We start from the raw sequence: 56,828 nt of genomic DNA on the forward strand, positions 1-56,828 counted from the left end.
CTATCTGAATGAATTTTGTTACAAGTTTAACCGAAGGTTCTTTGGGCAGAGTTTATTTGACAGGGTATTGGTCGCAACGCTGGAAAATCCATGGTACAGACCTTTTCCAAAAAACGGATAGTCATTGCTTATTTATGATATAATATATCAGGATTGTGCGGAGAGCCCGGTATTCTTTGAAGCTTTTTTGCTTAAAAGAATGCCTCCGTCTCTGCTGTCATATCAGCGGAAAGCAGTTTTGGGAAAGGCAGTTATTTTGTGAATATATCTGGAACTCCCGAAGGCCAAATAGGGGATAGTAATTGAATAGGCAAACGGGGAACGGGAAATAATTATACCCGGTAACAAACCGCATTAATATTCATGCCTGCACCAACGGAAGCAAAAACGACAATATCATTTTTGTTAAGGCAATGATTTTTTAATGCGCCTTTAGAAACCATATCAAATAAAGTAGGAATGGTGGCCACAGAACTGTTGCCATGCCATCTAATATTCATGGGCATGATATCTGCAGGCACCTGATCAATACCATACAATTTGAACAGCCGGTCAATAATGGCTTCATCCATTTTTTCATTAGCCTGGTGAATAAATATCTTCTTTACTTCTTTTATGGTTATATTATATGCATCAAGACAGGACTTTACAAGCGCAGGAACATGTGTGAGTGCAAATTCATACACTTTACGGCCTTTCATTTTTAGATAATGATTATGATTGCAGGGATCATTATAATTTGATTTGCCCATGCAGATATAATCAACTTCGTATTCTGTAAAACTGGCTGTTTTTGCTCCAATAATGCCGCTGTTACAATCTGTATCGTTACGCGCTTCAGTTATCACTGCACCGGCGCCATCGCTGTAGATCATGCTGTCTCTGTCGTGCGGATCAATTACGCGGCTTAAGGTTTCAGCGCCGATAACAAGAAAGGTGTTAGCCATGCCGCATCTTGTAAAGGCATCCGCCTGTATCAGGGCCTGCAGCCAGCCGGGGCAACCAAATAAAATATCGTAGGCTACACAGGAAGGGTTTTTAATGCCCAATTTGTTTTTAACACGGGAAGCCAGTGAAGGCACCATATCAGATTGGGCGCCGCCGTTCTTTATGTCGCCAAAGTTATGGGCAACTATTATCTGGTTAATAGTCTCGGCATCTATACCGGCGTCAGCGATAGCTTTAGCGCCCGCGATAGCTGCCATACAGGAAGAATGCATGCCTATATCTGCATAGCACCGCTCTTCAATACCGGTTATTTGCTGAAACTTTGATATTATTTCACGCTGTTCACGCTGAATAAGGCTGCCTTTTTCATCATAAAAAATCTGGCTTTCAAAATTGCAGTTCTTTATAATGTTTGCCGGGACGAAACTTCCGGAGCCGGTTATAACTGTACGCACTTTAAATGATTGAAAACAATAAAGGGCTTGTTTTTACGCTATTGCCAGCTTGGTAAATTCAGCGCCATTGAACATGCGGCACAGGTTGTAATCTTTCGATTTTTTCCACTGTTCAAAATTGGCTTCAGAAACAATGCGATAAAAATTCTTTGCTTTCAGTTCATTAAAATCCGGCGTTTGTATAAAAATACCTGTTACGTTATTTCTTGTTTTGAAACTTATTTTAACCGGCACTTCAGCCTGGTTGTTAGCCGAAAAAAATTTTTCTATTTGTTCTGTTGTCATAATAAAATTTTAAGTTGATAAATATCAGGATAAACCGCTTACTTCAATTTTTTTACCTGTATGGCATTCATGCCTTTGGGGCCGCGTTCTGTTTGAAAACTTACCCTGTCGTTTTCTTTTATCGCTTCTGACAGCTGGTTGGCATGCACAAAAACGCTTTGCTTCGTTATAGCATCTTTAATGAAGCCATATCCTTTTGCATCATTAAAAAAATCAACCACACCCTGCCTTTCCGCATCTTCTTCCATACGCACCGGCACGCCTGTATTCATATCTTCATGATTAAATACTTTTTTCTTTTTCGGATCGGGCGGTGTGGAAGAAAGATTGCCGTTCTCATCAATATATGCCATCATATCTTCTAGCGATTTGGCTTTGCCGGCATTGGCTTTACGCTCCTGCATTTTTTCCACTTTTTCCTGCTTCTTCTTTAATCTTTTTTTCTCCTTTTCTTTTTTGTTGAATGTTTCTTTTGATTTTGACATGATGTATTTTCCTTTAATAACGTAATGCTTTCACCAGTGATGGTTCTCTGTATAGCAGAAGCGCTATCGCTGCCTGAAAGTTTTATTTCTTTTCCTGCTTAAAGACCGGAAAGGCACAGGTGCTTTTGGTTGCATGGAAACATCTGCCTGCACCATTTGAAAGGGATGGTCTTCCATTACAGGAATTGATCTGGCAATAAGTTTATGAATATCGCGCAGCAACATTTTTTCTTCCATGCCACAAAATGAAATGGCTTTTCCGTTAATGCCGGCACGGCCTGTACGGCCAATGCGGTGCACGTAAGTTTCAGGAATATTGGGCAGTTCGTAATTGATTACATACGGCAGGCTTTCAATATCAATGCCTCTCGCTGCAATATCGGTGGCTATTAATACGCTGATATGCCTGTTCTTAAAATTGTTTAATGCCATTTGCCTTTCGGCCTGCGTTTTATCGCCATGAATGGCCTGTACCCTTATATTTTCCCTGCGCAGCGCGGCGCATAATTTATCCGCACCAAATTTTGTTTCTGTAAAAACAAGCGCTGTATCTATGCCGTTATTTTTCAATAAATGAATCAGCAATGCCCTTTTATCATTCCTCTCTACAAAATAAACCAACTGTTCCACAGTTTCTGCTGTTGTTGATACAGGTGTGACGTTTATGCTTACCGGGTTATTTAAAATGCTCTGGGATAAATACAGGATATCCGGCGGCATGGTGGCAGAAAAGAACAAGGTTTGCTTTTGTTGCGGCAGCCTGGCTAATATTTTGCGCACATCGTTTATAAAACCCATGTCGAGCATACGGTCGGCTTCATCCAGTACCAGCGTTTTTATATGCTGTAAGGAAATGCGGCGCTGCATAACAAGATCGAGCAGGCGGCCGGGCGTGGCAATTAAAATATCAATGCCCTGCTGTAATTTTTTTACCTGGTGGTACTGGCTTATGCCACCATAAATGGCAAAGCTTTTTAAACCTGTATAAGCGCCATAGCTTCTGAAGCTTTCTTCAATTTGTATAGCGAGTTCCCTTGTTGGCGTAAGAATTAAAGCTTTTATATGTTTTGATGAATGGCCATGCTTATTATCGTTAAAAAGCGACTGTAAAACAGGTAATGCAAAAGCGGCCGTTTTGCCTGTGCCTGTTTGTGCGCAGGCCAGTAAATCCTGGTTAGCTAATGCAACCGGTATAGCTTGTTGCTGTATAGGGGTGGGGTGTATATACTGTTGTTGTTGCAAAGCCTTTAATAAAGGTGCAACCAATTTTAAATCTTTAAATTCCAAAATCTGATTAATTTATTACGCGTGCAAATGCAGCTTGTTTGTTATTCATGAAATAATTTTAAAAGAAACGCTTATTGCCGGAACGGGAAAAAGAATTCCTTCCGCCGCTGCGGTCTTCCTTTTCACGGGCAACAGATACAGAAAGTGCACGGCCTTCCACATCTCTGCCATTCAGGCCTTTCAGCGCTTCATTGCCTTGCTCTTCAGATGGCATTTCCACAAAGGCGAAGCCACGGGAACGATTGGTCATTCTGTCCATAATGATTTTCGCCGATGTAACGTTGCCATACTTTGAAAATAAATTTTTCAGGTCTTCTTCACTGGTGTGAAAACTTAAATTGGAAACATAGATGTTCATAGAAATATTTTTTAAATTAATAATACTTGAGGTAAGTAGAAACAAAGTGAGAGAAGTATAAAATTTACTCTGGCAAAGTAAAAAATAAAATTGTCTTAAGTATGCTTTTACAGCTCAATTGCGACGAAGATAAGCTTTTAAGCTGAATATTTTTGTTAAAGCAGCATAACATTACCTGATAGCCCCAACAGATATTACACTTTTAAAAATATTTTCTTTTTGTACAGGATCAGCATGGGCGCCATTAATATCAGTACATAAGTTACGGCGCCGGCGAGTGAAGCATTAATGGGAGAGAAGTTAGGAACGAAGATGGTTTGATATAAATACTCCTGCAAGTTTACTGTTTTACCATGCAGGTCAAGATGAATCCAGCCCAAAACGGCTAACACCACATCGGCTGAAACGTAAGCAGTTATTGCATTTGCGCCATACGCCACAAATGGTGTAATATATTTTTTGCGTTGATGCACATCAATCAGCCAGTAAGAAACAGCAAGGCCGGCTGTAGCCAAACCGCCGGTATATAAAACAAAGGAGCTTGTCCATAAAGATTTGTTGATGGGGAACCAGTTGTTCCATATTAATGCAAGCATAATTGAAAAAAGAGCAAAGGTTAATAGCCAGGCAACCTGTTCGGCTTCTGTTTTATCCGTGCGTTTTAATGTAGCGCCCACCATTATGCCATATAAACAGGTGCAGATTGCGGGCAATGTGCTTAAAATGCCTTCGGGGTCCCAGGTTTTGGTGCCGCTCCACATGTGTTCCGGCGTGAGAATAATATTATCAAGCCATGCAGCTAAATTTTTGCCTGGTTCCAATATGGCATAACCATAGCCCGGCACCGGTACAACCGTCATTAAAAAACAATACAAAATGAGTATAACGGCAAACAGCCAAAGCCAGGTTTTAAAATTTGTTTTGAGGTAAATTATTGTACAGATAAAGAATATAATGGCAATGCGCGGCAATACGCCCAATATCCTGAAATGATGAAAATTGAACACGAATAAAAAATGTATGGCCACATAAATAAGGTAGATTTTTACGGAACGCCATAATGCTTTTAAGATGGTCTGTTTATGCAGGTTTTTATCTGCTTTCTTCGAACTCATGGCATATACAATAGATACGCCTACCATAAACAGGAAGAAAGGAAATATGAGATCGGTGGGCGTGCAGCCATTCCATTTTGAATGTTCAAGCGGTGCATATACATAACTCCAGTCGCCGGGATTATTTACCAGGATCATGGCGGCGATGGTTAAGCCGCGAAAGAAGTCAAGGGAAAGCAGGCGTTTCTTTTCCTGTGTAACAGTTGTGGAGGCCATTAATTAAATTGTTGAGCGTAATTAAACAAACATTGAGCAGTTCAGTAAGCAGGCAAGATATTTAAATAACTTAAGAAGTTGGTTGAATTATATTTTTAGCTAACGGTTGTGCAGCAGCCGTAAACTATATTAGTAGTGATGTTCCCTCCCCGCGATGGTGGGTCACAAATGCGGCTGTCGAGCCATGCTTTTACAAATGCCGGCGTTAGCTGCCGTTAATCTCATTAATATTTCTATACTTCATTTCTGCTCGACTTTTTAGATCGTTATAAATTTCAGGGTTTTCACGATAAAATTTAAGATCACGCAAATCAGTATATAAAGTGTTTTCGTAAAATGCAACTGCGGATTCCCATCCAATTGATTTAGCTTTTTCGTTTAAATTGATTTAGCTTTTTCGTTTAATTTAACATTTTCGTTGCTCGGAATTTTTGCCAGGCTTATAGCCATTTTTAAATCTTCGATGGAACCTTCAATGTCATATATAGAACGCTTTGATGTAGCACGTCCAAAATATATATTCGCATCATATAACTCAATAGTCATTGCTTTAGTGAAATCAGCAATAGCCTTATGATAATATATTAAGAGTTGCAAACAAAACGCTCTGTCACCATAAGCTTTTTTATTCCGAAACTTATTGCATTGTCATAGTATTCCAAAATACTTTCATCACGAATCATTTGTTCATAAAACAAATGATTTGCAATCTCATACGCCTTCAAGCCAAGTTCCGTGTTATTGTCAATTCCCGATTTTGCTTTATCCTTAATGAATATTTTACTAAACCAATGCATCTTTTTACTGGTTAACTAAATGGTAGCCACTCTCAAATATATGCAACTCCCAAACCTTTGAAAATATATGCAAGTTTCCAAACCAACTAACAGAAATGGTTTCAACCAATCCACCAACTATCTTTGCGCGGTTTTTCAATAAACATGTATGAAGGTATTTAAGTTCGGCGGCGCCAGTGTAAATTCTGTTGAGTGTATTCAACATATAAAAGATATTTTGTCAGCGTATAAAAACGAAAGGCTTGTTGTTATCATTTCTGCCATGGGTAAAACAACCAACGCCCTGGAAAAAGTTACGGAAGCTTTTTATAACGGGAAAAAGGAAGCAGCATTGCAGTTGTTTAACGTTATTAAAAACAACCATCTTACTACTACCAAATATTTACTGGTTACGCATTACAACGCCTGTTATGAGCAACTGAACAATTTTTTTACAGAGGTGGAATGGCTGCTGCATGACAAGCCTGTGCGGGAATATGATTATTACTACGATCAGGTGGTTTGCTGCGGCGAATTATTAAGCACCTGCATTGTCAGCTATTATCTGAACGAAGCAGGCATTGCCAATAAATGGATTGATGTAAGAGATATCATCCGCACGGATGATAATTTCAGGGAAGCGAATATTGACTGGGATTTTACATCAAAAAAAGCAGTGCAACTGGCAGAAGATGCCAGCGATAATATTATGCTTACACAGGGCTTTATCGGCAGCACTGATGAGAATGAAAGCACTACGCTTGGCCGTGAGGGCAGCGATTATACAGCGGCGGTTTTTGCCAATTTACTGAATGCAGAAAGCCAGACAATATGGAAAGATGTGGAAGGCGTAATGAATGCAGACCCTAAACAGTTTCCCGATGCACAGTTACTGCCTGAGCTGAGCTTTGATGAAGTGATCGAAATGGCTTACTATGGCGCACAGGTTATTCACCCGAAAACGATAAAGCCTTTGCAGAACAAAGGCATTCCCCTGCATGTAAAATGTTTTTTGGATGCTTCGCTGCCCGGAACAATCATTTATAAAAAGCAGGTAAAAAACCTTCCGCCCATTGTTATCATAAAAGAAAAGCAGGCTTTAATGCATTTGCACAGCCAGGATTTTTCTTTTGTGGGGGAGAAGCCCATGAGTGAATTATACAGGATACTTGGCGAGTTAAACATCAAGCCCAATCTTATTCAAACCGGCGCCATCAGCCTGCAACTGTGTTTGGATGACCGCGCTGAAAAAATTGATCAGCTTGCAGCAGCGGCGGGTTTGATTTTTGATGTTCAGGTTGAAAAAGATCTTTCTTTATTAACCATACGGCATTATACCGAAGCATTGCTGGATGAGATGGTACAGGGCAGGCAGGTAATTCTGCAACAACAAACACCTGAAACGGTGCAGGTATTGTACAGGTAGGATAGGGGATTTAATTGTCTTGTATCCGGGCCAGCCGGATTTTTACAGTGAAAATTTAAACCCGAAGAAAACGCCAAACCTGTCAACCCGCTCAGTTGGCAAGGGCCGGGGCAGCACACGCCAGATAAAATCAACACTGAAGAATTTAAAAATATTATCAACGCCGGTACCCACTTCAAGGTACATTTTATTGTTAAGCGTTTTGAAAGGATTGCCTGATACAAAGTTGAGATTATAATTCGCATCCGAAAGGTCACCGATAATGCCCTTGGCTTCCCAGAACTGGCGCAGCTTTAATTTACGGGTGAGTTTGGTATAGCGGAATATGCCGGAACCAATATTGTGCTCAATATTAAAACCGGCATAACGGTCGGTAAGGTATTCAAACCTGTTAATCAGGTTGAAGGAATATTTGCTGTAATAATACCAGCTATTGCCCGGCAAAACGGCCAGCATCTGGTAAGGCGCCGTGCCAAAAACCTTTCCGGCAAAAACATTATAATAGAGCGTGCCGTAAGGGGCAATATTTAAATAATCTGAAACGGAAAGCGTTACTTTATCATATTTATAACTGCTGTTGAATACACCGGGAAAAGCATGCACATAATTCAGCTCAACCACAGGGTAGTCGCTGCCAAGGTTATACCTTTCAAAATTGTCTTCAATGGTATGTTCCTGGTAAGCATAACGAAGCCGCAGCCCGGTTTCGAATGTATTGAATGGCTCGCCAGTTTTTGCAGGAAAATAGCTGGCGCCCGGCAGGTTTAACACCGCTTCATATTGCTTGCTGTTAGCCCAAACACCAATGCCAAAGCCGCTGAATGTTTCGCGGTAATATTCGAATTTTTTTTCTGTAACCTGTTGCAGCCTGTACTCCATGCCCGGTTTGCGGAGAAAGAACCCGAACACGTTATCAGAACCCAACTGGTCGTACACCACCTGGCCGTTATCAATATCTTTCTTATAATAAACATCAATATAGCTCCAGGGCGAACGGCTTAACATATATTTAGCTTCGGCTTTGCCTTTAAAGGTTTTATCTGCAAAGCCATAAGCAAGATAACCGCGCAGGTTCAGTTTATTGTTAAAGCCGCGATTGGTGGCAAGGTCAAAACGCATCCTTGTGCCTTCGTACGGATTGCCCGATACCCAGTAATACCAGGGGCCTATGCGCACATTACCCACATCAAGCGTGCCGGTGGTTAAAAAATTAAAGGCATGCTGATAGCGTATATATGTTTTATTGTTGGTTAAGGTATCCAGTACTTTATAAACCGTTTGCTCGCTGGCATTTAAAGGTTCGTGCCTTTTTTCCTGCCAGAAGGAATCCGGTTTATTTTGAGCGCCGCGTTTTAATAAAATATCTTCATTCGATTTATTGGAATCAAGCGCTGCCGTAACCAGGCTGCTGTTAATAAGCACATCTTTATATGTTGTGGTTTTACGTGCCTTCAGGCCAAGCCTTTTTTTGCTGATGGGCGTAATATCTGCTACAAATTTATCTTTATATAAAAACCAGGTGCTGTCGTTTATCAGCCTGAATTCCTGTATAAGCGTTAGCCCGGTAATGAAATTAATATTGGCATCTGTTGCAGGGCGCAGCATAATTTTTTGTATGGAGAAACTGGTATCGTGCACCCAGCAGTCGCCTTCAAAAAATTCACCGCCCGGGCGTTTGGGCTTAAAGGCAAAATGCACCAGCCGTTTACCGGCGAGATATTGTGTATCGAGCAATTTAAAGTTGTAAAAATTACTGCCATTATCACTGAACGGGCCTACATATTCCCTGTTAAAAACAGGGATGGTGTTGTCGTACACATTCACGTTCTGATAGGTGTTGCCCAACTGTTTTATATAGCTTTCATTTTCTATGCCGTTGGTTATGGTTGCCTTAATTATTTCGCGGGTTTTGCGTGGGTCTTTCTGATAATAATAGTCAGAAAGGGTTTCGGTTAAATAAACCGGCAAAAAAGGTTTTTTTTCTGATGTGCTGTCCACATAGCCCAGCACAAAGCTTAAAGGCTTTAAAAGAAAATTTCTGCCCAGTTTTTCTTTATTTACATTGTCAAGGTCAAGTTCCAGTTTATTATAAACTTCATAACCATAGTTGCCAAATTGCCGCCTGTCGTTTTCCGGTTTATGGGCAATAATTTTTTTCCAAAACCACAGGGCCCGGTTATATTTTGCTTTTACCACCACTTCTTCTTTTGATTGTATAACAGCAAGATGAATAGTGATGAAGGAAGAATCTTCTATATCGGCAACCGGGATCCTGGTGGGCGCATAACCAACGCTGGTGATTAAAAGCGTATCGGCAGCGGTGCGGCTGTTTAAAACGATGGAGAATTTACCGAGCGAATCGGTAAGCATGCCGCCGCTTTGTACCGTAAATTTTACAGAAACAAAAGGTATTGGCTCATCGCTTTGTTTATCCAATACTTCGCCCTGTATTATTTTGGTTTGGGCAGCAGCATAAAAAGGGATAAAGCTCATAAGCGCCGGTAAAAACTGCAATAATACCTTTCGCATATACGGCAAAAATATTCCCAAACCGGCAAACCTGCATAGAATTATCAACCGTTTAACTAATTGGGGCAGCAGCAACCAAGAAGGGAGCCGGCAGGCAGGTTATATCTAAAAAAATTATAAAGATATGCCCGGCCGCCCGAAAGAAAACGAATACGGCAGGTTTGGTATGAAATTGGTTATTTAAGAAGCATAGAGGAATTCACTTAAATATATTTATTAATCATTTAAAACAAACGTTATGAACAAGAAAGTAATCGCAGGGGCGGTAGTTGCATTAGCAGCCGGTATAGCCACGTTTATTTACAGGCGTAACAAAAACAAAATAGATGAATATGCATCAGATGCCTATAATGAATTGGGAGATGAGATGCGTGTTACAGAAGACCGGCTTGAAACAGCTTTCTCCTGACTTTTTCCAGCCTTAAATTAAAAACAGGTACCCCGCCATCAGCGGGGTTTTTTGTATGCAGAATAAGTATAACAAAGAAATTGATCCTAAAAGGTTTAATTGGCGTTTTTAAGAATCATTCAAAGGGTTCGGGAATGATAATGTAACCAAGCTAAGCGCAAGCCTGGCGTATTACACCGTGTTTTCAATGAGCTTTTACTGGTAGTGATCATTTCTTTATGCAGTATTTTCCTGGGCCGGTAAGCCATTGAAGGAAAGATGTATGATCAGCTTGTTAATTTGGCAGGTGCTGATGCAGCTTTGCAATTACAGCAGCAGATAATTAAAAACGGCTTTATTTGCTGTATCTGCGGCAATGTTATTAAGTTAATAACAAAATTTAAACATTGTATTTTGCAGCGTTTTTCTAATCGCTGATTATACTATCGCTAAAGTAGTTTTGTTTTTATTGAAGAAATGAAATTATACCCGGCATCTGCGGAGCAGCAACTTGAATTTTCCAAAATAAAAAATCTTTTGACGACTTATTGCGACAGCAATTACGCCAAAGAAAAAGTAGCGCAACTGCGCATTCATACCAAAAAAGAAATCATCGTGCTGCAACTGCAGCAGGCGTATGAGTGCAAGCTGCTATTGCAGCAGGGCCAGGCATTGCCCAATAATTTTAGTTTGGATTTAAGCTACACCCTAAAACTATTAAACATTGCAGGCGGTGTATTGCAGGCAGCGGATTTTATAAACATCCGAAGGCTGGCAGCCAATACAGAAAGGATATTCCGGTGGTTTGATGCAGAGCGCAGGCTGGCTTATGCAGCCTTGTACCAGGTGCTGGAACATGCTTATTATGAAAAAGCAGTCATTCAAATGATTGATGAAATACTGAACGATGGCGGCGATGTAAAAGATAATGCCAGCGAGGCGCTTCAGAAAATAAGGCAAAACCTTTTTAGAAAGCGCAATGAATTGCGGCGCGTGTTTGAAAAAGCTGTTGCCCGTTTGAATAAGGCAGGCTACAGCGCGGAAATTGAAGAAAGCTTTAGCAACGGAAGGCGGGTAGTGGCCGTTTTTTCAGAATATAAACGGCAGGTAAAAGGCATTTTGCATGGCGAAAGCGACAGCCGTAAAACAGCTTTTATAGAGCCCGAAGAAACCATAGAATTAAACAACGAAGTTTTCTCGCTGGAGCATGAAGAGAAGAAAGAGATATACCGGATTTTAAAACAGCTTACAGCCAGCCTTTCCGTTTACAGTAAGCTGCTATTGCAATGGCTGCATATAGCCGGCGAATACGATTATATCAATGCCAAGGCAAAGTTTGGCATTGATATAAAAGGCAATTTTCCCAATATCTCAGATAAGGCCATTGCAGATTTAAAGGAGGCGCATCATCCGTTGTTGCTTTTGCATAATGAACAGTCAGGTAAAGAAACCGTTCCGGTTACATTAAGGCTTGATGAACAAAATCATATACTCGTTATAAGCGGCCCGAATGCCGGCGGCAAAACCGTTACTATGAAAACCATTGGCCTCAACCAGGTAATGATGCAAAGCGGTTTGCTGGTGCCGGTGCACCACGACTCTGAAATGGGCATCTTCAAACAATTATTTATCCACATTGGCGACACCCAAAGCATAGAGTTTGATCTAAGCACCTATTCTTCCCATTTGCTGCACATGAAGTACTTTATTGAGCATGCAAACGGCAAAACTTTATTCTTTATTGATGAGCTTGGCAGTGGCACAGATCCCAACCTGGGCGGGGCTTTCGCTGAAATTATTTTAAACGAATTAAACCGGAAGCATTCGTTGGGCATAGTAACCACCCACTACCTTAACCTTAAAACCTTTGCCAATAAAACCCGGGGAATTATTAACGGTTCAATGATGTTTGATGAAGAAAATCTGCAGCCTTTATTTAAATTATCTGTTGGAAAACCGGGCAGTTCTTATACTTTTGCAATTGCAGAGCGTATTGGTTTACCCAAACACCTCATCGCTAATGCAAAAAAGCTGGTTGATGAAAATCATTTCCGTTTAGACAGATTACTGAACAGAACGGAAAAAGATCTTCAAACATTGCAAAAAGAAAAGCTCGATCTGAAAAAGTTATTGTCCGAAAATGAGCAACTGAAAAAGCAATTATCAACTGAATTAAGTAAGGAAAAGCACAGGCAGCAAATTGAAGTTTTAAAGCTTCAAAATAAAGTTACCGAAGAAAGGATAGCTTATCTCAAAGAAATGGAGCGTAAGCTTAAACAGATTGTTTTGGACTGGAAGAAGGCCGAGAATAAAAATGAGGTAATCAAGCAACTGCAGGAGCTTTTATTTAAACGTAAGGATAACCATGTAAAGAACAGGCTGGAAAAGAAAATTGAATCAAAATACAGGGAAGTGCAAACGCCCGTAGCCGTTGGTTCAAAAGTAAAAATGAAGAAGAATTTCCAGGTTGGCGAGGTTAAAGAAATACGTGGTAAAAGAGCTGTAGTGCAAATTGGAATGGTTCCGATTAATATCGGCCTGAATGATCTCGTACCCGTGGAAGAGAAATAAGAGGAGTAATATATGCCAGCTTTTGACAAAGTATTATTTATTGATGACGACATCATTACAGTGAAGATTTGCGAGCGCCTGATAAAGCTTGTTGATTTTGCCGCGAAATTTGTTTCGTGTGATGATGGAAAAAAGGCCCAAACCTATTTAATGAATAATAGGAATTGTTTGCCCGATATCATTTTTGTTGACCTGAATATGAGTGTAATGAACGGCTGGGAATTTATTTCCTGGTTCAACGATTGGTCTGAAGTAATTGAAAAAGACATACCCGTTTACATATTTTCATCCAGTTTATACAAAGAAGATTATGACCGGGCCAGTTCCCTTAAAACAGCAGGCTTTATAATAAAACCTATAACTGTAGATCATCTCTCCAAAATATCAGCCAAATATGCATCTATGTAAAACCTTTACCGGTTACAGATTACCGGCTAACCGGTATTGAAGGCGCTTTGATTGGTATTGCAAACCTGTAAAAGCAGCCTGCACCCTGTAACGGGCAACCGGCATTCATCCGCTAATTTTATCCTTAGCCTAACACTAATTACCTTTGCCGCGTTTTATTTACCATTAAAAAATACGGGATGGCTTCCAGGACCGATAATTTTCAATCGCCGGATTATTATCTTTTAGATGAACTGCTTACCGATGAGCATAAGCTTGTTCGCGAAACAGTGCGCAATTATGTGAAGAAAGAAATTTCACCCATTATAGAAGACTATGCACAGCGCGCCGCATTTCCTGAGTTTATCGTAAAGCAAATGGGCGAGCTGGGTTGTTTTGGCCCAACCATTCCGCCGGAATATGGCGGCGGTGGCCTGGATTACATCAGCTATGGGTTAATGATGCAGGAACTGGAGCGGGGCGATAGCGGCGTTCGTTCAACAGCCAGTGTACAGGGCAGTTTGGTAATGTATCCCATTTATGCGTATGGCAGCGAAGAACAACGCAATAAGTATTTGCCTAAGCTGGCAAGCGGGGAATGGCTGGGGTGTTTTGGTTTAACGGAGCCTGATTTTGGCAGCAATCCTGCCGGTATGGTAACCAATATTAAAGAAGATGGCGATTATGTAATACTGAATGGCGCCAAAATGTGGATCAGCAATGCGCCTTATGCACAGGTTGCTGTTGTTTGGGCAAAGGATGAAAACGGAGATATACGTGGCTTAATTGTTGAGCGTGGCATGGAAGGTTTTTCAACGCCAGCTACGCATGGCAAATGGAGCCTGCGCGCCAGCGCCACCGGCGAGCTTGTTTTTCATGATGTGCGTGTGCCTAAAGCGAATGTTTTCTCCAACGTAAAAGGTTTAAAAGGCCCGCTGGGATGCTTAACCAAAGCCCGTTATGGCATTGCATGGGGCGCCCTCGGCGCTGCTATGGATTGTTACGATACGGCTTTGCGGTACAGCAAAGAACGGGTGCAGTTTGATAAACCCATCGGCGCATTCCAACTGCAGCAAAAGAAGCTGGCGGAGATGATAACCGAAATAACCAAAGCCCAGTTACTTGTGTGGCGGCTCGGCGTTTTAATGAATGAAGGCAAAGCAACGCCGGCGCAGGTGAGCATGGCCAAACGCAACAGTTGCGATATAGCCGCCCATATTGCCCGTGATGCAAGGGCCATGCTCGGCGGTATGGGCATTACCGGAGAGTACAGCATTATGCGCCATATAATGAACCTTGAAAGCGTGCTTACCTACGAAGGCACGCATGATATTCACCTGCTTATAACGGGTATGAATGTAACAGGTTTTAATGCGTTTAAGTAATTGTCTGAACGGGGATTTGGGTGGATGAATGGATGGGGAGGATGGGTTTATTGCGGAGCATTAGTACATCTATTGTTTTTTTCCCTTTTGGGCAGATACATCTTATCCGATATTAATAAAGTTGCACTTCTTTCTTTTTGTTACACTATAATATTTAGATTAATCCGTTCGAGTGGGGTTAATTGCTTTTTATAAAAATTGCCCTGAGGAGTAACATATTTGTAGCTGCGCATTAAATAATAAGCGCATTCGGTTCCGGCGGAGCTGCATATTGAATTTCAGATGGCACTCCGCCGGAGTGCATGCTTAACCGGTGTTTTCCTACAAAGGTTATGCCTCTCCCAAGCAATAAATAAACTCCGCCAACGGGTTTAGATTACTTCTGTTTTAAAACCAAATCTTACTAATTTTTTTTCTTTACGCTTAATCAGTGCCTGATGTTAAGTCTTATTTGAGACATCATAAAAAATAATACCGGCTGCTTTATGTGCGCCGGTATTGTTTTATTGATCGTGCAGAGAATAATGCTGATCATACATGTCAGCATTATTACATATTTAATTTAAACTAAGTGCGGGTTCTTTTTTGGCTACCTTGTTTTCATAAATCTCATTAAAGCTTTCTGACCATTTTTGCCAGTTCAAATGTTCTTCAAATCGTTGCCTGCTTGAGGCTACAAGCTGCTGGTACTTTTCTTCATTAATAAATAATTCGCTTATCAGGGCTGCATACGTGCTGCCCGGCGCTGAATAAGGCAGGCAATACCCGTTAATGCCATCCTTAACTATTTCCGGCACACCGCCGGTTTCGGTTGTAATAGCGGGAACGCCATAAGCATTGGCTTCACACCCTACCAGCAAAGAGCAGTCGGCCCTTGTTGGCACTAATAAAAAGTGAACGCAAGACATGATCTCTACAAATTTTTTGTAATCATCTTTATTGTTCTTGTCTAGAAAAGGTATCACTTCCATATTGGGATGAGCAATATGTGAAGGTGGCACACAGCCGCATACAATAAGCTTAGCCTGTATGCCATGCGTATAAATCAGGTTTTTTAAAACATCAAATGCTATGCTTCCGCCCTTCCTCTCCCAATCAACAGCAAGGAACAATAAAGTGAGCTGTTTGTTCTCTAATTTTTTATAAATGATTTTCCTGTCCGGGATCAAATCAATATTAGCGCCAAATGGTGCAATAAAAACTTTATTGTTTGCAATATGATAATCCTTCACTGCAGATTCGGCCGCCCATGTTGAAGGGTATATGATGGCAGTGCTTTTCTTTAAAGCATGCTTTTCCAAAAGATTGCCTTCAATTTTTGAGAACCAGAACATTTTATCAAACTCGCTGTAATCGTAATTGCTCATCAATTCAAATGTTGCATCTGTAATGTAAATAACAGGCAGGTTGGTTTTTAAAAAACCAAGCTCAACGGAAGCAGCGGGGGCGCAGATGCAATCGTAATTTCTCTCTTTGAGTTTTTTATTAAACTGTTTGGCTGTGTACCAGCTAAGCAGCAGGCTGTATTTTGTAATATATTCCCTTCTGAAAATTATTCTTGTGGCTTTAGCCATTGCACGCAATGTTTTATCAAGCCATTTTGGAGGTTTAACAGGACCAAGAAAATTCACCTCATTGCCATTTTTCTGCAATGCTTTGGCAATATAGTAAGTGGTGCCGGACCAAGACCTTTTATCTAACGGATCATTTAATGCTAAATAGGCTATTTTCATTATGCTTTTATTGCCTCTGTTTTGTAATGGTCGTTCTTTCGCAAACGAAAAAGAACCCACCTGTGAGATAATAAGGTAACCAGTCAGCTATTTTGCAGTCAATGACCTGCAGGAATTTTATGCGTTTTGTAAAAAACGAAAACGGAAAAACATCCTCTATGAAATTTGCTTTGCCAAACCGTACAATTTCTAAATTATGTTTTGACGAAAGTTGCTGAATATCTTTTTTTGAAAAAAACTGGATATGATCTAAATTGTCTGCATCAGATTGTACAGTGGTGCCGCTATAGCCTAATAATTTCTTTGACTTTACTATCAAGTTCCATATCCGGTTATTTTTATTTCTTAGCCTTAAAACAGGCTTTGTAATAATGCTTTCCCTTGGCCCTTTGCCATTAGGCACCGTGATGATTAATTTGCCGTTTGATGACAGGCTTTTTTGCAAAACTTCCAGCAATGCATCGGGGTTATTAAGATGTTCCAGCACTTCGCTGCATATTATTGCATCATATCTTGAACCTTCTTCCACAAGCTGTTCTGCGCTTTTCGTCATAAACTGTACATTGCTGAACTGGTTCAGTGCTTTGGCTTTTTCAATGGCTTTTTCGCTTACGTCAATGCCGGTTATATTAAACCCAAAACGCCCGAGGTGGCGGCTTATGACGCCATTGCCGCAACCCACATCGAGAATGCTTGCATTAGCCGGTAAAGCATCCTGCAGAAAGTTTGCAATAAAATCTATGCGCTTTCTGTCAGCAATTCTTTCAAACTCGTATAAATCTGTTTTATTGTTCATTTTTTTTAATTATTGGATAAGATATTGGAATAAATATTTTCAATTTGCCTGGTCATTTTGCAAACATCAAAATTGTCAGTAATAGTTTGCCTTGCCGCTTTTCCCAACGCTGTCCTCAACGTTTCATTGTTCATTAATTCAAGCATAGCGGTTGACAGCGCTTCATCCTGCTGCGGTTCAATCAATAAACCATTTTTATTATGATGTATGATCTCAGAAGAACCATCCACTTTTGTAGCGATCACCGGCTTGCTCATTGCCATGGCTTCCAGCAGGCCTATAGGAAATCCTTCCCATAATGAAGGCAGGCAGTACACATCAGATGAAAATAAAATATCGGCCACATCAGTCCTGAAATTTTCAAACACAACGGATTTTTCCAATCCAAGCTCCTTTACTGATTGTATTGCCGCTTTCTTTAAATCGCCATCGCCCACCATCAGCAATATGGCTTTGGGATTGGCTTCAGCCACTTTCTTAAATGCTTGTATCAGCCCCAATGGGTTTTTCTGAATGGTAACCCTGCCGATGAAACTGGTAACAAATGCATCAGCCGGAATGTTCAACTCCCTTCTCACGCATCTTCTGTCTGTATTGGCCGGGTTAAAATGCGCCACGTCAATACCGTTATAAATAACGGTGGAACTAAAGTTTGGGATATTAGCCTTGCCGGTATTTTGGTTTGACGCGGAAACCGAAATATTGCAGTTGGTTTTTTTTGTTATCCATTGTTCAAATAAGATGCGCGCCTTTTTTGTAAAGAATGATTGATCGTCGTGAAACGACCAGCCATGTATAGTATAAACAACAGGCAAATGTAAATTTTTTGCAGCCCAGTAAATATTGGATGTGGCCCTTGTGCCATGTATGTGCACAAGATCAACCTGCTCCTGCTGCATCAGCTTTTTAACTTTATTCCAGGTGGTAAAATCAAAAGGCTTTTCGGAAGGAATTACAAAGTTTTCAATGCCTGTATGGTTTAATTCAGTAATCATTTGCCCGTCTGTAAAAGAAAGAACTGCCGGCTCAAAAATTGTTCTGTCAATATGCTTTACAAGGCTTAAAATGTGCGATTCTCCGCCGCCCACTTTTCCCTGCCGTATAGCCTGCAGTATTTTAATTTTTTTCTTTTCCATTATTCAAACCCATATTATTAAGCGGCGTTTTTGCACCACCTTTCATACCATAACTGAAATACCAGGATGTTCCATACTTTTTGATAGGTAACACGTTTTCCCTGCAAATAATCTTTGCTTAATTTCATTACAGGGCCATTATTGAACAAGCCTGTCTCATTTAATTTTTCTTCGCTTAAATAATAATTGATCTTTTCTTTCAGCTCATCTTTGAACCAAACGGTTAGCGGCGCTATGAAAGGCATTTTGGGCCTGTCCATTAATTCTTTCGGAACATACTTGTGCACAATTTGCTTAAGCATGTATTTATTGGTTTGATTGCGGATCTTTAAATGTGCGGGTAACTGCGCCACAAACTCTATAATGCGGTGGTCGAGCATGGGTTCACGGCCTTCAAGCCCTACGGACATGGTGGCGCGATCCACCTTTACAAGATTATTATCCACCAGAAAGGTTTGATAATCTATGGCCAGTAATTTGTTGAGCGTATTTACATCGCCGGAGAATTTACAGCCGCTTTCAAAGTTTGTTTTATAGCCTTCGTATTTATGCTTCAGAAATACGAAGGCTTCATCTTGTGTAATATACTGGCTGATATATTTCATGGCAGCCGCCGGCGATTTTTCTTTCCAGATGTTTTGCATCTTTTTATACCGCGTGGCGAAATTATATTGCCTGTTGAAATATGGAATGCTCTCCGGGTTAATGTAAGACATTACATTCCCGAAGAGCGATTGCATAAAATAGGGAACGGATTCAGTATAACGGATTGATTGATTAAACTTGTTGTAACCGGCAAACACTTCATCGCCGCCATCGGCAGAAAGAGAAACCTTTACATGCCGGCTTGCCAGCCTGCTCACCAATGCCGTGGGAACAACGGAGTTATCGGCAAAAGGTTCATCATATATTTCAGGCAGCTTATGAAAAACATCGGCGGCATCTGAAGCAGATACATACCATTCATGATGATCTGTGCCAAGATATTCCGCAATTTTTTTGGCTTCGGGCGCTTCGTTAAAAGCAGCTTCTTTGTAGCCTATTGTAAAAGTTTTTAATTTTTCGGTCCTGTTTTTCTGAAGGATGGAAGCAACGCTTGTGCTGTCGTAACCACCACTTAAAAACAAGCCAACCGGAACATCGGCCACCATGCGGTATTCATAAGATGAGATAAGCAGTTTTTCTACTTCGTTAATGGCTTCCTGTTCAGAAATATCAAGTGTAGGCCTGTTATAATAATCACACACATCCCAATACCTGGTTTCTGTTATTTTTTTATTTGAAAGCGACAATTTGAGATAATGCGCCGGCTTTAATTTGAATGTGTTTTTAAAAATGGTATGCGGCGCCGGGATATAACTGTATTGAAGAAACAGTGACAGGCTGTTTACATCAATCTCTTTATAGAAAGACGGATGCTGGTGCAGGCTTTTTAATTCAGATGCAAAAAGCAAAACATTATTATTCCAATAATAATATAATGGTTTTACACCGGCCCTGTCCCGGCAAATGGTTACTTCATTTTTGTTTGAGTCGTAAATAATGTAAGCAAACATGCCGATGAATTTATTTACCACGGCATCGCCCCATTTATGATACCCTTTTAAAATAACTTCAGTGTCTGATGTTGAGTTAAAAGAGTAACCGGCTTTTATAAGCTCTTCGCGAACAGTGTTATAATTGTATATCTCACCATTAAAAATCAGGCTGAGGTTTTCAAAATGCATGGGCTGGCGGCCATTGGCTGAAAGGTCTATGATGGATAATCTCCTTTGCCCTAAACCGATTGACGCATTTGGGTTATCAATTACTTCATAGCCGGCATCGTTCGGGCCGCGGTGCGCTAAGGCATCGGTCATTTTCTGCAATACAGGTGCAGATGTATTTTTATTAAAGTCGCAAAAACCGGCTATTCCGCACATAATTCAATTTTTTTGAGGTTACGATTTGATAGATTCCATTTAATGCCTTTCCAGAAAGCTTTTAAATGATCCGTTTCTTTTTTCAGCAAAAAGCCAAGTGTATTTTTGGGCAGCGTAAAGAAAGTATAATAAAAGGCAAACCCTAAAAATGAAATGCCTTTTACATTCCTGCGCATGAAGAGTATCCTGTTCCTGTTAAGGTAAAACGTTTTTAAAGTGCTTGTTTTGCCCACGCTCATTGATTCTTTATGGTAGATCAATGATTTGTATTGATAATAAATATTAAAGCCTTTCTTTTTTATTTGCTCGCACCAGTCAAATTCTTCATAGTATAAAAAATACACTTCAGGCATTAAGCCTACTTCATCAATCACACGCCTTGAAACCATCATGCCGCCGCCGTGGCCATAGTTTGTTTTTGATATGGCATCGTACTGGCCTTCGTCTTTCGTGCGGCAACCCACCATGCTGTTTCTTGCTGTAAAAGTGTTTACCGCGTTATAGCCTGCAAATTCAATGGTGCCCGGCGCATAGTAATAATGAAATTTCGGGCTTGCCACCCCGGCATCAGGATAGTTGTGGAATATTTCAAGAAGGCCTTCCAGTATGGTGGGCGTAAGCTCTGTATCATTATTTACAAAAAACAGGTAATCGCCTTTCGCCTGTTTAATGCCCAGGTTATTGCCACCGGCAAAGCCGAGGTTCTTATCGCTTAAAATGATTTTAACCGAAGGAAGAACGCTTTTCAGTTTTTCTGAAGGGTTTTCTCCTGAAGCATTATCAACAACTATTACTTCGGTATTGGCATATTGAAGACAAAGGATTGACCGCAACAGATCAGCTGTAATATCTGCATTGTTGTAGTTAATCGTAATGATTGATATGAGCGGTTTAATTGTCATTCAGCTTAAATAAAGGATTGGTTATTTCGTTTTTTGTATGCGTTGTATGAATAAAAACATTTTTTGCTTTTCCGGCCGTAAACAGTGAAATGATCATTACAAAAACTGCTTTTGGCAGTTCCAGCATTGCGGTAAATAGTTTTTTGTTTATCAGGCGCCTCGGCAAAGCCATGGCAAGCGTTATAAAGTATAAAATGCTCAGGCTGAGAAATGCATTGAAAATTACAGAGGGTTGAAAAAAATAACTAAACAGGGTTAATACAAATAAGGCAAAGATCAGGAGCACACGGGGCGGAACAAGATTATTTAAAACCGCCAGGTTAAAATAACTGAAATTGCCTTTAAGAAGCTGGCTTAGCCCTGGTGCAAAAAATTGTTTTAAGTAAACGAACTGGCTAAGCAGCCATCTTTTTCTTTGATGTTTAAATGCATTGGGGTTGTCTATCTTCTCATCAAAAACCAATGCGTTTTCCAGGTATTTTATTTTTATGCCCAGTTCAACCAGTTTTAACTGGAGCGGCTTATCAAAACCGCTTACAGCCGAAATTTCTGACAGGATATTTTTCAGCATATTAAATTCAAAAGCCATTCCTGAGCCGATCACTGCGGAAGAAAGACCCAGGGCATTTGCGCCTTTCCTGAATATGTGATTATTTATTGCTTCGCTGCAGCCATCCAGCACGGCAAATTTTGAATCTGCATTTTTGGCAACACGCTTTGCCTGCACTGCTTTTTGGCCATACACAAATTCGTAATTCACCTGCCTTAAAAAATCCTGCGTGAGCAGGTTATCTGCATCGCAAATTAAAGCTATACCATAATTTTCTGAAATGGCTTCAAAGGCCTTATTCAGTGATTTGGTTTTTGTGCTGTTTTCAAAAGACACTTCAATAACATTTACATCAAGCTCTTTTAGCCGGGCAAGGGTACCGGGCTGAAAAGAGTCGGCTATGATGTAAACATCGTACCAGTTTTTAGGATAGTCCAGTTGTAAAAGGTTTTGTGCAGTTGATAAAATAATATTGTCTTCCTTATATGCCGGCACCAGGATAGCAATGCGGTTTATGGGCACAGAATAGTTTACATTGGCATCTTTCTTACGTAAAAAACCGGCTAACGAAAAAATAAAGAAATATAATACGGAGAAACCGCAGTAAACCAGCGATACCAGGAATAATATGTTAACCACTACATCAAACATTGCTTTTATGTATTAATTCTTTTGGCGTTTTAAGCATAATTTTCAGGTCGTATAAAAAAGAAGCATTGTCGGCATAAGCCACATCCATTGCAATTCTTTCATCAATGGTAAGGTTTTCGTTTGACCGGCCTTCAATCTGCCATAAACCGGTGATGCCGGCAGTGGCAAAAAACCTTTTGGCCGATTTGTCAACCGTGATGGTTTGGGCTTCGTAGAGTGGCAACGGCCTGTTGCCCACTATGCTCATATCGCCTTTTAAAACATTGATGAGCTGCGGCAGTTCATCCAGGCTGGTTTTGCGCAAAAATTTTCCTACGCGGGTAACCCTCGGGTCATCTTTTAATTTAAAGAAGAAAGATGTTTTATGGTCTTTATATTCGTTCATGTATTGCAGGTTAGCAATCATGCTGTCTGCGTTTACAATCATGGTCCTGAATTTATAAAAGGTAAAGACCTTATACCACCGGCCTGCACGTTTTGACCTGTAAAAAACCGGCCCCCTGCTTTCCAGCTTAATGGCAATGGCAATAATGATGAAAAACGGTGAAACAAGCAGTAATAGAAAAGAAGAAAGTAAAATATCCAAAGCCCTTTTAGCGATGTAGTTAAATCCCCTGTGATCGAACGGGAAATATTGCAGTTTTTCCTGATGATAAGGCATGCTGCTTTTCAGGGATTTATATTTTTTAAGTATCCCAATTTTTTCGTTCAGGTCAGCCGGGCTTATATTAGCCGTTATGACATCATCAAAGCCTTTCAGGTGGCTTAAGAGCGAAGCGCTGTCTGCTTTTTCCTGGAAGCTTAATAAAAGAAGGGGCGTGTGACCGGTTATCTGCTGGCTGCTCAGGAACCTGGAAAAATCAGCAACACCTTTTTTGCTTAGTTCAGCATCACATATTATAGCATCGAAAGGAAGATTTTCGCCTGTCAGAACAATTTCCTTTGCCGTTAAAAAATCTTGCGTGATACAGGTCTGCGGGCTTTTTAAAAATTTTTTTCCGGCGCCGGTAGATGAAGCAGATAGTATTACCAGCAGGTTCAGGCCCCGGAGGTTGGTTTCTGTTACTGTTGTTTCGTTTAAAGTTATTGTTTCGGAGTTAAACATATTAATCGTGAGTTTAGTTTTCATTGTATGATATTCCTATCATATTTTTTCAGGATAGTTGTTTCCACCAATTCTTTTAGCTGAAGCGGATCAAAAGGCTTGCACAGAACGGTGGCGCCAGGCACCTGATAAGATAATTTTATGTCTTTAGAGCCTGATAATATTATTATAGGGATGTGCCGGTAAATAATGCTTGTGGAAAGATGTTTAACCAGTTGGTACCCATCAATATTTTCCATCAAAATGTCTGTAATAATCAGGTCAGGGCAAATTCCGCCGGACAGATGATCAATGGCTTCTACACCGTCACAAGCTGTAAATACATTGTATTTTTTCTCAAAAATTTTTTTCAGCAGCAAAACCATCACCTCATCATCGTCTGTAATTAAAATTGTTTTCTTTGTAGATAAGTTCCACATGGTACGAATTCTTTATGGGTTAAAATTAGCCTGCTATATTTGCCCCGGCCTTCGAAATTGGTAAACGTTGGAAAAATGCTCGGGAACGCAAAAAAACTTCAAGCTAAATTTTTGGCAGAATAGGATAAACAAATGATTGGATATAAATTGCGAGTATGATTATATGGGTATATATGCTTTTTATCAGCGGTTTTTTCTTCTTTTTTAATTATATAGGATATGCGCTGATTGCTTATGCTTTCAATAAAATCCATCCAAAATATAAGGCGGTGCATACATCAGGTTTTTATCCTTCGGTATCATTTATTGTAGCGGCCTATAATGAGCAGGACATAATTGAAGAAAAGATACGCAATTCGCTAAAGCTGGCATACCCTCCGTCAAAAATTGAATTCATTTTTATTACGGATGGCTCTATGGACAACACGGTGTCAATAATTCAAAAATACCCGGGCATTACATTGCTGCATGCTTCTGAAAGAAAGGGCAAATCTGCCGCCCTCAACAGGGCTGCCGCTGCTGCGCAGAATGATATATTAATAATGAGTGATGCAAATACTTTTTTAAACACCGATGCCATAAAATATATAGCTTCTCATTATGAAGATACCCAGGTAGGCGGTGTGGCGGGTGAAAAAAAAGTAATTCAGGCTGAAGAAGACAGTAACGGTGTAGGCAACCGGGAAGGGCTTTACTGGAAGTATGAATCGTTTCTGAAAAAAATTGACTCAGACTTTTATTCGGTGGTAGGCGCTGCAGGTGAATTGTTTTCAATACGAAGATCATTATATGAGCCCATTGGCAATGATGTGATACTCGATGATTTTGTAATCTCGTTAAAAACGGCGCAAAGGGGGCGCCGGGTAATCTATGAGCCCCGCGCTTATGCTATGGAGTTTGCATCCATATCAATAAAAGATGAAAAAGAGAGAAAGATCCGTATAGCCGCCGGAGGGTTCCAGGCGATAACAATGCTTGCGCCCCTGCTTAAATTCTGGAAACATCCCAGGCTTACGTTCTTATATATATCCCATCGTGTGATGCGCTGGTGCATAAGCCCGCTTTGCCTTATTGCAGTTTTTATATCAAATCTTGTCATTATTGCAAAAGGCGGCGGCTGTTTTTACAGCGCCTGTTTTATTATGCAGGTTGTTTTTTATATTATCGCCTTCGCATCTCCCTATATATCTGCTAAGGCTAAGCTTGCTTCTTTAAAAGCGGCCGGGTATTTTGTTTTTATGAACGTATCTGTAATACAGGGCTTTTTCCGTTTTATCTCAAAAAAGCAGGCTTCGGCCTGGGAAAAAGTAAAGCGCGCCCCTTTAAAGATTGATGTGGATTGAAACCTGATGAATTAATGCCCGCCCTCCTGCATTCTTTGGTTTTTTTTGCATTTACGAACAAAATTGGCTGCTTTACCAATTTTACACCTGTTATTTATTGGCGCCTGTTTAATTTTAAAAAATTTTTTTAATCATCATGCTTCAAGCGCTAAATATGTCTTCTTCCTTACCACAGTTGCCTGCAAGTGCAATTTCGTTTGTAAGCGCCCAAAAAACAGCAGGGGCTGCCATTGGGAAAAGGGCTGCCTTTGGAAATTTAAAGGCTTACGCTAATTCTTTCATACGTATATTTTTTGTTTTTTTAATTGTCGGATGGAACGCCTTACTATACATTTCCCTGTGTGTAAAAATTTTACATGGGCGTTTCATCAGTAATTTTATATCCTCATTCCCTTTACCGGTAAAGGGCGATGCGGAAATATATGATTTGAGCGGTAAGCTTTTATATCAGAATCGGCTGGTAAATTTATTCAAAGGCAATAACTCAGTTGCAGTTAAGCCCCAGAAAGGTCTTTCTTCCGGATTGTATATGGTAAAGCTTACAGCGCCTGATACCATGATCAGTAAAACAATAAGAATAACCAAACAGCATTAATTTTAATTAAAAATTTATATGGACTTCGTTTATCTGCTAAGGGTTTTGTTGAAGAGAAAATGGATAATAGCAGGTTCTGCTATTCTTGCCGCAGTAATTGCATGGTATTTTACAAAAGACCAGCCCCTTGCGTACAGGTCTATTTCACAGGTTTCAACCGGCTTTACAACCAACGACGTGGTAAGCGTGAACGGGGAAAATAATTTCTTTGAGGCAGACACAAAATTCAATAATGCGGTTGTAACATTTACTTCGCCCACGGTTATGAGCCTGTTGTCGTACAGTGTTATCCTGCATGATCTGGAAAACCCGTCGCAGGCCTTCAGGAAATTAACAGATGAGCAGAAACAGTCTGACGTTTACAAAGCGGTTGATATAAACCAGGCAAAGCAGGTTTTTAATGACAAGCTTAATTCTATGAGTGTGCTTACTTCCTATAAGCCCGAAGAAAAAAAGCTGCTTGGGTTTTTGAAATTATACGGTTATGATTATGGCTCACTGGCCAGCGAACTGCATGTGTACAGGCTTGACCGTACAGACTACATACAAATAGATTACAGCTCAGAAAACCCGGAACTATCCGCATTCATGGTAAACAATGCTTACAAAGATTTTGTTCGTTATTATAAATTTATCCGTACCGAAAGAACATCGGAATCTATAGATACATTGCAAAGTTTACTGGAAAGAAAGCGGCAGGACCGTAGCGAAGCCAATCAGAAAATTGCCTCCACCGGCCTGATTAATATAGATGATGCCAATAAAAGCAATTTTGATTTGATAAGCGGTTTGCAGAAAACACTTGAAGAGGAACAGGATAAACTGGCCACTAGCCAAATAGCCTTAAAAAGCGTTAGCCAAAAGTTATCTGCTGCCGGCACTCCTGTAACAGCTGTTGACAACAGTGAAGTAGTTAAACTGAGAGACCAGAAGAATGCCGCTTACCAGGAATATTTGAACAGCGGCTCTACCGACCAGGATGCATTAAACAGGTATAATAATTTAAATGCCCAATACCAGAGTAAGATTAAATCTGTAGGCCTGGCAACAGGCTCATCATCATCATCAATAGATAAAGCTGCCTTGCAGCAGCGAAAAAGTGATTTGGAGGATGGAATAGAAGCATCAAAACTGCGCATTGCTTCCCTTCAGGCTAAAATTGACCAGTTGCAGGGAAGCGTTAGCAGCGCAGCAACGCGCAGTGCGGAAGCGCAAAGCTTATCGAAAGATGCAGACCTTTCCGATAAGGAATATTTAGACATTTTGCAGAAATACAATACTGCCGTTGACCAGAGCAATGCTTCCGTAAATAGTTTTCACCAGATACTGGTTGGTCAGCCTGCAATTGAGCCGGAGCCTTCAAAGCGCTTTTTGATTGTGGGCATGGCAGGCGTGGCGGTAATGGTTTGTTCCATATTGATTATTATATTTCTTACTTATCTTGATTCATCTGTAAAAACACCTTCTGTATTTTCACGTGTGGTGAACCTTAAATTATTAAGCCTTGTAAACTTTACAAGCCTTAAAAATAAAGACATTGCCCAGGTGGTAGCCAATACTTCCGCCGTAAAAGATTCGCTTGAGAAAAACAGGGAAAATAAATTCAGGGAGTCGCTTAGAAAGCTGAGGTATGAAATTGAAAACAGCGGCAAGAAGGTATTTCTTTTTACCAGTACAAAAAAAGGGCAGGGTAAAACCACTTTAATACAGGCGCTTTCGTATAGCCTGAGCCTGAGCAAGAAAAAGGTTTTGATTGTGGATACTAATTTTTGTAACAACGACCTTACGGTTCAATTGAACGGAACACCCGTTCTGGAAAAGATTATTGCAGACGATGCGGATGATAAGTTGATAGAAGAAATTCAAAATGCGTCCGTTGATGTGCGCACAGGAATGATATACCTGATTGGCTGCAGTGGCGGGGATTATACCCCTTCTGAAATCCTGCCGGCAAAAAATCTGCTGCAGCATTTGCAGAAGTTAACTACTGTATATGATTATATTTTTCTTGAAGGCCCTCCGCTTAATGATTTTTCCGACAGTAAGGAATTAACACAATATGTTGACGGTATTGTGGCTATCTTCTCTGCCAGGCATGTGATCAAGCAGATAGATAAAGAGTCTATTAAGTTTTTTAAGAACCTGAATGGTAAATTCTGTGGCGCTGTTTTAAATATGGTACAGCTTGAAACCCTCAATGATGCATAAAAAATTTTTTTAAATTCAAGTTCCCATGATGAAAAGAAAAGCCTCTTTGCATGAAAAAATCGTAACGCTTGCAGCGGCAGCCATATTGATTTATATTTTTTTGAAAATATTATTCTTTTAGCATGGCGCTTTCAGGCATAGAAAAATTGAAGCATTCATTGTTGCAGAAAACGGGCAGCTTTTTGCAAAAAACATTTATAGAGCAAAAGCTGAACAATATTTCCGGATATATACTGATTGCTTTATTTGCTGTTGCGTTGGGGTATTTATTTGCAGCGCAAACAATTTTAGGCATTGGCATTACCGGTTTAATATGCGGCATTGCAATAGTGCTTGCCTGCATGTTAGATACATTAACCGGGTTATTCATCAATATAATTTACTGCTTTTTTGCTTTTGCTTTTTCCCGTTTTTTCTTTAACGATACATTTCCAACCGGCGTTGGCGCCGATGCGCTTGTGGTGGCTACCTTGTTTAGCTTTTTTGTAAAAAGAATTCATCTTAAAGAAACAGTAAACCAATTTGTACATACCCCTGTTGTAATAGTTATTCTTGTTTTATTTTCTTATTTGTTAATTGAGTTGTTCAATCCTTATGCGCATTCATTTAACGGGTGGTATCAAACCATCAGAAAATCGCTTGGCGCATGGTTTCTGCTCTTTATAGCATACAGGGCTTTTGACAGTTACGAAAGTGTGCGGAAATTTTTAACTGTATTGTTTATCATGTGCACAATTACCGGGTTATATGGCTGTATTCAGCAATGGCATGGTTTGTTTGATTATGAACGTGCCTGGGCTATGGCAGACAGTAACCGTTTTGGGTTGATTTTTATCGGTGGCGATTTTCGCAAATTCTCTACCATGTCAGACCCCACGGCTTATGGCATTATGATGGCTTCCTGCGGTTGTTTTTTCCTGATAATTGCCTGGAATGAAAAAAAGCTGCCTGTTAAATTAATCATACTGTCCGGTGTTGCGCTTATGTTTCTGGGCATGGCTTATTCAGGCACAAGAACGGCCAATGCAATGGCTGTTGCAGGGCTGGTCATGTTCATGTTATTAACCATAAATAAAAGGAGCACACAGATTTTCGCTGCATTCGCCATACTGGGTTTTATTGTGTTAATGTACGGGCCGTTTTATGGTAACGCCACCATTAACCGTTTCAGGACAACTTTCAGTGGTGCAAACGATGATTCTTATAAAGTGCGGGAAACAAACAGGGCGTTTATTCAGCCTTATATTTATGCTCACCCCATCGGCGGCGGCTTGTGCACAACCGGGGCAGGCGGCCTGCGGTTTAACCCTTCTCATTATCTCGCCGGTTTTCCTCCCGATAGCGGTTACCTGAAGAAAGCGTTGGAAACAGGCTGGATAGGGTTAATTATAATTTGTATTTTATATTTCGTTGTTTTAAAAAACTGCATACGTGGTTATTTTGATTCGGCCCAGCCGGATGCAAAAGTGCTTTATGCAACATCCTGCGCATTTTTGTTTTCATTTTACATAGCAGATTTTGCACAGGATGCTATAGGCCAGATAACAGACACCGTTGTTTATTATCCAATAATAGCCTTAACGCTTAAATTAAATAGTTTTAAAAGAAATGAAAAGCGTGCCGTTATATCAGAAAGAACAGAAAACCCAAAATCTGAATATGCCTGACGCCGGGTTAAACATATCCGGTGCAAAACTAAAAACCAATAAAAAATGAAAAAAATCAGAACGCATTCTGCCTGTCTCGCACTGATGGTTTGCCTTTGCTGTTTTACGCCATCCTATGCGCAGACCTCGTCAAAGATTGCACAAAAAGAAATTGCTGATACTGTACCGCAAGACAATGTTTCGCATTCCGCCTCAATACAAAAACTTTTGATGGGCACAGCCAGCGATACGGTAATTGAAGACAGGCTGGTGCGGCTTGCTTTAGCCCAGCCACAATATAAACAAACGGAAGGCCAGAATAAAATTTTGGAATACCAGCTAAAGAAGCAGCGAAGCAACTGGCTTAATTTATTAAGCTTATCAGCTTCCTATAACGATCAAACTTTTGCAAAGCCGTCTAATACCTCAACCACCGCTTATGTGTATCCAAAATATTTTTTTGGTGTAACGATACCTATAGGATTAATTGTAGGGAACGGAACCGATATAAAAATAACAAAAGCATCGCAGGAAATAGCCAGGGAACAACAAATGGAACTTGCCAAGTCAATAAAGGCCGAGGTGCTGAGGAATTATAAAGAGTATAAGGCAAATGAAAAGCTGTTGATTATCCAAAACCAGGTTATAGACGATGCACAAATAAGCTTTATGCAGGTGGAGCAAAAGTTTAAAAACGGCACCACAAGCCTTGATCTGTACAATGAAGCTTCAAAAAAATATAATGATGAAGCCGTAAAGGCTGTAGAGTTGCAGCTTAAGCAGGATCTTGTAAAGGTAGAACTGGAAAGACTAATCGGGATGAAACTGGAAGATGCTTTAAAATAAATATTCGTGGGCAATACAATACGTAGCAAACAACAGGCTGTAGTTCTATTTTTAACCTTATGTGCGTTGGTTATACCGCTTGTTATTATTGAATGGCAGGTAATAAGGTTAACGGGCGGCAAGCTTATTTACCCGCTTGATGACACGTATATACACATGGCGATTGCTAAAAACGTTGCATTGTACAATAACTGGGGCATTTCTCCGCATGCATTTCAATCGGCATCTTCTTCTGTTTTATATACCGTTTTGCTGGGCGCTTTATTTAAGCTCTTTTCGGTAAGCACAGTAATCCCTTTTATTGTAAACCTGGTTGCCGGCATTATTTTAATCTTCGTTATTCAGCGCAGGCTGCAAAAAGAAAATATAGGGTTTATATGGCAGCTATTCATTTTATTGCTCGTAATATTTTTTACCCCGCTCCCCATACTTATTATAAGCGGTATGGAGCATACGATACAATGCCTGCTTTCGTTTTTATTTATCTTCAGTTTTTCTGCCTGGGCAGGCAGCCTGGATAGAACAAACCCTGAACAAAAGCCTGTTCCCAAAAGCTTGTTTATATATGGCATGGCCATTTGTTCCGTAAGGTATGAAGGGTTGTTTATAATAGCTATTGCCTGTTGCATTTTATTGTATTACCGAAAACTGGCTGCTGCATTTTTATTGGGATTTATTTCCATATTGCCGTTAATTGTTTTCGGCGTTGTATCAGTAGGCAAGGAAAGCTATTTTCTGCCTAACTCTGTTTTATTAAAAGCAAGCCCGGTTGAGATAGCAGGCGCTGGTTTTTCAGGATATGTAAGTGATATATTGATTGATAAATTAACGCTTGCAAAAACCGGTATTACAGCGCTGGCTACGCAACGGTTATTAATTATTTTACCATTGGCCTATTTGCTTTTCAGAAACCAGTTAAAGCGCAAAGCATCCTATTCGCTGGTTATTTTATTCATAGTCATTTGCACGCTGCTGCAATTATGCTTTGCAAAAACCGGGTGGTTTTACCGGTACGAGGCCTATCTTATAATGTGCTCGGTAGTTATTGTTTCAATCCTTGCAGTTAAATACACAGATCAGTTACGATGGCGAGAAAATAAGGCGCTTTTGCCGGTATTTTTATTAATTTCTTTCTTTCTTTTTTTTCCTTTGGTGCTACGAAGTTCCTCCGCCTATTCCAAGGCGGCGCAGGCCTGTAAAAATATTTATGAACAACAATGCCAAATGGCAAATTTTATAAACAAATTTTATAATGCTGATACCATTGCCGTAAATGATATTGGGGCTGTTTCCTTTTTTAATGAATCAACCATAATTGATTTGTGGGGATTGGCCGATATGGATGTGGCAAAGGCTAAAAAAGATAATTATGATACGCCGGCTTTTTTAAATGGAATTGTTGCCAGGCATAAAGTGGAATTTGCAATTGTATATGATAGCTGGTTTGACCCCGTTTTACTGCATCAATGGAAAAAGGTTGCCACATGGCAAATTGAGAATAATGTTATCTGCGGCGATGCCACTGTTTCTTTTTATGCAGTTAAGCCGGGAAGTGATAAAATTTTAGTAAGGAATCTAACAACATATCAATCTTTATTGCCGGCAGATGTAACGGTTAAGTATTATAATGAATAACAATTCAGGATATATCAAAAGTTTGGATGGTTTGCGGGCTATTGCTATTATTTTGGTTATGAGCTTTCATGCTGAAATAATACACTTTGGCTGGTTTGGCGTGCAGTTGTTTTTTGTACTCTCCGGGTTTTTAATCACCGGGATTTTGTGGAAGGAAAAACAAAACACGGCATCATCGCTTTCGTTTAAATTTAAAAAATTCTGGATAAGGCGTTCACTGCGTATTTTCCCTTTATACTTTGGCTATTTGCTGTTTATAACACTTACATATTTGCTCTTTCATTTTCCTTCTTATTATTCTAATTACGCACCTTATTTATTTACTTACACATTTAACTATACAAGATCGTTGCCTGAGTGGCAGGGCAATCCGTTGTTTACACATTTGTGGTCTCTTTCAACAGAAGAACAGTTTTATTTATTTTTTCCATTGATCATGCTTTTATGCCCGCAGCGGTTTACCAAAACTTTAATGATTGCAGTAATTTTTGTTTCGCCGGTTACAAGGTTTTTTCTTGGTGAATATTATGCTGCAAAGGGTATGACGGAGCCTGTTGTTGCCGATACTGTTTACTGGAACACGCTAAGCCACCTGGACGCATTTTTTATGGGTGGATTGATTCCTGTTTTGTCATTGGATAAAAAGATAAAAAAACCGCAGCGGGTTTTTACGCTTGCGCTTGTTATTGCAATTATTGCAGGCATTATCAATTTCGCTAATACAGACTCCGGTAAATATTATTTTAATGATTTGGGGTATAATTGCGGTCAAACACATTTATACCAGCATGTTTGGCATTACACAGTGCTGAATTTTTTATTTGCTTCGTTTATTCTTGCATTGATTAGTTATAACAGTAATAAAGCGTTTGCTTCCATACGAAAGTTGCTTGAAGCCAACTGGATGGTTAATGTTGGCAAAGTATCTTATGGTATGTATCTTTTTCACTGGTCCATTCTTGAGTATGTATGCAACCGGGTTTTTACTACAGATAACCTTGCTTTAAAGGCAATTGTATTTATTCCTTATGTAATGATCGTTTATTTGGTGGCAACGCTGAGCTTCAGGTTTTACGAGTCCCGTTTTCTTAAGCTGAAGGATTCGCTGTTTGCGAAAGGAAGAAATAAAAAGAACAATTTTCCGGACGGTGCAGCCTGTTTCCAGGCTTCCGGCTTTAAAACGAGCATCAAATGACTGATTGCAAACCCCAAAAGCAAAGCTGGTTATCCAGGGCCTTTAACCTGACCGCATTGCAAAAAAGCAGGTTATATTGGATTGATTACCTTAAAGGCATAGCAATTGTACTGGTTGTTTACCGCCATTCACTGCTGGGCATACAGGGAAGCGGCGAATTAGTGCCGGGGTATCTGGAAAGCGCAAACATGATTTTTTATAGTTTCAGAATGCCATTGTTTTTTATGCTTTCCGGGATTTTTGCAAGCCTGAGCCTACGAAAAAGAACAGTGAAACAATACATAGAATCTAAATTTGAAACTTTACTTTATCCCTATTTTATCTGGGCAACCATACAAATAACCCTGCAAATTGCATTGTCTGGTTTTACAAATTCAAACCGGGGCCTGATTGATTATACTTATCTTTTGTACCAGCCGCGCAATCTCGACCAGTTTTGGTATTTGCCTGCTTTATTTAACGCTGCGGTTGTGTATGTCCTGATAAAAAAATATATAACCCGGAAATGGTGGTTATTGTTATTGATTGCTTTGGCTTTTTATTTTCTGTCGCCTTATCTTCAGCGTATAAGCATGATTTCAGACTGGATGGAGTTTTATATCTTTTTTGCAGTAGGCGATATAATATCTAAAATGTTTTTTCATGAAAGGGTACAGCATTTTTTCAGGAGCCCCATTACATTCCTGGCTGCGATCCCGTTTTTCATATTGGCCCAGTTATTTTATCTGGGCAACGATATGTATTACCTGACATCCGCAATTATGCGTGGAGAATTTCTGTTTATCGCTTTTACCGGTTGCTTCACAATGATAGCGCTTTCGTTTATGCTTCAAAGGTGGAATGTTTTTAAATGGCTGCGCATAATTGGCTATCATTCAATTTATATATATGTTATGCATGTGATGGTAGCCGCTTTTGCCAGAACAGTTATTACACACTTCCTTGATATTCATAATGTATTCGTGATACTATTTTTTTGTATAGCGGCAGGTTGTATTGTACCTGTGCTTATCTACAATCTTTTCATTCGTGATAATTTCGCCTGGTTTTTATTTACTTACAAAAAAAGAAAAAAGACGATTCAAAACGGTCCCATAGCCCAATCCCCATTTCAGGCTACTTTGTCATAACCTCTTTAAAAAAACAAATGTTAGTTTTTTTAAAAAAAAGTTAATATAATTTCTTATTTGATTTAGGAATATTTTTTGATTGAAGCCGGGTGGGAATTTTTTCCTCAATTCAAAAGCCTTTCGAATTAAAAAATTTAATTAAATGAGAAAATTACTATTTCTGCTTTTAGCAGCAAGTACATGGTCTGCCTGTACCAAAACGGAACTAACGCCAACGAGCTCTGTCCAATCCTCTGAAGAAACGGACGCTACAACAACTAATAAAAGTATTACACTAACAAAAGGCAGTGATTCGGGCTTGTATTTAAACGGTGATAATTTTTCGTATTCCCCCGGCGATACCTTGGTATTAACCGGCTCGTGGAGTTACTGCACGCTGGAAAATGTTTATGGCACCTCTTCTAAAAATATAGTAATTATAAACAAGGGGGGCAAGGTGAAAATGACTTCGGGTTTTTCTTTTACAAATTGCAGGTATATACAAGTGCTTGGGAACGGGGCAAGCGGTGTTTATTATGGGTTTAGTATTGCTGCCACTACTAACAGCGGTGTAGGTGTTACCATTCAGGGCCGTTCATCAGATATTGAGGTAGCCAGGGTAGATATATATAACAAGACGTATGGTTATTGGGTTAAGGAAGAGGCAAGTTGTATAGATAGCCTGGAATATCCAAACTGGGTAATCAATAATATCCAGATCCGCAGAGGGCGCATCAGGGTTTGCAACCAGGAAGGAATGTATTTGGGAAGTACAGACCCTAATGGCACAAGGGCAATTACCTGCAGCGGTGAAACAATTTATCCCAAACCCCTCCGGTTGGGTTTTATAAGAGTGCATCACATGAAAATTGACAGCACTTACCGGAGCGGCATACAATTGTCCGCTGCCTCCGGCCAGACAAGCCAGATACATGACAACACCGTTACCAATTGCGGGTACGAGTACAATTCCGACGGCCAGGGTTGTGGTATCAGCCTGGGTGGCTATACCACCGCTAAAGTGTATAATAATACCATTAAAAACACATATACCATGGGCATATCTTCCCTTGGGGCAGGCCAGATCATTATTCAGAATAATAAAGTTACCAATAGTGGCACCCTCTCAGGACACACTGTATCCGGTATGGCAAACATAATGGTGGATACACGTTATACAAGCCCTGTGGATAGCACCACCTTTAATGTGTCGGGCAATACACTTAGCGGCACTACTGATTATAATATACGCGTATATAAAACATACTCCACTTACACAAAAAAGAATATAATATATAATAATAATAGCGGTAATGCTACCAAGTCTGTGGCGTCTGGTGTTACCTGGAGCACCCAATAATAGTCAGCGGAAGAAATTAAAATAAATAAAGCGCTTATTGCATGAAGTTCATCATGCAATAAGCGCTTTTGTATTAAAATAACGGCGAAATAGTTCTTAAAACTACTGCTATTTTCAAATTCTGTATTTGTTGGACAGGGTTATAAAAACTTAACCAGTTGATTAATTATTCTTAAATATTTTATAAAATATGTACGTTTGCATTAAATGTGCTGATGGTACATTTCAATCCGTATATTCCAAATCTATGATAAGGCCATAAAAAATCCGGTTTTCTGTTTTATTGCATGGAATAACACCTTTGGGTGCACGCTTGGCATATAGATACATCATAAAATAAAGTTTGCTCTATGAAGAATGAATTGTGCACGGCTCGTATTGAACGTTTTTAAAGTTGCTTGTATCTAATACAATTCTTAGGTTTTACTTGAATTCGGTAGTGTCATTTATCCGTGAACAGCTTTCATTTCTCCCTGGTTTTAAACCGGTATATAAAAGGGTATTTTAAGTTTAATACCCCATTGTTGCTTAACCATACTCAAAACCACTTGTATATGAAAATCTTCGCCTTTGTTAACCATGGAAAAGATACATTGTTTATAATTGTATTATGTTTCCTGCTGCTGCAAGCCCGGGTGGTAAGCCAAGCCACGCAACAAATATTTACTTCCGGCAGCAGATGGGAGTGTTCGGCCGGCATGTACGCCGTTGCGGCGCAATACCGGGGGATGGGCGCAACCGCGCCAGGCGACTGTTCACCAACCTGGACAGGCCTGGAAAGTACAGAATGGAATAATGGAAATAACTGGTGTTCGGGAACGGTGCCAACAAGCGCTTCAAACGTATTAATCCCGTTGGTTGCATCCGGCAATTATCCTGTTATATCAACAGTTGATGCAGCAGTGGCCTCCATTACCATAAGCAGTGGCGCTTCATTAATCATGTCTGGCATATATAATCTCACTATAAGTGCCGGTGGTTCTTTCTCAAACAGCGGCGTATTCAATGCAACGGGCAGCACAACCGGCGCAGTAGTATTTGGAGGAAGCGGTGCAATTGCCGGAAGTGCAACAACTACTTTTAATAACATTACTTCAAACGGGCCGCTTGTCTTAACTACAGCACCTGTAATTACAGGAATATTTACCATTAATGATGGACTGGTTACCGGGAATGCGCCCACTTATGGCAGCAGTTCAACGCTTATCTATAATGCCGCATCATACACAACAGGCGTTGAATGGAGCGCCGGTGCTGCCTCCACCACTGCTGCCGGGGCAGGCATCCCTCAAAACATTACGATACAAAAGGGAATGGTTGCCATACCTGACGCATTGGGCGCCAACAGGGCAGTAGCGGGCAATCTTACCATTAATCCAGGTGCAACACTGCAAATGACAGCAGGTTCCCGCGACCTCTACATACTGGGCAACTGGACGAATAACGGAGGCACATTCACAGCCAATGGGCGAACGGTTGATTTTAATGCAACCGGAACATCGTCCGTGCCTGTTACGCAAACCATAGCAGGCGCCACCACATTTTATAACCTGCGCTTTGGCAACTCCTATCAAACAACAGCTTTTGGTACGTCTGTAACAACAGTTACCAACCAGTTTAACGATGCCGCCACTATGGATGGCGGCATATCCACGGTTATATTAACCGGATCAGCGGGCACAATAATAGGCACGGGGGCCAAAAGATTTTATAACCTCCAGATAAACAGTGGGGCCAGTATAAATCATAAAACCGGTGGCGGGCTGATACATATAGCCAACAGTTTTATAAATAATGGCAGCTTAACGGAGAATGATGGCTATACTTTATATTTTGATAAAACAAATGCCACCGAAACATTTTCGGGAACAGGCACAAACCATTTAGGCAATCTTGTAATTGGAGATAACGGATATAGTTTTCCAACAACACTTGATTGCGCTGCTGACTTTACAATTAATGGCGGAAGCATGGTTTTTTATAAAAGCAGTGTTTACAACGGTAATGGCAACACAGCAACATTTTCCACGGCTGCTGCTACAATTAGCGGCACGGGCACGGCCGGTTTTTATAATGCTGTAACGAATGTAGAACTTAATCCGGGCAGCGGCATTTCAATCATCCATCATTATTTGCAAATAAATCCGGGCGGTTCTGTAGTTGTCAATGCACCCGGATATGAAAGCGCTTCAACGCTCATTTATAATACCACTGCTTCGCTGCTAACCGGCATGGAATGGAATGCAAATTCGGCAACTGCAGGCGTTGGCCAGCCGTTTAATGTAACTGTACAAAATGCTAACAATGTAGCGATGGCAGGCGACCGCACAGTGCCTGGCACATTAACCATTAATGCCGGAAATACGCTTGTGTTAAATGGCAGGATATTAATTGTGAATACGGCAATCACTGGTGACGGCACTTTAACCGGTTCTGATCTTTCCGGCTTAGTGTTAAATGGCAGTGCGCCGGATTTAAAATTTACGCCGGGCGCATATAATGATTATTTGAAAACTTTCACCATTAATTCAACGGGCAGCGCTACCCTGGCAAACAGCCTGAATATAGCGGCAGGTACCTATACAAGCCCGGGTGTTTTAACCGCTAACGGGCCTTTGGGAACAGCCGGTTTCCTTACTTTAAAATCAAACGCTAATGGTGATGCACGTATAGGCATTTCCAGTGGCGCCATTACCGGCGAAGCTACGGTAGAGCGTTATATACCTGCCAGGAGGGCCTGGCGTTTTTTAACGGCGCCATTCCAATCAACTGATCAAACCATTAATGAGGCCTGGCAGGAAGGATATACAAATACTTCCCTGGTATGCCCGGTTACAGAAGGCGCGCCCACAGGCATTGGAACAGGCATTGCATACATCAATGGGTATGAGGGCTATGATTACCATAACACAAACAGCCCTTCATTACAATACTGGAATGGAACAGCATGGGCAGCGCCGGCATCCACCAAAGGCGCCAATAAACTTACAGACCATCCTGCCTGGTATATATTCATCAGGGGCGACAGGCAAATATGCCTGAATGGGATTAATGGCTCAAACGAAACAGTGATCAGGGCGAAAGGAGAGCTGAACCAACTGGGCGGGACAAATGTAAAAACGTGGTCTGAGCCATGGGAAAGCAGCAGCTATTATATGGCAGCCAATCCTTACGCTTCTCCGGTAAGCCTCCGGAATATAATTGATGGTGCAAACGGAAGCAGTGGTTATTATACAGGTAAAATATGGGTGATGGATCCCAAACTAACCAATTTGTATGGGGTGGGGGGATATGTTGCTTATACGCCTGATGCAGGTTGGGTGCCCAATGATCCGGTGCGGCAGTCCGTAAGTTATGCGGCAGGCGATGATCCGGTAATACAAAGCGGCCAGGGTTTTATGGTATATACCAGCAGCACAAATCCTGTAATTAAATTCCGGGAGTCAGATAAGGTGTCGGATGAATGGAATGTATTTGGCATTACAGCGAAAACATGGGAACCAGCAAAAAAGCCTGTCATTTATACCAATCTGATGCAATCGGATAGTGTAACGGTAATGGATGGGGTTGCTGCTGTGTTCGGAACAGGTTTCTCTTCAGATGTAGATGAAAAAGATGTACAAAAATTATGGAATATGGGAGAAAATATGGCAATAATGCGCCGGGAAAAAGCGCTTGCGGTAGAGAAAAGGCCGGGTATAAAAAGGGCTGATACCTTGTTTTACAGGCTTTATGTAAAGCAGGAGCCTTACGTATTAAAAATATTTTCTTTACACTTTACGCCGCAGCAATTGCCTGATGCAGCCTGGTTGGTTGATAAATATCTTGATACGCAAACGAAAATAGATTTAACGCAGGAAACATTGTACCGTTTTGTGCCCGATACAGATACAAACAGCTACCGCAACCGGTTTATGCTGGTATTTAAGCCTATGCCATCAAAATGGCCGCCGGTTATAGATACTTTGATTAAAAAAATAAAGGTAAAGATATTCCCAAACCCTGTTTCCGGCACAACATTCAAACTGGTTTTAGATGACGCCCAAAGCGGCAATTATGTTGTACATATTTATACCGGCGGCAGCAGGCTTATCGCAAGTTGCAGGGTAAATGATCAATATGGGAAAAACAGTTTTTCAATAGCAGTGCCTGCGGCTGTAACAGCAGGTGTTTATATTGTACAGGTAATGAATGAAGAAGGCCTTATTGTTGGCTCAGCGCCAATGGTAATAAGCCGCTAACGAATATATAAAACTGCACCGGTTTAATCTGCAGCAGTGAAATATGCCTCATCCTTTTAAAGGATTAATTAACCATGAAACGCCCATGTAAGAGTTTAACACACCGGGAATGAATATGGGGGCGTTCCATCCGGCAATTAAAGAAACAAAAAATATTACGGATGAAACCGAGCATGATAATTTTTCTCACACAGCCTGTCCCGAACCAATTTCGGGAGGGAATGTGCATAGCGAGGTTCTCCCGAAGCAAGGTTCGGGACAGGCATGAGGCCATTGAAAAATCAAACTTGTACGAATGAAACCGAGCATGATAATTTTTCTCACACAGCCTGTCCCGAACCAATTTCGGGAGGGAATGTGCATAGCGAGGTTCCATGAGACAACTGAAAAAACAAATATGCACGAATGAAAACAATAAAAAATGTAAAGCTGGTATTGGTGGCATTATCGCTTATGGCTTTATCAGCAGTTAATGCCCAGGGGGATGAACCGCCTGACGGTGATCCCGGAGGAGATCCTGATCCTGAAATTCCGCTCGACCCTGGTTCCTGGGTCGTAGCGGCTGCGGTTGTTGGCTATGGCATGAAGAAATGGATGGATTCAAAAGAAAAAAAAGAATAATAAAGGCCATACAGCAGAAACACGGTTCTGTTTACAGGATGATGCACATGCAAATAATCTTTAACCATATCCATACCAAAATTATCTATGTGAAACGCGCTGTATTTTCTATAGCTGTTATTGTTACTGCGCTTAACGCAGCAGCACAAACTGCCTGGTATATTACCGGCGGTTTGGGGCCTATGAACTATTTTGGCGACCTGCAGGATAAACAGGTTACATTTAACCAGGTTAAGCGCGGCGGGTTTGCCGGCTTAAGTTGTAAAATAACGCCCCATATTGCCACCGGCATCGCCTTTAGCTATGGCGCTCTTAAGGCAAATGATGCTGAAAATGGCAGGAAATGGGTGAAAAGAAACCTTAGTTTCCAGTCATCCATACTGGAAGTTGCCGCCACCGCTCAATACGACCTGTTTAATATTGAGCAGCCGGATGAAGGGAATATTGCAGAAGCAAACCCGCGAAAGTTTACGCCTTATATTTTTGCAGGGATAGGCATGGTGCATTTTAATCCTTGGACGTATGATCAATCCGGCCAGAAAGTATATTTGCAGCCTTTGGGAACGGAGGGGCAGGCTTCACCTTATCCTTTATGGGCGGTATCATTTCCCATGGGCATAGGTGTAAAATATGCATTAACACATACAATCATGGTAAGCTGTGCGTTTAATTTAAGAAAAACGCTTACCGATTACATAGATGATGTAAGCATACATCAATATCCGGATACGGTACAGTTACTGTCCACACATGGCCAGCAGGCGGCCTCTCTTTCTTACAGAGCCGATGAAATTCCCAATAATGATTATAAGTTTTACGGGTATCGGGGCAACCCGGATAAAAAAGACGGGTTTTATACCTTCGTTCTTACAATTTCTTTCCAGCTTTACCGGGCGCCTAAGTTCTACTATGGTTATTGATAGAAAGTGGCGTTTTTATAATTTGTTCCGGGAATAGCATTGTCCGTTACAGCAAGAACGGTGATTATATTCCGTGTTGTATAAAAACGTGCAATGCTTTAATGTAAACCATATAGATAAACAGTTTTTATAGTTGTAACATTAAACTTTAAACAACCCGTGAACAGGTAAACCCGTGAACCTGTAAACTTTAAGTGTTAGCGCTTTATAGCGGAATACTAAATTCTAAAACAGCACCCGTATAAAATTTCTACACCTTTCCGTTCTTAATCTCTTCCACTATGCCCGGATCAAGCAGGGTTGTTGTATCGCCAAGGTTCCGGGTTTCGCCTTCGGCTATCTTGCGTAAGATGCGGCGCATGATCTTGCCGCTGCGGGTTTTGGGCAGGCCGCTTACAAACTGTATTTTATCAGGTTTGGCAATAGGTCCGATAATGCGGCTTACGGTCATGGTGATGTCGCGTTTGGTAAGCTCAGGATCATGTTTGCCGGTATAAATTACATAAGCATAAATGCCCTGGCCTTTTATATCGTGCGGGTATCCCACTACCGCGCTTTCCACCACGCCGCTGTGCATATTAATGGCATTCTCTACTTCAGCCGTGCCAATGCGGTGGCCGCTTACATTCAATACATCGTCCACACGGCCGGTAATGCGATAGTTGCCATCTTTATCTTTCAGTGCGCCATCACCGGTGAAGTATAAGCCGGGATAAGCGGCAAAATAATTTTTGCGGCAACGTTCATGATCGCCATACGTGGTGCGTAAAATGGCTGGCCACGGCGCTTTAATGCACAGGTTGCCTTTCAATAATCCATCTTCATCGGGCGTTGTAACCTCTCTGCCGTTTTCATCTACCAGCACTGGCTGCACACCAGGCAGCGGAAGGGTTGCCCAGCTTGGCTTTGCGGGCGTTACACCGGCCAGGTTGGATATTAATACGCCGCCTGTTTCGGTTTGCCACCAGGTATCAACAACAGGAGATTTTTTCTTGCCTATATTTTCATCGTACCAGTGCCATGCTTCTTCATTGATGGGTTCGCCAACGGTGCCTAAAACCTGCAGGGATGAAAGGTCTTTATGCTTTAAGGGCGCTTCGCCAAAGCCCATCAGGCTGCGTATGGCGGTGGGCGCTGTATATAGAATGTTCACTTTGTATTTGTCAACAATATTCCAGAAACGCCCTGCATCAGGCCAGGTGGGAATGCCTTCAAACATTAATGATGTTGCCCCGGCAGCCAGCGGGCCGTAAACAATATAACTGTGGCCGGTTATCCAGCCAATATCGGCGGTGCAAAAATGTACCTGCGGAAACTGGTATTGAAACACGTTTATAAAGCTGTAAGCGGTAAATATCATATAACCGGCGCAGCTATGCACCACCCCTTTGGGCTTGCCCGTGGAGCCGGAAGTATATAAAATAAACAGCGGGTCTTCGGCATCCATTTCCTCCGCGTCAAACCTCACTGCGCCGCCTTTCTCTACCTGTTCTTCGGCATAAGCCATTTCATCTTCCCACCAGATGTCGCGGCCTTTGATCATTGATACCGCTGTTCTTGTTCTTGTATAAACAATTACTTTTTTTATTGTTTTGTTACCAATCAGCGCATCATCAATTACATCCTTAAGCGGTATTACTTTTTCGCCGCGGTAAGCGCCATCGCAGGTGATGATGTATTCCGCCTTTGCATCTTCCAAACGGTCAGCAATGCTTTGTGCACTAAAGCCGCCAAATATAACAGAGTGAATAGCGCCGATCCGGGCACAGCCCAAAACAGCATAAGCCAGTTCTGGCACCATACCCATATAAATGCAAACGCGGTCGCCTTTTTTAACGCCGTTATTTTTCAGCATCTGCGCCACCTGGCACACCCGTTTATGCAGCCGGTTATAGGTAACAATCCTTGTTCTTTCCTCGGGATTATTCGGCTCCCAGATAATAGCCGGCAGTTCCCCTTTTGTAGGCAAATGGCGGTCAATGCAATTTTCGGTAATGTTCAGTCTGGCGCCTTTAAACCATTCTACTTTGGGCTCAGTAAAATTCCATTCCAATACTTTATCCCATTTCTTTTTCCATAAAAAACTCTCGGCCACTTCTCCCCAGAATTTCTCCGGGTTTTCTATGCTTTGCTTATAACGTAACTGGTATTCTTTCAACGAGGTAATCTGAAACGGATATGGCATGAGCTATAAATTTTTTTGAGGCGTAAATTTATTAAACATCTTTACATGGCAAAGAAGAAAAAGATTTTATTAACGCATTCACCTGTATGCGCTGCATGGCAGCCGCTATCTTTGTTGCCCCATCCCCGCCGCGGCGGGGAGTTATTAAGTTCGTGAAGATTTTATAGCTCTTTTAAAATGGTAAGTACGGAATTGATTATAAGAATTAATGGCGCACAGGTTTAAGAGTTTAAAAGAAAATGTGCGCTATTATATCTAAGCATCAAGGCTCAACTGCTGAAAAGTCATCAACACAAAAGCCTAATCAGGGCGGAAGAAAAAATGTGCTGAATATCATTTTTTCTTGATTTTCTTTCCTGCCCGACTGACTCGGTCAGGCGGGGGTTACTTTCTTTTATCAAGAAAAGAAAGTGACAATAACAATAAAAACTATTTGTTACTTAAGAAGACAAAAATTACAGGCAAAAACGTTAGCATGTCAATTGAAGTAAAAAATCTTTTAAAACAATACGGCGCGCAAAAAGCGGTAAACAATGTTTCCTTCTCCATCAGCAAAGGAGAAATTGTTGGCTTTCTCGGCCCTAATGGCGCCGGTAAAAGCACGACCATGAAAATGATAACCGGTTATTTACAACCCGATGCCGGCGAAATAAAAGTGTGCGGTGCAGATACAGGCAAAGATGTAATGAATGCAAAGAAAAAGATCGGCTATCTGCCGGAATCCAATCCTTTGTATTACGATATGTATGTAAAGGAATATTTACAGTTTATTGCCGGCGTGCATAAAGTTCAAAATGCAAGAGAAAAAATTAAAAATATTATAGCGCTTACCGGGTTAACCGTTGAAAGCAGGAAGAAGACAGGGCAGCTTTCAAAAGGGTATAAACAACGTGTTGGTTTGGCCGCAGCTTTATTGCATGATCCTGAAGTATTGATATTAGATGAGCCCACCAGTGGTTTGGATCCTAATCAGATTATTGAGATACGCAACGTAATTAAAGAACAGGGAAGAAATAAAACGGTATTGTTCTCATCGCATATTTTGCAGGAAGTGCAGGCCATCTGCGACCGTGTTATCATCATCAGCAAAGGGCAGCTTGTTGCCGACAGCAGCGTGGAAGCATTAAAACAACATGTGCAGTCAAACAGCATTGCAGTAAGTTTTTCAACAAAGATCAATAAAGCGCAGCTTGAAGGCCTGCCCGGAGCCAGGCAGGTTGTTGCGGTGAATGATCAAAGCTTTAAAATATCCACCAACGATACCAATGAGCTGCGCAGGCAACTGCTTGAGTTTGCTGTTTCGGAACAGTTGGATATAACTTCTTTGCAAACGGAAGGCAATAACCTGGAAGATATATTCAGGAGCTTGACGTCAAGCCCCAACTCCTAAAGGGGAGTTATTAAGTCTGAACCGGGATTTATAGGATTAATGGATTTTCAGGGTTGTTTATTTCAATCATCAAACACGAAATGAAAACACTTCAAATAATTTAAGTTGTTTTGAAAAAATAATGCTAATTGAATATAAGCATCAAGGCTCAACAGCCGAAGAAACAACACTACAAAAGCTTAATCAAGGCGTGTGCACGGATGTGCTGTATTATCATCCGTGCTTGAACTTTTCCTGCCCGACTGGTGTCAGTCAGGCGGGGGTACTTTTCTTTCAAGAGAAAAGTACAGAAAAAATTTAAAAAATTAAATATATGCTACAAACATCAACACTTCAGTTTCTAAAGCAACTGGCAAATAACAATAATAAAGAGTGGTTTGACGCCAACCGGAAAAAATATGAAGCTGCCAAGCAAGATCATATTCAATCAATACAAAAAATACTGAATGAATTTTCTAAAACCGATACAACGTTATCATCACTGGCAGCAAAAGATTGCCTGTTCAGGATTAATCGCGACATACGTTTCAGTAAAGACAAATCGCCTTATAAAATAAACTTTGGCGCCAGTATAAATGCCGGCGGCAGGAAAAGTTTTAAAGCTGGTTATTATCTGCATATTCAGCCAGGCGAAAGCTTTGCCGGTGGCGGCCTTTATCAGCCTTTTCCTGATATATTAAAAAAACTGCGGCAGGAGATAGATTATAATTTTGATGAGTTTAAAGGCATCATCAGCCATAAAAAATTCAAGTCGGTCTATACAAAAGGCATTAGCAAAGATGCCGAATATAGCTTGTCAAGGCCGCCCAAAGGTTATGAAGATAACAATCCTGCCATTGAATTTATAAAGCTGAAAAGCATTGTTGCCATAGCGCCTTTAACTGATGCACAGGTTACTGATAAAAAATTTACGTCAACCGTTATTAAAGCGTTTGAAGCGTTACATCCGCTTATTGTGTTTTTGAATAAGGCGACAGAAGTTTAAATTGCTGGTAAAGCTTTCAAAAACAACAGTTGGCTTAATGCGGCAAAACAACAATTTGCTTTTACCGCATTAAAATTTATAACCGTATTTGTATAGTTTTCATAACTTTAAAACACCAAAAACTAACCATTATGAAAATGCTTATTGCTGCAATTGCCGCCTGTCTTTTTGAAGGTTATGTATTACTGAATCATGTGAATAAGAGCACCAATACAATTGATGCCGATGCCGCAAGACAAAGCGTTTTGCAGTATAAACAAAAGTTTGCGGTAGGCTGCGCTGCCAACGCAGCAGCGTTTAACCCTGATGACAGCTTCAATATAATCCCATTGCTTAATGGCTGGGGCAATTACCGCATGCCTGTAACTGCAACGAATGACAGCGCCCGCATTTATTTTGAACAAGGCATTAATATGTATTACGGGTTTCACATAATTGAAGCGCTGGCTTCATTTGATAAAAGCACAAAATTCGACAGCGGCTTTGCCATGGGTTATTGGGGCAAGGCATTGTCTTACGGCCCAAACATAAACGATTATGGATATGCCGCATCGCCGGAAGCATTAACAGCTGTTGCAAAAGCAAAAGCGTTATCAGGCAATTGTTCTCCTGTTGAGAAAGGTTTGATAAATGCAATGACGGTGCGCTATGCTGCCGATACAACGCAAACGAGGGAACACCTCAATCAATTGTATGCAGATGCTATGCAAAAAGTGCATGCACAGTTTCCTGAAAGCCTTGATGCGGTTGTATTGTATGCCGATGCTTTAATGGTGCAGCATCCCTGGGACCTGTACGACCGTTATGGAAAGCCAAAAGCCTGGACGCCATTGATAGTGGCTACGTTAGAAGAAGCGCTCAAAAAGAATTTTCGGCATCCCGGCGCGGCGCATTATTATATACATGCGGTGGAAGCGTCTGATCATCCCGAAAGGGCGCTTGCCGTTTCGGATGAGCTGCCTAATTTAATGCCCGGCGTTTCGCATGTAGTGCACATGCCCGCGCATATTTACATACGCACCGGCAATTATGCAAAAGGCTTCGGTTTGAATGATAAGGCAGTGAAGGGTTACGAAGATTATCTGCGCATATATCCTGCCGTTGTAAACAATGCATCTTTATACCTCGTTCATAATTTGCACATGCAGGCCACCTGTGCCAATATGGAAGGAAACTATGCAGATGCCATGCGTATATCAATTGATGCCCGCAACAGCTTCGACAGCAGTTGGCTTAGCCTGCCTGATTTTATGGGCATCTTTGTGCAGTATATTTATATGACGCCTGTGCTTACACAAATACGTTTTGGCAAATGGGATGATATTTTACAGAATGCTGAAATACCATCGGGATATGTATATGCCAGCCTGTTGCGGCATTATGCCCGTGGCCTTGCCTTTGCCCGGAAACATGATTTTGTTCATGCCGGTAATGAATTGGCAGTATTGCAGACAGGTTTAAAGCATGACCAGCTTAAAGCGCCAGCGCCTAACTATGCTAATCCGGGTGTTAATGGTGCCAGGGTGGCTGAAAATATATTGCAGGGCGTGATTGCCGAAGAACAAAACAACCTGCAACGATCAATAACTTATTTGCAGCAGGCAGTTGAACTGGAAGATGCCATGATTTATAATGAGCCTAAAGACTGGGTGCACCCTGCAAGGCAATATCTCGGAACTGTATTGATAAAAGCGGGCAGGTATGCTGAGGCGGAAAAAGTTTTTAAAGAAGATGAAGCCATCAATCCAAATAATGGCTGGAGTTATACAGGTTTGGTTATTGCTTTAAAAAAGCAGCAAAAGAATAAAGCAGCAGAAAACGTGCAACAGCTATTGAAAAAAACATTTAACCGCAGCGATACCAAAGTAACCGCGGCCGTGTTTTAACCAGACTGGTTCAGTCTCAAAAGACTGAACCAGTCTTAACCTATTCACCACTTAAATTATGACTGTAATAAAATGCTGCCTGCTCCTGATGTATTTGAATAAATTTTTCTTTGCCGCCAAACCATTCCAATACTTCTTCTCTTTTAAGAAGTGTATGACTTTGAGAAATGATTGCCTTGTAAGAAGACCAGTGATACTTTGTAAAATCTTTCATTATTCCATGTTTTAACGGGTTTGCATGAATGTAAATAATCAGTTGGGTAAAATGAAAATCATCTTTTACTTCAATACATCTGAATGGGTTATTGAACATGCCGCCTTTTCGATGATAGACTTTATTAAAAGAACGCACATAGCTTACAAATAAATAATTGAATTGTGTTTCTATCAGCTCATCAAAATCAAATACGGCAACATTTTCCAGGAATTTTTTATATGTAATGGTTAGTCCTTCTTTTGGCAATGCTTTTAAATGTGATTCTATTTCACTAACAGATTTAGGTTTTACGAGGCAATGTATATGGTTGTTCAGTAAACAATAAGCATATATATCAGCAAAGCCGGGGATGTAACGAGCAAAACGCTTCAGGAAGAAAGATTTGTTTTCATCGTTAGTGAATAAATTTATTCCGTCAACAGCTTTCGCAATAACATGGTAAAATTTTTCCGGTTCAAAGTTGCTATGTAAATTTATGGGCGAAAACATTTTTAAAGATAACATAAAAATAAGACTGGTTCAGTCTTTTGAGACTGAACCAGTCTTAACCTCCACACCCAGCCCCGGCTCATCAGCAATCACAACAACGCCATTATCATATTTCAATCCCGTTGCTATGTCTTCTTTCAGTAGTAAAGGCCCGTCCATGTCCACATAATCTAATTGCGGTAAGAACTGGGCAATGGCGGCAGAACCAACAGTACATTCATTCATACTGCCCATCATTACTTTTAAATTTAGCGCCCGCGCTTTTTCAATCATGCGCAGCGCCGGTGTAATGCCGCTGCATTTTACCAGCTTTATATTAATGCCATGAAAATGGCCAACACATTTTTCCACATCGTTTTCAAACACGCAGCTTTCATCAGCGAATAATGGAAGAGGAGATTGTTCATATAATGTTTTCATATCGCCCCATGCCTCTTTTGCCAGAGGCTGTTCCACCAGTTCAACGCCAAGTGTTTTTAATACAGGTATTTTTTCAAGTGCTTCATTCAGTTGCCAGCCTGCATTGGCATCCACACGGAATACGGCATCCGTATGTTTTCTTAATGCTTCAATCATTTCAATATCATACTCCGTTCCCAGTTTTATTTTATATACCGGCCAGGGTGTATGCTGCATTTTTTCAATCATCCTGTCAATTGAATCTATGCCCAATGTATAATCGCAAACGGGAATATTCTTCCAGTCCGTATTCCATAATTTATACAAAGGCTGGTTGCGCATTCTGCCAAATAAATCCCATGCTGCCATATCCAAAGCGCAAACCAAAAAAGGATTGTTGGGTATAAGATGATGCAGGTAATGCCAGTAACGCTCCGGCGTGGTAAAAGCAAACTTTTCAATCATCTTTTTTTTGCTTTCAATATCTGCGATCATTTGCTCAACGGTAATATTGTAATAAGTGATGGCAGGCGCTTCGCCATAACCGGCAAGATTGCCGAGCTGCAGCGCAACGATTAAAGAAGGCTGATGTGTTTTTGTTCTGCCGCCGGATATAGTGAAAGGATATTCAAAAGGCAGCTCAATTTTTTTATAATGAAGTTTCAATGTTGGAATAATTATATGTATAATAATAATTTAAAGCTATTCACCGGCGCCTATAGCCGATGCCGCAATATAGCCACCTGTCCATGCGTTCTGAAAATTAAATCCGCCGGTTACCGCATCAATATTCAGCACTTCGCCTGCAAAGTAAACATTGGGCAGCACTTTGCTGCGCATGGTTTTAAAATCTATTTCCTTCAAATCAATACCGCCTGCTGTAACAAATTCTTCCTTGAAACTGCTTTTGCCGTGAATCGTAAACTGCGCGTTACAAAGCTGCTGCGCCAGTTGCTGCAACTGTATGTTGGAAACATCAGCCCATCTTGTTTGCTTACTGATTGCTGAGGCATGCACAATGCTTTCCCATAAACGGCTGGGGATTACAAATGGTGATTTTACGGCAATTATTTTTTGCGCCTGTTGTTCCTTCAGCAACTTTAATTTTTGAAGCGCTGATTCAACGTCTTCCTCCGGTAACCAGTTTACAAACAATATAAAGCTGTAATTTTTTTCATGCAGCATGCGGGCGCCCCATGCAGATAGTTTTAAAACGGCCGGCCCGCTCATGCCCCAGTGCGTAATCAATACAGGGCCGGATGCTTTCAGCTTTGTATCCTTTATGCTTACCGCTGCATTTGTGGCAACACCGGGTAAATGTATAATACGTTCATCTTTGCAATTGAAAGTAAACAGCGACGGTACCGGCGGGATAATGGTATGGCCAAGCTGTTGCAGCAATTTCCATACAGCAGGGCTGTTGCCTGTAGCGATGCAGATTTGTTTAGCGATGAACATAGTTTGCTGCGTTTGCAATTGCCATATATCATTGCTGCGCTGAAGCGATAATACGTTTTCGCCTGTAAACAATTGAATGCCTGATGACTGCTGCAAACGGGTAAAACAATCAATAACAGCCTGCGATGTGTTGGCTTGCGGGAATATGCGGCCATCTTCTTCCTTCTTTATCAATACGCCATGTTGCTGAAACCATGTAACCGTATCTGCTGCGGCAAATGTGTGAAAAGGCCCGCGCAATTCTTTATTGCCCCGCGGATAGTAGCCCGTTAGTTCATTGGCATCAAAGCAGGCATGGGTAACATTACAGCGGCCGCCACCGGAAATGCGCACCTTTGAGAGCACTTCTTTTCCTCTTTCGAGTATGGCAATTTTAAGCGAAGCGTTTTTTTCAGACAGGTTAATGGCTGTAAAAAAACCGGCTGCGCCCCCGCCGATAATGATTACATCAAACGGATGCTGCATAATGATGAAGATAGATGTTGCACAGCCATAATGCGGAATTGCGCAGGCTTATAAAGTTTTTAATGCCCGTAATTTGTCCAGCGATATTTCGGTATAGTCTTTAATAATCAGATCTGCTTCGTGCAGGTCTTCCGCCGTATGTGTGGTGGTTAGCGCCACCACTTTCATGCCGGCTGCTTTTGCAGATTGAATGCCGGCCAGGGAATCTTCAAACGCAACGCATGCTGAAGGATCGGCATGAACAGAACCGGCTGCCTTTAAAAATATTTCAGGGTGTGGCTTGCCTGTCTTGATCTGCGTTGAGTCAATTACGCTAAGAAAATAATTTCTTATAGGAATATATTCAAACATAAAATTAATATTGGGAATAATGCCTGAGGTGGCAACAGCCTTTGGGATATTTGCTTTTTCCAATTCGTTTAAAAAATCAATTAACCCTTCAACAGGTTTTATATGCGGTGCATATAATTCACGGTATAAGCCTTCTTTTTCATTGGTGTATGCTTCAATCTTTTCAGGGCTTAAAGTTGTATTGAAAACATAATTAAAAATTTCGCGGTTCACCCGGCCATTTATATGCTGCTTATATTCTTCCAGCGAAAAAGGTTTGCCTATCTTATCATAAAATGCTTTGAATGCCTCTATATGGTATGCGTTGTTGTCAATGAGTGTGCCGTCTAAATCGAATATTACTGCCTGTGGAAACATAGTTTTTTATTTCTGATGTATGATTTTTTGTGTATGATTTGTAATGCCGGTTCCGGGATTGGATATCTCCGGGTTGCAGGCCTCAAACAGGTTTATGCTTTATGGCCCATGAAATCATTAAATGCTTTGCTTTTGTTTTTAGAGATGCTCAGTGATTGCCAGCTTTCATTTTTTATAAGCTTGCCTATATATATAATTTGCCCCACATGTAATTTGCCCCACATGGCTGCCATAATGATCTATTTGCCTTATAATGGCATCAACCACTATATGCGTTTCACTTCGTATGGTAATTGTTTTCATTACATCTCCAGGTTGTAAGCTTTCAAGTGTTTTTAAAACACAATCCCAGCCTTTGTTCCATGCGTTCAGAACATCTTCCTTTGTTGATAGGGTATCTTCAAATTCCGCATCCCTTTCACGCCAGGATTTTTCGCCGTCTTCGGTTAAAAAATTTGTCCACCGGCTAAGCATATTGCCGCTTACATGCTGCACAATAACAGCAATGGAATTGCTTTCGGCAGAGGGCTTAAAAAAGAAATTCTGTTCATCCAGTTGTGCAAAAACTTTATCCCCAAGCAATTTTTGTGCTTTGAATTTTTTAACGGATGATTGCAAAAAAGCTTCTTCAGTATTCATATAATATATTTTTGATGGCCGGCTTTGGTGCTTCAGGGTGTTACGGTTGTGCGCCGCTGGTCTGACGCTTTGGAAGCGTCTGACCAAACATCATTCGTAACGGAATGTTTCTGTAAGCACAGTACATACATTTCTACAGAACATTTGAATTTGTGAGCACGTGAACCTTTGAACAGAATAATTTCAACTCAATACCCGCTTACGCTGTCATCGCCGCGCTTGTCTGCTGCGGCTTCACGTGTCCCATCGGGTAAAATCTTTATCAGTTCTGTTCTGCCAATGGCCTGCAGTTTTACAAGTTTATAACCCATTCCTTCCAGTTGCTTTGCTGTGTTTTCATTAAAATCCCTTTCAATTAAAACTGTATCCGGCAACCATTGGTGATGAAACTTGGGCTTATTAACCGCATCATTTGCATCCATATTAAAGTCAACAATATTTACGATAGACTGGAATACAGAAGTCGTGATGGTGGTGCCGCCTGGTGTTCCCACCACCATAAAAGGTTTATTATCTTTTAAAACCAGTGTTGGCGTCATAGAGCTTAACATGCGTTTGCCGGGCTGAATGGCATTGGCGTCGCCGCCAATGGCGCCATACATATTAGGCACGCCGGGCTTGATGCTGAAATCGTCCATTTCGTCATTCAATAAAAAACCGGCGCCGCCCACAACTGTTTTACTGCCATAACTGTTGTTTAATGTTGTGGTAACGGCCACCATGTTGCCATCTTTATCAATAATGCTGATGTGTGTTGTCTGGTCGCTTTCATGCACATTGCCGGCTTTAATGTTTGCGCTTATGCCTGCTTTTGTGGAATCAAAATCACCCATTCTTTTTTTAAGATAGGCATCGCTCAATAAAATATTTTGCGGCACATCCCAGAAATCAGGATCACCCAAATGTGCTGCACGGTCGGCATAAGCGCGGCGCTCTGCTTCAATCATAAGCTGCACGCTTTTTAAAGTTTGAAAACCGTAGCTGCTCATGGGATAAGGTTCAATCATTTTAAGCATCTCGCCCAAAATAATGCCGCCGCTGCTGGATGGCGGCATGCTCACCACATGATAATCCCGGTAATCAAATTCAACGGGCTTCCGGCGCCTGCATACATAGCTTTTCAAATCTTCCAGGCTCAGCATGCCTTTCCCGCGCTGCATTTCTTCCACAACCAGATTTGCCGTTTCGCCTTCATAGAAACCTTTGGCGCCCTTATTACGAATGCGTTTTAAGGTGGCGGCCAGTTCAGGCTGGTATAAAGTATCTCCTTCTTTCCAGGCAGTTTGCTTTACAAAGGCAGTAGGTTTGGTATTATATTTAATGAAATAATCTTTGTTGCCGTTCAGGCTTGCCGCTTCGCCGCTGGTTAAAACAAATCCTTTCTCCGCCAGGTCAATGGCAGGCTGTATCAATGTTTTAAACGGGAGCTTTGCATATTGATGTTCGGCAAATAAACCGGCGACAGTACCGGGAACGCCTGCCGATAAATGCCCGTTCTGCGACCAGTCTGTCCTGGCATTGCCGGCTGAATCAATGTACATATTCCTGCTGCCCTTTAAAGGCGCGGTTTCCCGGTAATCGAGCGCAATTAAAGCATCATCCTGCGTTCGCGCAACAGTAAAGCCACCGCCGCCTATATTTCCTGCTGCAGGATACACAACGGCTAAAGCAAGCTGTGTAGCAATCATGGCGTCAAAAGCATTCCCGCCTTTTTTTAATATGGCCAGCCCGATTTCGCTGGCTAAAGGATGTGCGCTTGCCACGCAACCATTTTTTACAGAAGCATTTTTTGTTATGGTATAATGATAGGGGTTAACCTCTTTGCCTGCGCCAACGGAAATTTTTGAAGAGCTGCAGGAATAGAAAATAATATTGAAACTGAGAATTGTGTACAGCCATTTTTTCATGCCTTCAAACCTAAGAAAAAAATATTGTGGATGGAAAGATTTTGCAAAATGATGCAGGGCAAACGCATTAAAATTTTAAAGGTAAAAAAAGGAGCCCCGAAAAATATTGTAAAAATGGGTTTCAACCCGGTTGAAACCACCAAAATGTTATTGAGAGCCGCAGGCTCGTTACATTATGCACCATGCTGATGGCACTTTAATATTTTAGAAAGCATAACGTAATGTTATGCCATACGTTCTGGGATCGCCAAGAACAGCAGCATACTGGCCTGCATTGCCCGAAGCCACCAGCAATTGTTCAAAATAGTTTTTATTAAATATATTTCTGCCCCACACAAAAGCGGTAAGGCCGTTGTTAACGCGAAAACCGGCACGCGCATTTATGATGACATACGATGGTACGTTTAAGTATTTGGAAGGTGAAGGGCTTGATGAAAAAGATGACCTGTAAAAGCCTTCCGGGGCAATAAAGAATCTTCCTGCCTTGCCAAAAAATGCTGCAGGCGTGCTAAACTCTCCGCCTAATGAAACAGACCATTTTGAAATACCGGGCAGCACGCCGCCGGAAATATCTTTGAAGGCAGAAGACCCGCCTGTTTCTTCCAGCGGCACCGGCGCATTTGTAAATGAAATATATTTTCCATCGGTATAGGCGGTGGCGCCAAACACTGAAAAATTATCGTTAAGTCTGCTACTGCCATCAAACTCAATACCCTGAATACGTACTTTTTCAGCATTGGCAAGATAGCCCCGGTTTACGCCGGCCTCTGCCGTTTGCACTAATGTCTGATAATTTTTTATATTGGTATTATAGGCTGTTAAGTTTAAAGTAGTACCAGAAAAAGGCGTTGTCTTTATACCAAGTTCCCAATGCTGCACATATTCCGGTTTAATAACTGCAAGCTCGGTCATAACGCGGCCATCATCTGTTGGCAGGCCGCCAAGGTTAAGGCCTACTGATTTATAGGCTGTGGAATAAGTAAGGTAGCTGTTGATTTGCTGAGTTATCTTATACGATAGTGTTGCGAGATAGGAAACATTATTGTTATCCGTATTTACATTAAACTGCTGATCTGTATAAACCGATTTTTTTATCGCGATCAAATCAGCATCTGTTGTTTCCAGTCCGCCATACGTTTTCCTGTCAAAATCAACTTTTTTCTTATCATAGTTGTAACGAATGCCGCCTAATATATGTAACCTGTTTATAATCTTCCAATCCAACTGGGCAAAAGCTGCGCCACTGAATGTTTCAAGGTCAGAAACTGTATGAATGCCGTAACCATCCAGTAAGCCAGGCGTTGCCCACTTATCGCTGGTGGAGCTTTGTGAAAACCTCCACTGGTCAGACCCTGATTCTTCTGTATGATAGGGATTGGTTTTAAGATCCTGCCCAATTGCAAACAGGCCAATAACACCGCTCAGATGTTCATTAATATTGCCTGCATAACGTATTTCCTGCGACCATTGATGATGCCTGGACGGGGCTTGCGATAATTGCAAAGAAGATAACCCCGTAAAGTCGCGGTCGTTAGATGGGCCCCATTTCCAGAAACGCCAGGCGGTAGTGGAAGTAAGGGTGCCCGGGCCTAATTTAAAATCCATGTTTAGCGAAGTGCCGCCCAAATCATTATCTGAACGCCAGGGTGTATTATGATCAATAATTCGATCAAAAGGGTTGGTTGTAGGCAATGTATAATTAAGATCGGCAATAATGGCATCAAACTGGCGATAATCGGCGCGCATTGTTTTTACAACGCCTGCAATTACCTGTGCATAACCGTTTGGGCGCTGGGTAGAATAGTCGCCGGCAAGTGTAATATCTATTTTTTCTGAAGGCGTAAACAATAACTGGCCGCGTACACCCAGATTATTCATGTCATTTACAGATTCATCTGTCCTGATGTTTTTAAGCGTGCCATTGCGTTGTGTTCCGGAGAATGACAGACGGCCCGCTATGTTTTTTACGACCTTGCCTGTAACGGAAGCTTTAGCCTGTATGTAGCCGTAATTACCATAACTTAATTCAAAATTGCCGCCTGGTTTAAAGGACGGTTTGCGTGTGGTAATTACAAATGCACCGGCAGTAGTGTTTTTCCCGAATAAGGTGCCCTGAGGGCCGCGAATCACTTCAATTCTGTCAACGTCTATAAAATCAAGCGTGGTGGCGGCAGGCCTTGCATAATATACGCCATCCACATAAAAGCCAACACCGGGCTCAATGCCATCGTTGGTCAGGCCAAATGTTGTTCCCTGGCCCCTTATATTAAGCGCCGTATTCCTTGGATTGGAAGAATATAATTGTACAGAAGGAATTAATTCCTTTAACCTGTTTACATTGAATGCGCCCGCCTCATCAATATGGGCGCCGGTTACTATTGTTACAGGCATGGGCACATCCTGCAATATTTCGCGGCGGCGGCGCGATACGGTAATAACGGTATCTGTTTTGTACAATGATTGCAATTGTATTAAAACATTGTTCATAGCGCTGTTTCTTACTACAAGCACCTCTGGGGAATAGCCAACAGATGTTATAACTAAGGTGAAAGGATA

Annotated in this window: 45 protein-coding genes; 20 read left to right on the forward strand and 25 right to left on the reverse strand. The window is 41.1% G+C overall.

Annotated features, from left to right (window positions below; translation table 11 throughout):
• Window positions 1-332 precede the first annotated feature (332 nt).
• The 7 genes from QM629_RS18540 to QM629_RS18570 all read right to left on the reverse strand — a co-directional run bounded on the left by QM629_RS18540 (window position 333) and on the right by QM629_RS18570 (window position 5,746).
• On the reverse strand, window positions 333-1,403 hold the full coding sequence (locus tag QM629_RS18540; protein WP_415161393.1) for a 3-oxoacyl-ACP synthase III family protein: 1,071 nt from the start codon (window positions 1,401-1,403) through the stop codon (window positions 333-335).
• A 33-nt stretch (window positions 1,404-1,436) separates the two neighbouring features.
• On the reverse strand, window positions 1,437-1,688 hold the full coding sequence (locus QM629_RS18545) for a short-chain dehydrogenase (RefSeq protein WP_415161394.1): 252 nt from the start codon (window positions 1,686-1,688) through the stop codon (window positions 1,437-1,439).
• Between the two features lie 38 nt (window positions 1,689-1,726).
• Entirely contained in the window at window positions 1,727-2,173 is a 447-nt protein-coding gene (locus QM629_RS18550) for a cold-shock protein (RefSeq protein WP_415161395.1), read from the reverse strand.
• 63 nt (window positions 2,174-2,236) lie between these two features.
• Complete coding sequence (locus QM629_RS18555; protein ID WP_415161396.1) at window positions 2,237-3,460, reverse strand: DEAD/DEAH box helicase; 1,224 nt, start codon at window positions 3,458-3,460, stop codon at window positions 2,237-2,239.
• Between the two features lie 58 nt (window positions 3,461-3,518).
• A complete protein-coding gene (locus QM629_RS18560; RefSeq protein ID WP_415161397.1) occupies window positions 3,519-3,818 on the reverse strand; it encodes an RNA recognition motif domain-containing protein in 300 nt (99 codons plus the stop codon).
• Window positions 3,819-4,012: 194 nt separating this feature from the next.
• Entirely contained in the window at window positions 4,013-5,149 is a 1,137-nt protein-coding gene (locus tag QM629_RS18565) for an acyltransferase family protein (protein ID WP_415161398.1), read from the reverse strand.
• 378 nt (window positions 5,150-5,527) lie between these two features.
• Window positions 5,528-5,746, reverse strand: a complete 219-nt coding sequence (locus tag QM629_RS18570) for a hypothetical protein (RefSeq protein WP_415161399.1) — start codon at window positions 5,744-5,746, stop codon at window positions 5,528-5,530.
• A gap of 348 nt (window positions 5,747-6,094) precedes the next feature.
• On the opposite strand from QM629_RS18570, the gene QM629_RS18575 reads away from it, so the two are divergent.
• Window positions 6,095-7,351 (forward strand): aspartate kinase, encoded by a 1,257-nt coding sequence (locus tag QM629_RS18575; RefSeq protein ID WP_415161400.1) that lies wholly within the window; start codon window positions 6,095-6,097, stop codon window positions 7,349-7,351.
• Window positions 7,352-7,393: 42 nt separating this feature from the next.
• Here QM629_RS18575 and QM629_RS18580 read toward each other — a convergent pair whose 3' ends face one another.
• Window positions 7,394-9,880 (reverse strand): DUF5686 family protein, encoded by a 2,487-nt coding sequence (locus tag QM629_RS18580; protein WP_415161401.1) that lies wholly within the window; start codon window positions 9,878-9,880, stop codon window positions 7,394-7,396.
• Between the two features lie 238 nt (window positions 9,881-10,118).
• Between QM629_RS18580 and QM629_RS18585 the strand changes: the two genes are divergently transcribed.
• The 4 genes from QM629_RS18585 (at window position 10,119) to QM629_RS18600 (ending at window position 14,611) form a co-directional block, all read left to right on the forward strand.
• Entirely contained in the window at window positions 10,119-10,289 is a 171-nt protein-coding gene (locus tag QM629_RS18585) for a hypothetical protein (protein ID WP_415161402.1), read from the forward strand.
• 456 nt (window positions 10,290-10,745) lie between these two features.
• Window positions 10,746-12,839, forward strand: a complete 2,094-nt coding sequence (locus QM629_RS18590) for an endonuclease MutS2 (protein WP_415161403.1) — start codon at window positions 10,746-10,748, stop codon at window positions 12,837-12,839.
• A 12-nt stretch (window positions 12,840-12,851) separates the two neighbouring features.
• Complete coding sequence (locus tag QM629_RS18595; RefSeq protein ID WP_415161404.1) at window positions 12,852-13,247, forward strand: response regulator; 396 nt, start codon at window positions 12,852-12,854, stop codon at window positions 13,245-13,247.
• A 179-nt stretch (window positions 13,248-13,426) separates the two neighbouring features.
• The gene (locus tag QM629_RS18600) at window positions 13,427-14,611 is read left to right on the forward strand and encodes an acyl-CoA dehydrogenase family protein (RefSeq protein ID WP_415161405.1); all 1,185 of its coding nucleotides are present in this window, start codon (window positions 13,427-13,429) and stop codon (window positions 14,609-14,611) included.
• A 557-nt stretch (window positions 14,612-15,168) separates the two neighbouring features.
• Here QM629_RS18600 and QM629_RS18605 read toward each other — a convergent pair.
• The 8 genes from QM629_RS18605 to QM629_RS18640 are packed head-to-tail and all read right to left on the reverse strand — an operon-like array spanning window position 15,169 to window position 23,825.
• Window positions 15,169-16,344: a glycosyltransferase family 4 protein gene (locus QM629_RS18605; RefSeq protein ID WP_415161406.1), complete on the reverse strand. Its 1,176-nt coding sequence runs from the start codon at window positions 16,342-16,344 to the stop codon at window positions 15,169-15,171.
• 7 nt (window positions 16,345-16,351) lie between these two features.
• Window positions 16,352-17,140 carry a class I SAM-dependent methyltransferase gene (locus QM629_RS18610; protein WP_415161407.1) on the reverse strand — a complete coding sequence of 263 codons (789 nt, stop codon included), beginning with the start codon at window positions 17,138-17,140 and terminating at the stop codon, window positions 16,352-16,354.
• 5 nt (window positions 17,141-17,145) lie between these two features.
• Window positions 17,146-18,276 (reverse strand): glycosyltransferase family 4 protein, encoded by a 1,131-nt coding sequence (locus QM629_RS18615; protein WP_415161408.1) that lies wholly within the window; start codon window positions 18,274-18,276, stop codon window positions 17,146-17,148.
• A 17-nt stretch (window positions 18,277-18,293) separates the two neighbouring features.
• The gene (gene asnB / locus QM629_RS18620; RefSeq protein ID WP_415161409.1) at window positions 18,294-20,198 is read right to left on the reverse strand and encodes an asparagine synthase (glutamine-hydrolyzing); all 1,905 of its coding nucleotides are present in this window, start codon (window positions 20,196-20,198) and stop codon (window positions 18,294-18,296) included.
• Window positions 20,186-21,100, reverse strand: a complete 915-nt coding sequence (locus tag QM629_RS18625; protein ID WP_415161410.1) for a glycosyltransferase family 2 protein — start codon at window positions 21,098-21,100, stop codon at window positions 20,186-20,188. The genes asnB and QM629_RS18625 overlap by 13 nt, the downstream gene beginning before the upstream one ends.
• Complete coding sequence (locus QM629_RS18630) at window positions 21,090-22,301, reverse strand: glycosyltransferase (protein ID WP_415161411.1); 1,212 nt, start codon at window positions 22,299-22,301, stop codon at window positions 21,090-21,092. The genes QM629_RS18625 and QM629_RS18630 overlap by 11 nt, the downstream gene beginning before the upstream one ends.
• Window positions 22,294-23,430 carry a sugar transferase gene (locus QM629_RS18635; protein WP_415161412.1) on the reverse strand — a complete coding sequence of 379 codons (1,137 nt, stop codon included), beginning with the start codon at window positions 23,428-23,430 and terminating at the stop codon, window positions 22,294-22,296. Before QM629_RS18635 ends, QM629_RS18630 begins: the two co-directional genes overlap by 8 nt.
• Window positions 23,427-23,825: a response regulator gene (locus QM629_RS18640; RefSeq protein ID WP_415161413.1), complete on the reverse strand. Its 399-nt coding sequence runs from the start codon at window positions 23,823-23,825 to the stop codon at window positions 23,427-23,429. The genes QM629_RS18635 and QM629_RS18640 overlap by 4 nt, the downstream gene beginning before the upstream one ends.
• Window positions 23,826-23,980: 155 nt before the next feature.
• Here QM629_RS18640 and QM629_RS18645 point away from each other — a divergent pair, with 155 nt between their 5' ends.
• From QM629_RS18645 to QM629_RS18700, 12 genes are all read left to right on the forward strand, one after another.
• Entirely contained in the window at window positions 23,981-25,168 is a 1,188-nt protein-coding gene (locus QM629_RS18645) for a glycosyltransferase family 2 protein (protein WP_415161414.1), read from the forward strand.
• Between the two features lie 136 nt (window positions 25,169-25,304).
• On the forward strand, window positions 25,305-25,763 hold the full coding sequence (locus QM629_RS18650) for a T9SS type A sorting domain-containing protein (RefSeq protein ID WP_415161415.1): 459 nt from the start codon (window positions 25,305-25,307) through the stop codon (window positions 25,761-25,763).
• A gap of 18 nt (window positions 25,764-25,781) precedes the next feature.
• Window positions 25,782-27,971, forward strand: a complete 2,190-nt coding sequence (locus tag QM629_RS18655; RefSeq protein WP_415161416.1) for a GumC family protein — start codon at window positions 25,782-25,784, stop codon at window positions 27,969-27,971.
• Between the two features lie 122 nt (window positions 27,972-28,093).
• Complete coding sequence (locus QM629_RS18660) at window positions 28,094-29,638, forward strand: O-antigen ligase family protein (protein WP_415161417.1); 1,545 nt, start codon at window positions 28,094-28,096, stop codon at window positions 29,636-29,638.
• A gap of 45 nt (window positions 29,639-29,683) precedes the next feature.
• The gene (locus tag QM629_RS18665) at window positions 29,684-30,463 is read left to right on the forward strand and encodes a TolC family protein (protein ID WP_415161418.1); all 780 of its coding nucleotides are present in this window, start codon (window positions 29,684-29,686) and stop codon (window positions 30,461-30,463) included.
• Window positions 30,464-30,469: 6 nt separating this feature from the next.
• Window positions 30,470-32,098: a hypothetical protein gene (locus QM629_RS18670; RefSeq protein WP_415161419.1), complete on the forward strand. Its 1,629-nt coding sequence runs from the start codon at window positions 30,470-30,472 to the stop codon at window positions 32,096-32,098.
• A complete protein-coding gene (locus QM629_RS18675) occupies window positions 32,091-33,293 on the forward strand; it encodes an acyltransferase family protein (RefSeq protein WP_415161420.1) in 1,203 nt (400 codons plus the stop codon). The genes QM629_RS18670 and QM629_RS18675 overlap by 8 nt, the downstream gene beginning before the upstream one ends.
• Complete coding sequence (locus QM629_RS18680; protein WP_415161421.1) at window positions 33,290-34,423, forward strand: acyltransferase family protein; 1,134 nt, start codon at window positions 33,290-33,292, stop codon at window positions 34,421-34,423. The genes QM629_RS18675 and QM629_RS18680 overlap by 4 nt, the downstream gene beginning before the upstream one ends.
• A gap of 142 nt (window positions 34,424-34,565) precedes the next feature.
• Window positions 34,566-35,762 (forward strand): right-handed parallel beta-helix repeat-containing protein, encoded by a 1,197-nt coding sequence (locus QM629_RS18685; protein WP_415161422.1) that lies wholly within the window; start codon window positions 34,566-34,568, stop codon window positions 35,760-35,762.
• 554 nt (window positions 35,763-36,316) lie between these two features.
• Window positions 36,317-40,003, forward strand: a complete 3,687-nt coding sequence (locus tag QM629_RS18690) for a hypothetical protein (protein WP_415161423.1) — start codon at window positions 36,317-36,319, stop codon at window positions 40,001-40,003.
• Window positions 40,004-40,408: 405 nt separating this feature from the next.
• Window positions 40,409-40,624, forward strand: coding sequence for a hypothetical protein (locus QM629_RS18695; protein ID WP_415161424.1), 216 nt, complete (start codon window positions 40,409-40,411; stop codon window positions 40,622-40,624).
• 89 nt (window positions 40,625-40,713) lie between these two features.
• Window positions 40,714-41,544 carry a DUF6089 family protein gene (locus tag QM629_RS18700; RefSeq protein WP_415161425.1) on the forward strand — a complete coding sequence of 277 codons (831 nt, stop codon included), beginning with the start codon at window positions 40,714-40,716 and terminating at the stop codon, window positions 41,542-41,544.
• 250 nt (window positions 41,545-41,794) lie between these two features.
• On the opposite strand, the gene acs is transcribed toward QM629_RS18700, so the two are convergent.
• Window positions 41,795-43,729 carry an acetate--CoA ligase gene (acs, locus tag QM629_RS18705; RefSeq protein ID WP_415161426.1) on the reverse strand — a complete coding sequence of 645 codons (1,935 nt, stop codon included), beginning with the start codon at window positions 43,727-43,729 and terminating at the stop codon, window positions 41,795-41,797.
• A gap of 475 nt (window positions 43,730-44,204) precedes the next feature.
• On the opposite strand from acs, the gene gldA reads away from it, so the two are divergent.
• The 3 genes from gldA to QM629_RS18720 all read left to right on the forward strand — a co-directional run bounded on the left by gldA (window position 44,205) and on the right by QM629_RS18720 (window position 47,990).
• A complete protein-coding gene (gene gldA, locus QM629_RS18710; protein ID WP_415161427.1) occupies window positions 44,205-45,119 on the forward strand; it encodes a gliding motility-associated ABC transporter ATP-binding subunit GldA in 915 nt (304 codons plus the stop codon).
• Between the two features lie 313 nt (window positions 45,120-45,432).
• Window positions 45,433-46,104 carry a DUF2461 domain-containing protein gene (locus QM629_RS18715; RefSeq protein ID WP_415161428.1) on the forward strand — a complete coding sequence of 224 codons (672 nt, stop codon included), beginning with the start codon at window positions 45,433-45,435 and terminating at the stop codon, window positions 46,102-46,104.
• A 131-nt stretch (window positions 46,105-46,235) separates the two neighbouring features.
• Window positions 46,236-47,990 carry a tetratricopeptide repeat protein gene (locus QM629_RS18720; protein WP_415161429.1) on the forward strand — a complete coding sequence of 585 codons (1,755 nt, stop codon included), beginning with the start codon at window positions 46,236-46,238 and terminating at the stop codon, window positions 47,988-47,990.
• Between the two features lie 40 nt (window positions 47,991-48,030).
• Here the strand turns inward: QM629_RS18720 and QM629_RS18725 are convergent, their stop codons facing one another.
• The 8 genes from QM629_RS18725 to QM629_RS18760 all read right to left on the reverse strand — a co-directional run.
• Window positions 48,031-48,711, reverse strand: a complete 681-nt coding sequence (locus QM629_RS18725) for a transposase (RefSeq protein ID WP_415161430.1) — start codon at window positions 48,709-48,711, stop codon at window positions 48,031-48,033.
• A gap of 15 nt (window positions 48,712-48,726) precedes the next feature.
• Window positions 48,727-49,761 carry a dipeptide epimerase gene (locus QM629_RS18730; protein WP_415161431.1) on the reverse strand — a complete coding sequence of 345 codons (1,035 nt, stop codon included), beginning with the start codon at window positions 49,759-49,761 and terminating at the stop codon, window positions 48,727-48,729.
• 36 nt (window positions 49,762-49,797) lie between these two features.
• On the reverse strand, window positions 49,798-51,018 hold the full coding sequence (locus QM629_RS18735; RefSeq protein ID WP_415161432.1) for an NAD(P)/FAD-dependent oxidoreductase: 1,221 nt from the start codon (window positions 51,016-51,018) through the stop codon (window positions 49,798-49,800).
• A 48-nt stretch (window positions 51,019-51,066) separates the two neighbouring features.
• Window positions 51,067-51,726, reverse strand: a complete 660-nt coding sequence (locus QM629_RS18740; protein ID WP_415161433.1) for an HAD family hydrolase — start codon at window positions 51,724-51,726, stop codon at window positions 51,067-51,069.
• A 92-nt stretch (window positions 51,727-51,818) separates the two neighbouring features.
• Complete coding sequence (locus QM629_RS18745; RefSeq protein ID WP_415161434.1) at window positions 51,819-51,959, reverse strand: DUF1572 family protein; 141 nt, start codon at window positions 51,957-51,959, stop codon at window positions 51,819-51,821.
• A complete protein-coding gene (locus QM629_RS18750; RefSeq protein WP_415161435.1) occupies window positions 51,892-52,365 on the reverse strand; it encodes a DUF1572 family protein in 474 nt (157 codons plus the stop codon). Before QM629_RS18750 ends, QM629_RS18745 begins: the two co-directional genes overlap by 68 nt.
• A gap of 188 nt (window positions 52,366-52,553) precedes the next feature.
• Window positions 52,554-54,272: a gamma-glutamyltransferase gene (ggt, locus tag QM629_RS18755; protein WP_415161436.1), complete on the reverse strand. Its 1,719-nt coding sequence runs from the start codon at window positions 54,270-54,272 to the stop codon at window positions 52,554-52,556.
• A gap of 204 nt (window positions 54,273-54,476) precedes the next feature.
• Window positions 54,477-56,828: TonB-dependent receptor (locus QM629_RS18760; protein ID WP_415161437.1), on the reverse strand; the 2,352-nt coding region annotated here is incomplete at its 5' end.

The organism is Parafilimonas sp. (assembly GCF_047606085.1).
Taxonomy (GTDB): Bacteria; Bacteroidota; Bacteroidia; order Chitinophagales; family Chitinophagaceae; genus Parafilimonas.

Coding starts and splice junctions, on each gene's coding strand:
- QM629_RS18655 (WP_415161416.1), top strand. CDS start 25,782: ATGGACTTCGTTTATCTGCTAAGGGTTTTGTTGAAGAGAAAATGGATA.
- QM629_RS18690 (WP_415161423.1), top strand. CDS start 36,317: ATGAAAATCTTCGCCTTTGTTAACCATGGAAAAGATACATTGTTTATA.
- QM629_RS18545 (WP_415161394.1), bottom strand. CDS start 1,688: ATGACAACAGAACAAATAGAAAAATTTTTTTCGGCTAACAACCAGGCT.
- QM629_RS18660 (WP_415161417.1), top strand. CDS start 28,094: ATGGCGCTTTCAGGCATAGAAAAATTGAAGCATTCATTGTTGCAGAAA.
- QM629_RS18635 (WP_415161412.1), bottom strand. CDS start 23,430: ATGAAAACTAAACTCACGATTAATATGTTTAACTCCGAAACAATAACT.
- QM629_RS18720 (WP_415161429.1), top strand. CDS start 46,236: ATGAAAATGCTTATTGCTGCAATTGCCGCCTGTCTTTTTGAAGGTTAT.
- QM629_RS18665 (WP_415161418.1), top strand. CDS start 29,684: ATGAAAAAAATCAGAACGCATTCTGCCTGTCTCGCACTGATGGTTTGC.
- QM629_RS18645 (WP_415161414.1), top strand. CDS start 23,981: ATGATTATATGGGTATATATGCTTTTTATCAGCGGTTTTTTCTTCTTT.
- QM629_RS18575 (WP_415161400.1), top strand. CDS start 6,095: ATGAAGGTATTTAAGTTCGGCGGCGCCAGTGTAAATTCTGTTGAGTGT.
- ggt (WP_415161436.1), bottom strand. CDS start 54,272: ATGAAAAAATGGCTGTACACAATTCTCAGTTTCAATATTATTTTCTAT.
- QM629_RS18560 (WP_415161397.1), bottom strand. CDS start 3,818: ATGAACATCTATGTTTCCAATTTAAGTTTTCACACCAGTGAAGAAGAC.
- QM629_RS18565 (WP_415161398.1), bottom strand. CDS start 5,149: ATGGCCTCCACAACTGTTACACAGGAAAAGAAACGCCTGCTTTCCCTT.
- QM629_RS18610 (WP_415161407.1), bottom strand. CDS start 17,140: ATGAACAATAAAACAGATTTATACGAGTTTGAAAGAATTGCTGACAGA.
- QM629_RS18590 (WP_415161403.1), top strand. CDS start 10,746: ATGAAATTATACCCGGCATCTGCGGAGCAGCAACTTGAATTTTCCAAA.
- QM629_RS18725 (WP_415161430.1), bottom strand. CDS start 48,711: ATGTTATCTTTAAAAATGTTTTCGCCCATAAATTTACATAGCAACTTT.
- QM629_RS18685 (WP_415161422.1), top strand. CDS start 34,566: ATGAGAAAATTACTATTTCTGCTTTTAGCAGCAAGTACATGGTCTGCC.
- QM629_RS18595 (WP_415161404.1), top strand. CDS start 12,852: ATGCCAGCTTTTGACAAAGTATTATTTATTGATGACGACATCATTACA.
- QM629_RS18640 (WP_415161413.1), bottom strand. CDS start 23,825: ATGTGGAACTTATCTACAAAGAAAACAATTTTAATTACAGACGATGAT.
- QM629_RS18675 (WP_415161420.1), top strand. CDS start 32,091: ATGAATAACAATTCAGGATATATCAAAAGTTTGGATGGTTTGCGGGCT.
- QM629_RS18615 (WP_415161408.1), bottom strand. CDS start 18,276: ATGGAAAAGAAAAAAATTAAAATACTGCAGGCTATACGGCAGGGAAAA.
- QM629_RS18715 (WP_415161428.1), top strand. CDS start 45,433: ATGCTACAAACATCAACACTTCAGTTTCTAAAGCAACTGGCAAATAAC.
- QM629_RS18750 (WP_415161435.1), bottom strand. CDS start 52,365: ATGAATACTGAAGAAGCTTTTTTGCAATCATCCGTTAAAAAATTCAAA.
- QM629_RS18580 (WP_415161401.1), bottom strand. CDS start 9,880: ATGCGAAAGGTATTATTGCAGTTTTTACCGGCGCTTATGAGCTTTATC.
- QM629_RS18740 (WP_415161433.1), bottom strand. CDS start 51,726: ATGTTTCCACAGGCAGTAATATTCGATTTAGACGGCACACTCATTGAC.
- QM629_RS18600 (WP_415161405.1), top strand. CDS start 13,427: ATGGCTTCCAGGACCGATAATTTTCAATCGCCGGATTATTATCTTTTA.
- QM629_RS18735 (WP_415161432.1), bottom strand. CDS start 51,018: ATGCAGCATCCGTTTGATGTAATCATTATCGGCGGGGGCGCAGCCGGT.
- gldA (WP_415161427.1), top strand. CDS start 44,205: ATGTCAATTGAAGTAAAAAATCTTTTAAAACAATACGGCGCGCAAAAA.
- QM629_RS18695 (WP_415161424.1), top strand. CDS start 40,409: ATGAAAACAATAAAAAATGTAAAGCTGGTATTGGTGGCATTATCGCTT.
- QM629_RS18550 (WP_415161395.1), bottom strand. CDS start 2,173: ATGTCAAAATCAAAAGAAACATTCAACAAAAAAGAAAAGGAGAAAAAA.
- QM629_RS18680 (WP_415161421.1), top strand. CDS start 33,290: ATGACTGATTGCAAACCCCAAAAGCAAAGCTGGTTATCCAGGGCCTTT.
- QM629_RS18605 (WP_415161406.1), bottom strand. CDS start 16,344: ATGAAAATAGCCTATTTAGCATTAAATGATCCGTTAGATAAAAGGTCT.
- QM629_RS18625 (WP_415161410.1), bottom strand. CDS start 21,100: ATGACAATTAAACCGCTCATATCAATCATTACGATTAACTACAACAAT.
- asnB (WP_415161409.1), bottom strand. CDS start 20,198: ATGTGCGGAATAGCCGGTTTTTGCGACTTTAATAAAAATACATCTGCA.
- QM629_RS18630 (WP_415161411.1), bottom strand. CDS start 22,301: ATGTTTGATGTAGTGGTTAACATATTATTCCTGGTATCGCTGGTTTAC.
- QM629_RS18585 (WP_415161402.1), top strand. CDS start 10,119: ATGAACAAGAAAGTAATCGCAGGGGCGGTAGTTGCATTAGCAGCCGGT.
- QM629_RS18650 (WP_415161415.1), top strand. CDS start 25,305: ATGCTTCAAGCGCTAAATATGTCTTCTTCCTTACCACAGTTGCCTGCA.
- acs (WP_415161426.1), bottom strand. CDS start 43,729: ATGCCATATCCGTTTCAGATTACCTCGTTGAAAGAATACCAGTTACGT.
- QM629_RS18745 (WP_415161434.1), bottom strand. CDS start 51,959: ATGGCAGCCATGTGGGGCAAATTACATGTGGGGCAAATTATATATATA.